The following is a 57,671-nucleotide window of genomic DNA, read 5'->3' on the forward strand; positions in this document are numbered from 1 at the left end:
AATAGAAATCGCCGCCGCTGAAATAGCCGGAGTCCTCGGACCAGGAGCTGCTGGTTTCCATCCGCTCCCGGACGCTTTTCGGATACGCCTGCAGAGGGGATGGGGCTTACCTTTTAATAGATAATCCCTTTCCCTCTACGGGACGTAATAGATTCGTTTTTTAATGAACATCTTCTCAGGCTTGCTGAGAATATTGATTGACTCGGCAAAAATAGGAATTTGGTGTAAAAAATAGACCCATCCCCTTCAATTTCTTTAATTCTTTACGAGACTCTTTTTTATTATTTTCCACTCGGATATTTCTTGTAAACAATATCATCAATCTCATCATCAGGAATTCCACTTTTCTTTAACTCTCTATAATAATCAGCTCTAGCAGATGCCAAGTCATCATAGGGGGAAACATCCAGTGTTTTTTTAATTTCCAACTCCTCCCTTCTTTTCCACTCTTGACTTATCTTCCCAAAAAGTTCTAGCTTCTTGGAAAAAATAAGCCTCCTTGGATCTTGACCTTCAATCCTGTTTTCCATCTCAAACTCATTTGCCATAGCTGAGATAATATCTCGAAAAATAAAATACAAAAGCTCGTTTTCGTCAGCAGCCTGCTTTCTAAAAATTTCATAGCCTCTTTCAGAGGATACATAGAAACCATGACCGCCTTTAATCTCTACGTGAGGGGTTCCGTCACCTTTTGGGTGAGTATGAACGACAAGTAATGAGCGAGGAGCGTCAATTAACGCTCCTTTATCGCGCACCTCCTGAGCTATCTTATCAATATCAAACATAATTCTAATCCAGTTCTTTAAGATAACCGTTGTCGATTAACCATTGAATGTTTACTCGCTCAGGTAAATTTGGCAATAGCTGAATTCCGCCGCCAGGCTTTCCGAAAGCAGGAGCAATTTTCCCCTCCAAAACAGGTAGAGGTTTCAAAACTTCATACCTGCGATACGTTCTGGATCCATCACCAGGGCCAAGTGCTCGTTGATCGAAAGGGACACCCTCGGGCGAAAGAAAGGCGCCATTATTGTCCCCATAGCGGTCAAGTATCGTTCCTTTCTCCAAGGTGTTCGGTTTGGGATCACCAGTAAACCCCAAGTTCTCCGGCCAAACATAGGAGCCATCCGGGGCAGTTTGATAAAAATCATCAGCCTCGCCCTGAGAGGCACTCGACTGACTTGAAGATTTCTTTTGGCCATTTTCTTTTCTACTTTCTGTTTTTTTAGGCTCTTCTTTGCCCTTAAAGAAGAGTGAACCTTTCGAGGTATCCTCAGTTTCCTTAGCGACTGGCGCCGCATCAACCGCAGCCTTGGCGCCGGCCCTACCAATGACCGTAATCAGTCCACCGCTGGCTATGTTCCCCGCCTTGCCAACGATACTCGCTTCCTCTTCGGAGACCCGAAGGTACGGCGCAACCACATCTCGCAACTCTTGCGCGTTAGCAAATTCCTGATCCAGTGCAGGGTTATCAGTGATATGGTACCTTAGTAAAGCGATGGCAGCTTCTGGCCCGCCGTCGGGACTGTTCACGTCCCAGGCCACCTGCTGAACGGCGCTCCAGTTAATTTTACCAAAGTCACCATCGCCTTCCGGCAGCTTTTCCAGCGCTTCCTGGATTTCATTGAGCGCCGTCATCGCCTCTTGCTGTTGCGGCGTTAGGCTTTCCCAGCTTCTTTCAGCTCGCTGCTTTCCATTGAAGCTTGGGACGGGGAGCGCGAAGCCCATGGCCTCGAGCTCCTCCATTGTATAGGACTCGTACTCTATCAGGCCGGCAGCCTTTGCTAGGTCTGCGCTGACTTCGAGGATCGTTTCGGCACCGTTCACCAGGACGGTAATTCCTTCTTTTACACCTTCCTTGGTTTTCTCGATGTCGTCGGCAATCTCCGCTCTACCACCTTCCGATAACAACCGGTGATCGACGGTAACGTCGATATTCCCCTCCTGCCGCTCCACCTCGAAGAGTTCTTTCTCGGTGTTTTCAATATCCCGGTTCAGCCCGGCCAGGTCTGCGGAGTTTTCCTCATCCTTGATCGCGATTGTGCCCTGCCCCACCGTGGCCAGGGTCTTGTCCTTGCTGTACTGGCTGTTGTTGCTGTACTGGGCGTTGGAGGTGTTCAGGCGCAGGTCGTTATCGCCGGTTGCGTCCCTGGCCTGTTGTAGGTTGGGGTCGTTTTCGTTGGCGCCGTTGAGGCCGACGCTGGTGCTGATACCGGCACTGCGCTGGCTGGCGTAGTTGGTGTCGCTCAGGTCGACGTAGTCGAAGGTCCCGGTGGTGAGTTCGAGTTTGCCGAGGTCCTTGCCCTCTTCGCCTACGGTGGCCACCAGGGCGCCGGTGACCTGGGTGTGGCCGCCGACATCGAAGCTGGCCTCGCCGCCTGAGGTGAGGCTGGTGAGGACGGTTTCTTTTGTCTGGTAGCGGCCGCTGGCGCTGTTGGCGCCACCGTTGACGCTGCTCAGTCCCCTGTCTCCCAGGCCGGCACCGCCGCTGATCCCGGCGCTGTTGTTGCTGCCGCTGGCGCGGTTCTGCTGGGATTCGACGGTGAGGTCGCCGCCGACGGCCACTTCCAACCGGCTGTCCGCGTGCACATTGGCGCCGGCGATGCTGGTGTCGCCACTGCTGTTGAGGGTGATCTGGTCGGCGGTCAGGGTGCTGTTGTTGTAGCTGGTCTGGCGGTCGCGGCTCTGGCTGCGGTCCAGACTGCCGCTGACAGACGGGCCGCCGGCGGCGCCGTAGACGGTCTGCTGCACGCTGAGGTGGCCGTGTTCCGTCTGGGTGCGTTGGCTTGCGGTATCCACGCTGGCCTGAATGCTCAGGTCGCCGGTGTCTATCGCGATGGTGTCGTCCGCCTGCAGCTGGCTGCCGCGGATCAGGGTGCTGCCGTCGCCGCTGTCGCCGCCGGTTCTGATGGCGATATTACTGCCGCTGAGGCTGCTGGCAACGGAGCTGGTCTGGTAGGTCTCGGTATCGGTTTTTGCGGCGTCGATATCCAGCTGCACGCCGGCGTTGAAGCCGTAGGTGCCGCTGCTCTGGGCGGCGGCCACGCTCTGTTGCATCAGTGCGGTGGTCTTTGAGGCCACGTCCGCGGCAGCGGCGGCAATGCCGGCCTGATACCACTCCTTGTCACCCTCGGCGTCGTCGATCAGCTGCTTGAGTTCGACGATATCCCCCTGGGTCACGCCCGGCTGGCCGCTTTGATAGTCGGCTTCCAGTTGCGCCAGGGTGTCCTTCAGGTTTTTGAGATCCTTCTGGTATTTGCGGTAGTCCTCCTTGGCCTGTTTCAGCTTGCCGGTGGAGGCCTCCAGGGCCCGGGCGGCCTTGGCGACTTCGACGGCCTGGTGCTGCACCACTACATTGAGCTCGGCGCTGCCGCTGGTCTCGCTGGTTTTGGTCTGCAGGCTGTCCTTGGCTTCCACTATGGCGACGTTTTCGCCGGCCAGGGCGATATCGCCCGCGCCGCTGCCGTCGGCATCGGCGGTGAGATGGGAGCCCTCGATGGTCAGGTCGCCGATGGCGTCGAGGCGGATATCGCCGCCGGCGGTCAGGCTGCTGCCCCGGTGGCTGACTTGGGTGCTCTCGCTGTCGGCGGCATGGTAGTCGGCATCCGCCAGCTTGATCTTGAGCTGGCCGTCTTCCGCCTTGACCAGTTCATCGGGCCGGGAGAGGCTCTCGGCCAGGTCGCCGAAGCCAACCCGCTGGGTCTCCTCGCTATAAGTGGTGTGAGCGGTCTCGCGGGCGGCGAGGATTTCGATATCGCCGATATCGGTTTCGGCGACTATATCCTCGCCGGCGGCCAGGTCGGAGCCCACCACCCTGGCGCGGCCGGCATCGATATGGAGGTTGCCGCCGGCGCTGATCAGGCTGCCCTGGGCCCGGGTTTTCTCAGTGCCCTGCGCCTGCTGCTCCGACGAATAGAAATCGCCGCCGCTGAAGTAGCCAGAGTCTTCGGACCAGCTGCTGCTGGTCTCGATCACCTCGCCGGCGGCGATCAGCAGGTCGTCCACGGCGGTGAGGTTGATATCGCCGCTCTCGGCCACCAGGTTGCTGGCGGCGATGGTGATATTCCTGGCGGCATCCAGTGCGATATTGCCGCCGGCAGAGCTCAGTTCCGCTGTTGCCAGTTGCAGCTGGTAGCTGGCCTCGCCGAGACTCTCGTTGCTGAAGCCGCCCTCTTCCGTCCGCGCGCTGAGGTGGGACTCCTCGTAGGCACTGGCCGCGACGGTGATATCCTCGCCGCTGATGGCGATATCTTTGTCGGCCTCGATGCCGCTGCCGAGTATGGCCACGTCTCCGTCCGCGGCCACGGATACCTGGCCGCCGCCGGAACGGATACTGGCGCCCAGCACCTGCTGGCTGGCGTGCCGCTCGGTGACGGTCGTGTCCTTGGCCAGGAAACCGGAGCCCTTCTGCTCGCTGTAGTAGTCGGAGGACTGGCTGTTTGTGACCGATTCCAGCGCAATATCGCCGCCGGCGCGCAGGGCGATATCGCCTGCGGCGCTGACCTTAGCGCCGGCGAGGCGGGTGTCGGCGCCGCTGACCATTGCCAGGCCGCCGCCCGCCTCCAGGCTGCTGGCCAGGTGCTCGCTGGATTCGAGGATATTGTGCGCCCGCGAGGACCAGGCGGCACTGCGGTTGTCGATGGCCCTGGTGTCCAGCACTAGGTCGCCGCCCGCTTCCAGCGCGGCGTCGCCGGCGGCGCTCAGGCGGCTGGCGATCAGGCGCATATCCTCGCCGGCCTGCATCACCAGTTTGCCGCCGGTGGCGTCGATGCTGGCGATATTGCCAACGGCGGTGTTGCTGGATTGCAGTTGGGTGCCGCGGGCATTGCTGCTGTACTGCAGCTCGCGGGTCAATGTCTCGCTGAGGATGCCGCCGCCGGCGCCGAGCATTACACTGTCGCCGCGGATGCGCCCGCTCAGGTTGCGGATATCGCCGCCGGCCTGTGCCAGCAGGTCGCCGCCGGCAACCAGGTCACCGTCCTCGTTGAGGATCGAGCCCTCGGAGAAGAGCGCCAGCCTGCCCTCGCTGCGGAGGCCGCCGCTGTTGCGGACATCCGCCCCCGTCAGCTGCAGGCTGCCGCCGCTGATCAGGGCGCCGTTCTCGCGCAGCTGGCGGTTGTCGATATCGGCCAGGTAAATCACCGGCACCAGTACCGTCTGCCCGGCCACCCGGGTTTCCACCAGCCAGACGATATCCTGCTGCAGCAGCGCTATCTGCTCGCTGTTGAGCGCCACGCCCACGGACAGGTCCAGGTCTCGCTGCGCGGCCAGGGCGTTGTCCATCAGCCATTTGAACTGGTCGTAGTCGCTGGCGAGGCCCGGGTGCAGGAAGCGCTGGCCGGTGGCCTGGAAGATGCTGTCCCGCAGTATCTGGTTCTCGTAGAAGGCGTCGCCCAGGCGCTTGGGCAGGGCCTCGGCATCCAGGCCCAGCTGGTCTAGGAAGTAGTCCGAGCCGATAAAGTTGCCGTAGTCGGTCAGGGCCGGATTGGTCTCGACCAGGTAGGGGCTGCCGGCTTCCAGGTTCTGCACGAAGAGGCCGCCGTCCGGCAGCTCGAAACCCTGCACCGCCAGCGGGTCCAGCGCCGCCGCGCCGGCTTCGGCGATCAGCCTGCCGTTGCTGTCGTCGCGCGCGCCTATGGCAAGGGTGCCGCCGCCTGCGCCCGGACCTTCGGTGCCCAGCTTGCCGGTTGTCGCCTTCTGCCCGCCGCTTTGCGCGTCGTGATCGGCGAGGCCCTTGCCGCGGGTGCTGGTGTCACCGGTCAGCCCGGTGCCGCTGTTGTAATTCTGGCTGCTGCGGATACTGCTGTTGTCGATCGTGTTTTTGACGCTGATAACGACACTGCCGCCGGCGTGGATATTGGCGGGGACGTGGCCGATGGTCTCGGTAACCAGATCCGTGCGGTGCTCGTCCTCGCCGGCCTGGTAGTCGCCGTTGTGGTAGCGGTAAACCGTCGTGCTGATTTTCCGGCTCAGCTGCAGATCGCGGCCGATATTCTCCAGCCGGTTGCCGCTGATGCGGATATTGTTGGCAGCGCTGATGGTGCCGTATTCGTTGCGGATATCGCCGCCGTTGATGGCGATATCGCGGCCCGCCATCATCCTCGCGTCGGGGCCGGCCGCGGCCAGCTGCTCGCGATAGGTGTCGTCCCCCGTATAGTTCTGGACGATACGGACTATCCGGTCCCGGTCGTTGGCCCAATCCCAAATGGGGTCGACTCGAAAATCGACTACGCTGAAGCCGGGTTTGACACCTGCGAGTTGTGCCTCAAGCGCGGCGCGGCTGGCTGCGACCTTGGCCGGCATCAGCTGTTCGAGCATCTCCATTTCCCGTTTGAGAATATTGGAGACAACCGCCAGGTCGAGGCTGGCCTGGACCAGCTGATCGTTCTCATCCCGGAACTCTGCCGCCACGTTCCCGAGCACGTTTTTGATATGGTTGGCAACGTGATCTGGAATATTGCCGCCGGGCAGCTGGTTCAGGCGCCTGATATGCAGATCTATCCAGTATTCTGTCCAGCGGCGCCGGCTGGCATCCCCCCAGCCGGGCACCCGCCAATCCAGCAGCGCCTGATCGAACAGGAAAACGTCGAACTCGTCCTGCACAAAATCCAGGGCGGAAAGCTTCTGGTCCCGCTCAATCTGTACCTGGCTGCGCCGGTTAACTATCTCCTCGCTGGCGATGATCAGGTCGCCGTTGCGACTTTCGATCAGCCCGGAGATATTCTCCAGGCTGGCGCTCTTGGCACCGCTGCTGTTTTTGGCAATGCGGATATTGCCGAGCGCATAAATATCGCCGCCGTTGTTCTTCAGCCTGTTCGCATAGAGATTCATATTGCCGGCGGCAAAGATCAGCGCGTCGTTGCCGATCAGGTCGCTCAGGAAGAGCGTGAGGTCGCCGCCGGAGGCGATGCTGGCCTTGCCCCCGTTGTCGAGGGCGCTGCCCGTCAGGACCGCATTGCCGGCCGCGCCGATACGGCCGCTGTTGACGAGCGCGGTGTCCGAGGTGAGATTCAGTTCGCCGCCGCTGATCTCGGCGCCGGAACGGTTTTCGACGCGCCTGGCATCGACGGTGAGGCTGGCCTTGCTGGAAATACTGCCGCGGTTGTCCAGATTACCGGTCGCCTTCAACACCAGGTTTGCATCGGTGGCGAAGCTTTTTCCCGCTGCCTGGGTGATGTGGCCCCGGCTGTCGATGGTGATCGACTGGCCGGCGCGGATATCCCCGAGCCTGTCCAGGGCGGCACTGTCGAGCTTCAACGCCACCGATTGCCGGCCCTGCACCAGGCCGCCGACACCTTCGACCGATGTCGCGGCAATATTGGCCTTGTCGGCAAAGATCCTGCCCTGATTGCCGTTTCGCAGTGCGCCGCCGAGCAACAGCTCGAGCAGACCGGAACCCTGTTCGATATAGCCGCCGCGGTTATCGAGGCCCGCGGCGTTCACGGAGAGACCGCCTGCCGCCAGCAGCGAGCCGCCGCCGTTGTCCACGGCATTGCCGGCGCTGCTGATGCCCAGGCTGCCGTTGCTGCCGACCAGGCCGCCGCTGTTGTCCAGCAGCAGCGCCGACAGGCTCAGCGCGCCGCCGCCCGCGTGGCTGATGCTGCCGCCCGCATTGTTCAGGTTGCCCGCCGCCTCTATGGCGGCACTGTCCGCCGCCGCGGCAATGCGGCCGCCGCCGCTGTTGTCGATATCCCCGCGGCTCGCCAGATCGAAACTGCCACCGGTGCCGACAATGGAACCGCCGCGGTTGTCGAGCGAAGCGCTTTCCAGGGCGAGGTCGCCGCCGGTTTCCAAACGGCCTGCGCCGTTGCGCAGCGCGCCCGCGGCCCCGAGGGAGAGGCCGTTGACCGCGGATATTTCCCCTCCGCTGTTTTCTACTCCACCGGCAAGGGCCTCCAGCACCAGAGCGCCGTTAGCGGCGATCTCGCCCGCGCTGTTGTCCACCGAGGCCGCCGACAGGGTAAGCGTGCCGGTGCCCGCGTGCAGCAGGGCGCCGCCCGCGCCGCTGTAGTCGCCGCCCGCCGCGACAGACATGCCGGTCGCGGCACTGGCGATAGTGCCTCCGCCGTTGTTCAGCGGCCCCGCCACCCGCAGGCTGAATGCCTGCGGTCCCAGGGAGCGGATATTGCCCCCGCGGTTGTCCAATTCGCCCGCGGAGAGGTTCGCGCCCGCGCCCGCCTCTATCGCGCCCCCCCGGTTTACCAGCTGTCCGGCGCTGATTTGCAGCTCGGCGGCGGCGATCAGCTGTCCCACCAGGGACAGGTCGCTGTTGATAAAATTTTCACTGTCGATGGCAATACTGCCGTTGGAGCGCAGCTTGCCAGCATTGATCAGCTGATCGAGGACCGTCAGCTCGAAACGGCCGCTGCCGGCGTGGCGCAGTTCGCCGCCGGTGTTGTCGAGGCGCTCCAACGCGAAAGACCAGTTGCGCGCCGCGGTTTCAACCACGCCGCCGGCACGGTTATCCATACTGGTGAGCCGCAGGGCGAGCGCCTCGTCCGCATCACTGACCGCGCGCAGGGTTCCGCCGCGGTTGTCCAACGCCTCGGCGGTGATCGTCAGGCGGTCGCTGTCGATGGTGCCGCGCCGGTTGTCCAGCGAAGCCTCCAGTTCGATGTCCACGGCGTCGGCGGATACCAGGCCGCCAGTATGGGAGAGTTCCCGCGCGCTGATTTCCGCCCTGCGGGCGGCGATGATTTCCCCCTCGTCGCTGTGCAGCGCACCGCCGCTCTGCAGGCCGAGCTTGTCGCCGCCGAGGTGTTTGATCAGGCCGCCGCTGTTCACCAGGTCGCCACCGGTGGTGATCAGCAACTGCGCCCCCTCTGACTGAATTGCGCCCCCGCTGTTGTCCAGCCTTGCGGAAATATCCAGCCTCGCAGTGCCTTCACCGGCGTGCAGCAGGCGGCCGCCACTGTTGTCGGCGTCCCCCTGTACTGACAGGGAAAGGCCGCCGCTGGCGGACTGGATAAGGCCGTCGCCATTGTGCAGCGCACCCAGCGCAAGAGCCGTCTCGGCGCCGCCCAGTGCGCTGATCAGGCCACTGCCGTTATCCAGGCTCTGCGCTTGCAGCTTAAGCGCGCCGGCGGACTGGATCAGCCCCCCGTTGTTCGCAATGCTGTCGAAATCGAGTGTCAGGTCTTCGCTGCCAAACTGCAGAAGCCTGCCGCCGCTGTTGTCCAGTGCGCTTCCCGGGGCAATCGACAGGTGGCGGCTGTGCGACTGGATAACGCCGTCGCTGTTGTCGAGCCGATCGAAACTGAATTGGGCCAGGTCGCCGCCGAGGGCATAGATAGCACCACCGCTGTTGTCTAGGCTGGCACCGCTCAACCACAGCGACCGGTTTGCCTGCATCTCTCCGCCGAGGTTCCTGATCGCCGCGCCGCTGTGTATTTGCAGCTGGTCGGCGCCGATCAGGCCCTGGTTGTCGAGATCGCCGGAGAGGTCGATGCCGATGCTGCCCCCACCGGTCAGATTGCCCTGTGCGTCCAGGCCCGCTACCAGGTCGCCGCCGTTTTGCAGCTGGCCACCACTCAGGGCGAGCGCGGATTCGGCGGCGATCAGGCCGCTGTTGGCGACACTGGCGGCCGCGAGGGAAACCTCGCTGCCGTAGAACTGCTTCTCGACGGACAGCTGCGCGCTGCTCTCGGCCACAGCGCTGCCGGCTGCGGCGACGGAGTTCAGCTCAATGCGTCCGTCGGCGGTGAGTGTGAAGTCGCCGGCACTGCGCATATCCGCGCGGGAGCGCACGCCCACGCCCTGCTCTGTCGCCAGCATAAAGATGCGGTTGGCCTGGATGGCGCCGAGGGCGCTGGCGTCTATCGCCAGCTCCGGTTTGTCGCCGGCGGCCGACAGCAGCGACACCTGCCGGTCGGCGTAGTCGATGCGGTTGATGCCGGCGATCAGGCTGAGTTCCGAAGCCAGCAGGGGCGCCGCGAGTTCAATCCGGCGGGCCCAGATATCCAGGTTGCCCAGGCCCCTGGCATCGAGCCCCGGCCCCGAGAGGGTCACGTCACCGGCGCGGACATCGAATCCCACCAGACTGCCGTCGCTCATGCGCGGCACGCCGCTGGTCAGGGTTGCGCGCGGCGTATTGATAAAGCCGCAGCCGGCACAGGTGATACCGTAGGGGTTGGCGATGACCAGCTCCGCGGCCTGCCCGGAGATTTCGATGGCGCCGCCCAGGCTGGAGCGGTTGGCCCGGGTGACCTCATTCAGGATCAGCGACGCACTGCCGCTACTCTGCAGGTTTTCATTGCCGGCGATATAGCCGCCTAGCTGCGACTGGTGGACCTCCGCACTGTTGTTGAGGATGAGTCCGCTGCTGTCGACATTGAACTTCTCGTACTTGTTGTGGGATACCCCGCGCTCGTTGGCGGCGGCAATATTGACCAGTTCCACTCCGTTGGCCGCGTGCTCCACCTGGGCCTGTTTGCCCTTTTCAGCACCTTTGTCCACCACGACTTCGGCCAGCAGGTGCGCGGGCAGCGCCAGTTGCAGGCAGAGCAAAAACGCTATAGCGCGCATGCCGGTGGAAAGCGGCTTGCCGGCATTTTCGCGATCAGCGGCTTGGCGATGCATTCTGATTTCCCTGTTATGCATTTCGTCTTCTGTTTCTTGTCGAGAAAGATGGCGGGCCGCCGGCTCAGAAGGTCCAGTTGAAGGCGCCGTACACCGCCTGGCCGGGGACATCCAGCGCCCTGGGAGCCGCCAGCGGCTCGGCGTAGGTCAGATTCAGGCGGAAGCGCCGGCCGCTCCATAAAAGGCTCCCGTACCAGCTCTTCAGCGACTGCTTGCCCCGCTCCGGCAGGGCTACCTCCCCCGCTTCCAGCCCCAGGGCGGCGCGGACTCCGGTGCCGGAGAGCCAACCCGAGGCTATCGGGAAATGGCCGCTCAGTTCCTGGGTGGTGACAACACCGCTGTCGCCGCTCAAACCCAGCCCCTTGTAGCCGCGCACCGCGCTTCCGGTACCGATAGTGAACTGCTCGCTGCTGTACAGAGGGTCGGGGCTGTACTGACCCCGCAGCCCGCTGCGCCAGTACCAGTTGCGTCCCAAACCGGTAAAGCCGGTGCGGTAATTGAAGTTCAGGGTGTACTTGTCGAACTGCGCCCGCGGCGCACCACTGCCCTGCCCGTCTTCCAGGGCTCCGAACGCTCTCAGGCCGCGGTGGTAACCGAGTTCCGCAAAGGTGGAGCTGCCGCCCTCGCCGTACCACTGCCAGCTGCCGCCGAGTGAAGCCACCGACAGAGTGCGGCTGGAGGTTTCCAGCAGGACACCCTCGATAAAGTTGCGGCTTTTCTTGCGCGCCAGGCCCAGCTGCAGGCCGAGCTTGTTCTGCTGATCCCGGTACACCAGCCGCTCGGCGGAGGTGCGCAGCGACTGGGAGACGCCGGAGGATTCGAAACTGGTCAGAAAACCGGCCACGGTGGACAGGTATTCCGAGCGGCTCAGATCCAGCGAATAGGTCCAGTAGCGGAAAGGAAGGCTGTAGTGCAGGCTGGCGCTCTCGCTGCCCAGGCCGTCGGCCGTGTCCTCGGTGTCGCCCTGGTAATACAGGTAGCTGTAGTCGTTCAGTCCCAGGGGGCTGTCCCATTCCAGCAGCAGATTGCGCTGGGTTTCACCGGTGGACTCTTCGCCGCTGTTGTCATAGCCGATCGCAGCCCGGTAGCGCCGGGTCGGCCGGTTGTCGATCAGTACGCGGCTGGCTCCCGGTTTTTCCCCGGGCGCCAGTTTTACGCTGGCGTTGTTGGAAGCGAGGCGATTGAGCTGGTCCAGCCCCTGCTCCAGCGCGCGGAGATTGAACAACGCACCCTCCGCCAGCGGCATGGCCGCGGAGAGGCTCAGGTGGCGGTTGCTTTGGGGCTCGGAAAATTGCAGGGACTCCACGGTGCCGGGCACCACTTCCAGGCGCAGGGTCCCGCCGCTCAGGTCCTGCTGCGGCAAATAGACACGCGTTGTGACATAGCCGCGATCGAAAAAATAGCGGGTGAAACTCTCCACCAGCTGTCTGATCTGGTCGACACCCACGCAATAGCCGAAGAAGTCGCGGCTCAGTTCCTGCTGTTTTTTCTCCGGCAGCAGGTCTCCGCCGCCGTGGACTTCGAGGGAGGAAATGGGGAAGCAGTGCCGCTCTCCGGACTCCGCGCGATAGCGCTCTTCCGGCGGCAACTGCAATCGGTCCTGTGCCCTTCTGTGCCTCTGTTGTTCCCGCTGCTCGCGGCGAAAAGCCTCCAGCCGCTCCTGCTGCAACCGCAACTGGCGCTCGGCCTCCGTCAGATCCTGCGCCCGGGCCGACTGAAACCCGCAGAGCACTATAGTGATCACAAACTGCCAGAAAAACCTGGCCAACTGGCGAGATGACAAACCGCTTTCCCTGTCGTCAGAAAATTCCAAGCCGTTTTTGTGGCAAACCTCAATTAGCCGAAAATTTTAATTTTTTGTTGAGACAAACTCACCTAGCCGTCGACATTTCCGAGAGGCGCGTCACAAAAACTGCCGGAAATTCACCAACAAAAAACCCGCATCGAAATGCGGGTTTTTTCCATCGGCAGGCCGCAGCGCGGCGCGCGATTTTTACGGCAGCAGGTGTGCCACTGCGTCGCGCTCTTCCGCCAGTTCCTGCTCGGTGGCAGTCATCTTCTCGCGGGAGAAATCGTTGATGTCGACACCCTGGACAATTTCCCAGTCGCCGTTTTTGCAGGTGCAGGGGAAGGAGTAGATCAGACCTTCCTGGATACCGTAGGAACCATCGCTGTAGACGGCCATGCTGGTCCAGTCACCCTCGGCGGTGCCCAGGGCCCAGTCGCGCATATGGTCGATGGCGGCGTTGGCGGCGGAGGCTGCTGACGAAGCGCCGCGGGCCTTGATGATGGCGGCACCGCGCTGCTGTACCGTCGGAATAAAGTCGTTCTCGTACCAGTCCTGGTCGACTTTCTCCATCGCGGATTCGCCGGCCACTTTGGCCTGGTGCAGATCCGGGTACTGGGTGGAGGAGTGGTTGCCCCAGATGGTCATATGGGTGATGTCGTTGACGCTGGCGCCGGTCTTATTGGCCAGCTGTGACAGGGCGCGGTTGTGGTCCAGGCGGGTCATGGCGGTGAAGTTGCGCGGGTCCAGATCCGGCGCGTTGCGCTGGGCGATCAGCGCGTTGGTGTTGGCCGGGTTGCCGACCACCAGCACTTTCACGTTACGCGAGGCGACATCGTTCAGCGCCTTGCCCTGGGCGGAGAAGATGGCGGCGTTGGCCTCCAGCAGGTCCTTGCGCTCCATGCCCGGTCCGCGCGGACGCGCACCTACCAGCAGTGCGTAATCGGCATCCTTGAAGGCCACGGTGGCGTCGTCGGTCTGGACAATGCCCGCCAGCAGCGGGAAGGCGCAGTCCTCGAGCTCCATGGCCACGCCCTTCAGCGCTTCCAGGGCCGGGGTGATTTCCAGCAGCTGCAGGATAACCGGTTGATCTTTACCCAGCATCTCGCCGGAGGCGATACGGAACAGCAGCGAATAGCTGATCTGACCGGCGGCGCCGGTAACAGCAACACGAACAGGTGCTTTCACGATAGTTCTCCCTCGTTTGTAAGCGGCCCGCATTATAGAGACTTGCGAGCAAATTTCATCTCGCCCGGCGATATTCCAGACCTGAGTCGTAGGATGAGGTCTGCGCAATTATTGAGCGATACACAGATGCCGATCAGGCAGTGGCGACTTCGCGATAGCGGCTGTCGAGCGCCTTGTAGAGCTGCTCGCTGTAATCTGGCGAAGCAGTGTCCAACTGCGTGCTGATCTCGGCCAGGTGCTCGTTGTCCTCGCGCCCGCCCCAGTTCTTGACGTAGCTGCCGTCCTTGTAGCCGTTGTCCTGGCGGAAGCGGTTGAGCACATTCTTGCCCACATAGCGCTGGTAGAGCTCGTCGAAAGACATTCCCACATCGGCCATCAGCTGGGCAAAGCCGAGCAGATCGAACTGCTTGCTGGCCAGGGTGTTCAGGGTGAAGGTCTCCAGGTCCGCGCGGAAATCGCCCGGAGTCCGCTGCCCTGCCCCCAGCTCCTCCAACATCTGTAGCGCCACCTGCTCGGGACCGCCCTGTTGCAGCTCCAGGCTGAGGCCGAAGTGCCAGATATCCACCAGTTCCAGTTTGACCTGGTCCATGTCCGGCTCCTGCTTTTTCCACCACTTCCAGCCGTAGTGGTCCAGCAGCTCGGCGCTCTCGACCCAGATGGCCCGGTACCAGGCAAAATTCTGTGCGCGCCAGCTGTCGTTGACCAGCGTATTGATCTCGTCCTGCAGCGCCAGCATGGTCTGCAATTGCTGTTTCATCATCGGGTTTGAATCCAGTTGCCGGGCTCAGGCGGCCCGGGGGAATAATCGGTAGAAATTCTCGGTGGTGATCTCGGCCAGCTGCTCGAACGGCATGCCGCGCAGTTCGGCGATAAACTCCGCGACCTCGCGCACATAGGCCGGAATATTCGGCTTGCCGCGGTAGGGCACCGGTGCCAGGTAGGGAGAATCCGTCTCCACCAGCAATCGGTCCAGCGGCAGCTTGCGCGCGACATCGCGCAGTTCCTCGGCATTTTTGAAGGTCACAATACCGGACAGGGAAATGTAGTAATTGAGATCCAGCGCCGCCCTGGCCATGTCCCAGCTCTCGGTAAAGCAGTGCAGTACGCCGGCGTGTTCCAGGCTGCCGTGCTCGCGGATCAGCTCGATGGTGTCCTCGCGGGCGTCGCGGGTGTGGACTATGACCGGCAGCCCGGCGCGGCCGGCGGCCTGCAGGTGGGCGGCGAAGCTCTGCTGCTGGACTTCCTTCGTCTCGGTGCTGTAGTAGTAGTCGAGGCCGGTTTCGCCGAGGGCCACTACCTTGGGCCTCTGCGCCAGCTCCAGCAGCTTGTCGACATCGGCGAGACCGGAATCCACATCCAGCGGGTGCACGCCCACGGAGCAGACCACGTCGTCGTAGCGGCCCGCCAGCGCCACTACCCGGTCGACGTTTTCCAGGCTGATACCGACGCACAGGAACTTACCCACGCCGCGGCTGCGGGCCAGTTCCAGCACCCCGTCCAGGTCACCATCGAATTGATCCAGTTTGAGTCTGTCGAGATGACAGTGGCTGTCTACGAGCATGAACAATTACAGCGTGTGGGTGGGCCGGCTGGATTCGAGTGAACCCGCCAGGTAGGTTTCGATCTTGTTCTGGGCGATATTGTCCTTGTCACTGAACTGCACGCCGATACCCGGCGTGCGGTTGCCCTGGGCACCGCTCGGGGTGATCCACACCACCTTGCCGGCCACCGGCACCTTTTCCGGTTCGTCCATCAGGCTCAACAGCAGGAACACTTCGTCCCCCAGGTTGTAGGACTTGTCGGTGCTGATAAACAGGCCGCCGTTCTTTACGAACGGCATATAGGCCGCGTAGAGCACGGACTTGTCCTGGATCTTCAGTGAAAGGATGCCGTTGCGGGCACCGCCCCCCATGGCTTTCATGCCGGACCTCGTTGTTCTTGATTTGACGGTAACTTATCTGAGCGTACCGGTTGTGTCCAGAATTCCGGGGCTCGGCAAAGAGTACCGGGGCCCGAAGCGAAGGCCCTGCTGCCGGTAGTTCCTAGCAGACAAGCCTACAGGGATGTATTCACGGCGCCATCGGCCCATGGCCGGTCGCAAAACTGTACAGCAGGCGGTGCCACACAGGCGATTGATCGCGAGCAGCCGTCCCTGGAGCCCCGCCCGGCCCGGCCATCCATGGCCGGTCGCAAAACTGTACAGCGGGCGGTGCCACACAGGCGATTGATCGCGAGCAGCCGTCCCTGGAGCCCCGCCCGGCCCGGCCATCCATGGCCGGTCGCAAAACTGTACAGCGAGCAGTACCACACAGGCGATTGATCGCGAGCAGCCGTCCCTGGAGCCCCGCCCGGCCCGGCCATCCATGGCCGGTCGCAAAACTGTACAGCGAGCAGTGCTCGCTAAACGTACAGTTTTGCCCACCGGATCATCAGTTCTTCCAGTAGCAGGCGCTTGTTCGGGTTGGCGCCACAGGTCAGCGCCTGGCGCGCCTGCAGCAGCTGGTCGTAGAAACCGAACAGCGGGCGCAGGCTCTCCGCCCCCGTGCCTGGCAGCCGCTGCAGCAGGGCCATCACCTCCCCTTCAGCGGTCAGGTCGCAGCTGCGCGCGCGCAGCATCTGCGCCAGCCACTGCTGCCAGAACTGCAGCAGCTGGCTCAATTCCACACCTTCCGGCGGATTCTCCCAGCGCCCGGCCAGGGCAACGGCACTGGCGCTGCCCTGGGCCAGCGCGCTCAGATCGGCGAGGAACTGTTCGCGGGCCTCCAGAAATTCCGGCTCCGCCAGCGCCAGTGCCAACAGCGGCGCACCGCCGGACAGCGCCAATGCGCGTCGCGCCGCCTGGCCGTCGAGCCCGCCCTCCTGCAGCCAGCGCAGCGCCGCCTCCTCACCCGGCGTCGGGAAAGGCACCGCCTGGCAACGGCTGCGAATCGTGGGCAAAAGGCCCGAGGGGGAATCGGTAATCAGCAGGAAAAAGACCGACGCCGCCGGCTCCTCCAGATTCTTCAGCAGTGCGTTGGCCGCGTTGACGTTCATCGCCTCCGCCGGCGCCAGCCACACCACCCGCGCCCCCTCGCGCCCACTGGTACGACCGACGAAACCACCCAGCTGGCGAATCTGCTCCACCTTGAGCGGCCCACCGGGCTTTTCCGGCTCCACCCGCAGGAAGTCCGGGTGCGAGCCCGCCTGCCACAACTGGCAGCCGCGACAGCCGCCACAGGCGAGTCCATCCCGGGGCTGTTCGCACAGCACCAGCGCGGCAAAAGCCTCGGCAAAACGCCGCTTGCCCAATCCCGCCTGGCCGGCGAGCAGCAGCGCGTGCGGGCAGCGGCCGGCTCGCCACTGGGCACCGAGGCGCTGCCACTGTTGCGCCTGCCAGGGCAGCGGTGACGGGATGGTTGGTGTTTCGGCTGTTTCGGACACAAGCTTCGATCTTTCTATGTGTTTGTAGGAGCGGCCGTTGGCCGCGATCGACGTAGGGTAGCGCTTCGTAGTCCGATCGCGGCCAACGGCCGCTCCTACGGGATGAGTTTTTCCAGCTCCGCTTGCAGCTGCCGCTGCACCTGCTGCAGCGGTCGGCCGGCGTCGATCACCGCATAGCGTTCGGGGGCCGCCTCCGCGCGTTCGCGGTAGGCGGCGCGCACGCGCTCAAAGAACGCCAGCTGCTCGCTCTCGAAGCGGTCCGCGGCGCCGGTGTTGGCGGCGCGCTCGAGGCCGGTCTGCGGGTCCAGATCCAGCAGCAGCACCCTGTCCGGGCGCAGGTCCCCTTGCACCGTCTGCTCCAACTGCGCGATCAGTGCCCTATCCAACTGGCGGCCGCCGCCCTGGTAGGCGTAGGTGGCGTCGGTGAAACGGTCGCAGACGACCCAGTCGCCGCGCTCGAGTGCCGGCACTATCACTTGGGCCAGGTGCTGGGCCCGGGCAGCGAAGACCATCAGCAGTTCCGCGGTCGGGTCCACCGCCTCCTCGCGCTTGCGCAGCAGCATTTCGCGCAGCTCCTCGGCCAGCGGCGTGCCGCCGGGCTCGCGGGTCTGTATGAAGGGGATCTCCCGCGCGCGCAGCCAGTCGGTCACGAACTGCAGGTTGGTGGACTTTCCGACCCCCTCGCCGCCCTCCAGGACGATAAATCTGCCGCGCTGCACGTCAGTCTCCTTTTGCCGGGCTGGAGCGGTAGTCGGCGCGCCGTTTCAGCTGGTATTCGCGCACCGCCCGGTTGTGCTCCGCCAGGGTGGCGGAGAAGTGGTGGGAGCCGTCCCCCTTGCCGACAAAATAGAGGCTGTTGCCCGGCTTGGGGTTCAGCGCCGCGCGGATCGCCTCCCGCCCCGGTAGCGCAATGGGCGTGGGCGGCAGGCCGTTGATCACATAGGTGTTGTAGGGCGTGGGTTGGCGCAGGTGCGCGCGGGTCAGGTTGCCGTCGAAGGCGTCACCGAGGCCGTAGATGACGGTCGGATCCGTCTGCAGCCGCATTCCTTTGTTCAGGCGCCGCACGAACACACCCGCTATCTCGCTGCGCTCCGACGGCTCGCCGGTTTCCTTTTCGATCAGCGAGGCCATAATCAGGGCCTCGTAGGGGGAGTCGTAGGGCAGCGCCTCGTCGCGGGACTGCCACTCTTCGTTCAACACCTGTTGCATGCGCTGGTGCGCCTGGCGCAGCAGTTCGATATCCGTGGTGCCGGAGCGGTAGATGTAGGTGTCGGGGAAGATCCAACCCTCGGCGTTGCCGCCTTCGATACCCAGTGCGCGGGCGGCACTCTCGACGCTGCTGCCGGCTTCCGACTTGACGATATTGCGCCCCGCGCGCACCTGTTCCAGCGCCTGGCGGAAGGTCCAGCCCTCCACCAGGGTGAGGCGGTAGCGGGTCACGTCGCCGCGATGCAGGCGCGCGACCAGATCCATCGCGTTGCTGCCCCGGGGCAACAGGTATTCGCCCGCGTGGATACTGGTCTTGCCCTGCCAGTAGGCATAGGCCAGCACCAGCCGGCGCCACTTCAGGACGCCGCGTTGCTCCAGGTCCCGCAGTGCCCGCGACAGATTGCTGCCGCTGGCGACCTCGAAGCGCAGGCCGTCCTCGTCGACCGCCAGCGGCTGCACCAGGGCGGACTGAAACGCCCACAGGCTCGCTGCCGCGGCCAGTGCCAACAGCAGGAAACCGCCGAGGACATAGCGCCAGATACCTTTTCGGGGGGTTGCCCGCTTTTGTTTCACCACAATTCTTCCGCTATTAACTGCTGCAGTCTGCGCACCTCGGGCCTCGCGGGCCAGCGCCTGTAGCCGATCAGTTCCCGCACCGGCACCAGGCCGCGCACACTATTGCACAGCGCCACTTCTTCCGCCTCGCACAGCCTCGCCAGATCCATATCCACCTGTTCGAGCGCAAGGTGACTGGCGAGCCACTCCCGCATCACACCGCGCACGCCGCAGCGGCGCAGATCCGGCGTGACCCAGGTCGCGCCGAAGCGGGCGAGCAGGTTGCAGCGCAGGGATTCGATCACCCGCCCCGCGCCGTCCAGCATCAGGCCCTCACAGACCTCGCCGGCCGGCAACTCGGCACTGGCGCGATTATATCCTGTGCGCCGCAGCGATTTGCAGCCCGGGTTGGCAGAATCGGAAATCCGCAGCCGCGTGCGACACGGAAACAGGCGCGCGCCCGCCGCCAGTTCAGGCGCCGCATCCAGCGCTGTTACACTGAGATCCCAGTACTGGCGACCGTCAATCCAGCCCCAGCGCAGGCGCAGCTTGGACGGCTCCTGCGGGCAAATCGCGGCGACTCTGTGCAGGGTTTCGTCCATCTCGCGCAACAGTGCCGGGGCCACATCGCCACAGCGCAGCAGCCGCGCCCGGTGCAGGGGCCAGAGGGAGACGCGGCCGCGCTGACAGCGCATCGTCTCGAGCAGACCGTCGGTAAAATCCTGGTCGGAGGGAAGCCCGGTCGCGGCCGCGCCGCGCCGGAAGAATTGCGGGAGCTGAGACATGATTCCCCGGAATGAAAGGCGCCCGCGCCGCTGAGGGCGCGGGCGCAGCGGATCAAACGCGCCGGAAGATCAGCGAGCCGTTGGTGCCGCCGAAACCGAAGGAGTTGGACAGCGCGGCATCGATGGCCAGCTCCTGGGCCTCCAGCGGAACCAGATTGATACCGCCGCAGGCCTCGTCGGGGTTGTCGAGGTTGATGGTCGGCGGCGCCACCTGGTCGCGCAGCGACAGCACCGAGAAAATGGCCTCGACGGCGCCGGCGGCGCCGAGCAGGTGGCCGGTCATGGATTTGGTCGAGCTGACGGCCAGCTTGTCGCAGGCGGCGCCAAACACAGAGCGCACCGCCTTGATCTCCGCCTTGTCTCCGAGCGGCGTGGAGGTGCCGTGCGCATTGATGTACTGGACACCGTCCGCCGCCAGGCCGGCGTCGTTCAGCGCATTCCGCATCGACAGGGCCGCGCCGGCGCCGTCGTCCGGCGGTGAAGTCATGTGGTGGGCGTCGCCGCTCATGCCGAAGCCGGCGAGCTCCGCATAGATCCTGGCGCCGCGCGCCACGGCCCGCTCGTACTCCTCGAGCACCAGTATACCGGCGCCCTCCCCGAGCACGAAGCCGTCGCGGTCCACATCCCAGGGGCGGCTGGCCGCCTGCGGGTCGTCGTTGCGGGTGGACAGGGCGCGCGCCGCGCAGAAGCCACCCAGGCCGACCGGCGTGGTGACCATCTCGGCGCCGCCGCAGACCATCACGTCCGCGTCGCCGTACTGGATAGCGCGCATGCCGAGACCGATGGCGTGGGTGCCGGTGGTACAGGCGGTGGTGGTGGAGAGGTTCGGCCCTTTCATGCCGTATTTGATCGACAGGTTACCGGCCACCATATTGATGATGGCACCCGGCACGAAGAAGGGGGATACGCGCCGCGGCCCCTTTTCCGCAATCAGCATCGCGTTGTTTTCAATCGCCTGAATACCGCCCATGCCGGAGCCGATACAGGCGCCGATACGCGGCGCGTCCGCCTCGCTGACCTCTAGGCCGCTGTCCTCCATGGCCTGGATTGCCGCCGCCAGGCCGTACTGCAGAAACACGTCCATCTTGCGCGCTTCTTTTTCCGGAATATAGGGCGTCGGATCGAAATTTTTCACTGTGGCCGCAAAGCGGGTGGAAAATGCCGAAACATCGAAAGTTTCGATCGGCGCGGCACCACTGGTGCCCGCGAGGATGGCAGTCCAGGTCTCGTCCAGGGTATTGCCCAGCGGACTCACCATGCCCATTCCGGTTACGACAACTCTTCTACGCGACACGTTCGTTCCCCCGAAATTCACAAAGGAACTGCCGGCAGTGCCCTTTTGGGGCTCTCGAACGGACTCGAATGCGGCAGTCACTATTTCTCGGTGCTAATAAAAGGAGAGCCGTACTATGCAACATAGAACGGCTCTCACAATACACTCGGTTCCCGACGGCTGACGGCTATCGGGCCCCTAAACTACCCAGCGGGAATTAACCAAGGTTTTCCTTGATGTAATCGATGGCCAGCTGAACAGTAGTAATTTTTTCGGCTTCCTCATCGGGGATTTCGGTCTCGAATTCCTCTTCCAGAGCCATTACCAACTCAACTGTGTCGAGGGAGTCAGCGCCCAGATCTTCAACAAAAGAGGCTTCAGGCTTTACGTCTTCTTCCTTTACGCCCAGTTGTTCAGCAACGATCTTTTTAACGCGCTCTTCAATGCTGCTCATGATTCAATTTAACTCCTAGTGGATAAAAATCTGTTGTAGTCGTTATTGTTATTGCGCCGCATCAAGTTGCGGAGATAACGACCGGCTCACACAGCTTCTGGTTAATGCGAGGCGGCATTGTACCCCAACTTTTTCGGGATGTAATGCGCAGCCTTTCAGCACCGCAAGCTTGAATATAAATGCCTTTTAAATCAATCAGTTAGAGGACATTTTTGCAAAAAAATGTCACGCCATATACATGCCGCCGTTGACGTGAATGGTCTCTCCCGTCACGTAACCACCGGCGTCGCTGGCCAAAAATGCGACAACGGAAGCGATCTCTTCCGGCGCGCCGAGACGGCCGAGCGGGATCTTGCTCATCAGCGATTCGCGCTGCGCTTCCGGCAACACCTTGGTCATATCGGTATCGATAAAGCCGGGCGCGACGGTATTGACGGTGATGCCGCGCGAACCCACCTCCGCCGCCAGCGAGCGTGCAAAGCCGGCGACCCCCGCCTTGCTGGCGGCGTAATTGCTCTGACCGGCATTGCCCATGCTGCCGACCACGGAACTGATATTGACAATGCGCCCCCAGCGCGCCTTGGTCATATCGCGCAGACAGGCCTTGGTCACGCGGTAGACGGCGGACAGGTTGGTGTCGATGACCGAATCCCACTCCTCGTCCTTCATGCGCATCAGCAGGTTGTCCTTGGTGATACCGGCGTTGTTGACGAGGATCGTCGGCGCGCCGAATTCGCTCTTGGCGCTGTCGAGCAGCTGCGCCAGGCTCTCGGGGCTGGTCACATCCAGCACCTTGCCGGCACCGCTGATGCCCTTCTCCGCAAAGCGCGCGCTGATCTGCTCCGCACCGGAGGCGCTGGTCGCGGTACCGATCACCGTGGCGCCCAGGCCGCCCAGAGTGTCGGCGATGGCGGCGCCGATACCGCGGCTGGCACCGGTGACCAGTGCCACCTTGTCATTCAGGGAAATTGTTAGTGTCATTGTTGCTCCGTAAATTCGACCGAAGGCGAGTTTAACAAAACGCGCTTAACCGGCTGTGGCCAGAAGGGCTTCTTTGAACTGGACCGGGGTGTCGATGGTGTGGCTCGCCAGGCTGCGATCGATACGCTTTGCCAGGCCGGCCAGCACCTTGCCCGGCCCGCACTCCACGAGCTGCCCGGTGCCGCCGGAGGCCATTGCCTGCACGCAGGCAGTCCAGCGCACCGGGCTGTAGATCTGCTCCACCATCAGCGCCTTGATCGCCTGCGGATCCGACTCCGGCTTGGCGTGCACATTGTGAATAACGGGAATTTCCGGTGCGTGGAAAGTGGTGGCCTCGATTTGCGGTGCCAGCTTTTCCGCCGCCGGGCGCATCAGCTCGGTGTGGAAAGGGGCGCTGACCGGCAGCGCCATGGCGCGCTTGGCGCCGGCGGCCTTGCAGGCCTCGATCGCGCGATCGACGGCGGCGCTGCCACCGGCGATAACGACCTGCCCCGGCGAGTTGTAGTTGACCGCGGCCACCACCTCGCCCTGGGCCGCCTCGGCGCAGGCCTTTTCCACCACCTCGTCGTCGAGGCCGATCACTGCGGCCATCGCGCCCTCGCCCGCCGGCACCGCCTCCTGCATCAGGCGGCCGCGCTCTCTGACCAGGCGCACACCGTCGGCAAACGCCAGGGTGCCGGCACAGACCAGCGCCGACCACTCGCCGAGACTGTGGCCGGCCATGCGCGCCGGGCGCGCACCGCCGTTGGCGCACCAGGCGCGATAGAGCGCGACGCTGGCAGTCAGCAGCAGCGGCTGGGTGCGCTCGGTCAGATTGATATCGGCCTGCTCGCCGGTCTGGCAAAGATCCCAGAGGTCGTAGCCGAGCACGTCGGACGCCTCGGAGAACGTTGCGTGAATCTCGGGGAATTCAGCCGCGGCTTCCGCCAGCATACCTATCTGCTGGGAGCCCTGGCCGGGAAAGACGAATGCGAGGCTTGCATTGGTCATGGCACATCCTTAAACCTGGTTGGCAAAAGTTGGGGGCGGCCTGCGGCGCAGAAGACAGGGCTCCCCCCGCTTCACGCCTCGGCGGCAAACTGGGCCATGGCGCGACCGACTCTCGCGGCCAGATCGGCTTCGGCGCACTCTTTGGCGGTGATCATCGCCCGGTAAAACGCCTCACTGCTGGCGCCGCCGTGACTCTTGATCACATTGCCTTTCACCCCTAAAAAGCTGGCGCCATTATAGCGGGCGGGCTCTACCTGTGTACGCCATTTTCGCAACAACTTTATGGCTAACTGGCCAAAAAAGCGCTTAAAGGCGCCCTTCTTCTCGATGGTGAACGCTTTTTGACCCATCAGTCGAATCACACCTTCGGCGGACTTCATCGCCACATTGCCCATCAGACCGTCGCAGACAACCACATCCACCACGCCGGTGAAGATGTCGTGCCCCTCGACAAAGCCCGCGTAGCGGATCTTCGGGTCCACCTCGAACAGCTCCGCCGCGCGGCGTATCTCTTCGGTGCCCTTGTGCGCCTCGGCGCCGATATTGAGCAGCGCCACCTCGAGCTCACTCTTGCCGGTATGCACCCGCTGGGCCTCGATACCCATGCGCGCAAACTGCAGCAGATCCTCGGCGCTACAGTCGATGTTAGCACCGAGATCCAGCAGGAAGCAGGTCCCCCGCTCCGTCGGCAGAGATTTGCCCAGCGCCGGCTTTCGCACGCCGTCGATATTGCCGAGGATACTGCGGGAAAGCGCCAGTAGCGCACCGGTATTGCCGGAGGTGACCACTGCCTGCGCCTCCCCGCGGGCCACCGCCTGTAGGGCCAGGGCCATGGACGAGTCACGCTTGTGGCGCAGCGCCTGGAGGGGATTGCAGCTCTGGGTTATGACCTGTTCGCAGGATTCGATTTCCAGCCGGGCAGCCAGACGGGGCTGGCGTTCGGCATCGATCAGGGCTTGGAGCTGAGCGCGGGGGCCGAAGATCTTCAGCTGCGCTTCGGGGAATCGGTTCAGAAACCTGACACAGGCCGGAACGACAGAGCGGGGACCTAAGTCCCCGCCCATCGCATCCACGGCCAATCGCAATTGGCTGGACAAAGGTTACTCTTCTTCAGAGCCGCCGACGTCGATCACCTTGCGACCGCGGTAGAAACCGTCTTTGGTCACGTGGTGACGGCGATGCTTCTCACCGGTAGTCGGGTCGACGGACAGGGTCGCACCGGCGCCCAGGGCGTCGTGAGAGCGACGCATACCGCGACGGGAACGGGTCTTTTTGTTTTGCTGAACAGCCATGGCTTGCTCCTAAAATCAACAAATTACACTGGAACCGGGGCGCCTACCGGCGAGCCCAAACTCATCGGCAAAGCCTTACGGCTTACCCGATGAACCCTTCAACTGTTCCAGCACTTTAAAGGGGTTTTCCCGTTGCTCACCGGCCTCACCATCGCCCTCCCCATAGTGGAAGCGGTCGCGGGCGACACACTCCTCTGCGTGGTAGGCGACCATGGGCAGATTGAGCAAAATCTCATCTTCCAGCATTTGGTACAGGTTGAGCTCGTCGCCGCTCTGCACCACCGGATCCAAATCCCTGGGCAGCGCTTTGCCCTGCTCTTCGGACCATACGATCCCCCAGCGGAAGTCCGCCTCGACCTGCTCGGGCACCGGCTGCAGGCAGCGCTGGCACTGCAGCTGCACACGGATATGCAGCTTGCCTTCCACCGTGAGGTGGCCCTGCAGGTCCCGCCCGAACGACAGCTCGGCGCGAACCTCTCCTTCGACCGTTTCCACGGCGGCGCCCAGGCGCTCGAGCATCTCTCGCGGCAGCGTGCCGGTCAGTTGCTGCTCGCGCTGCACCAGTTTGCGTGCATCGACGCTTCTGGGAAGCGGCGAATTAGAGGGGGGTATCGACATAAGCGCGCAATTCTATGGACAAGCCCTACCCTTGTCAAAACAATTCAACCGCCGCAGTATCGGGCCCTGCAGACAGTTTCAAACCGCACCGATGGACCGCTTTTGATATGGCCCGCTCCCTGATTCTAGCCTCCAGCTCCCCCTATCGAAGAGCGCTGCTCAAACAGCTGCGACTGCCCTTCGAGAGCGCATCGCCCCATATAGATGAAACAGCAAAACCCGGCGAGGAGCCCGCGGCCCTGGCCCGGCGCCTGGCGGCGGAAAAGGCGCAAGCGCTGGCACCCGAGTATCCGCACACTCTGATCCTGGGCTCGGACCAGGTCGCCGAGTGCGATGGGCGCACACTCGGCAAACCCGGCACCCGCGAGCGCGCCATAGCGCAGCTGCAGGCCTGTAGCGGCCGCCGGGTGCGCTTCTACACCGGCATCAGCCTGCTCGACAGCGCCAGCGGCAGACAGCGCACCGAAGTGGAAGCGTTCAGCGTGTACTTCCGCGCACTCAGCGAGCGGCAGATCCGGCACTATGTTGAGCTGGAGAAACCGCTCGACTGCGCCGGCGCCTTCAAAGTGGAGGGTTTGGGAATCGCTTTATTCGAAAAAATGGAAGGCTCAGATATAAATTCCCTGATCGGTCTTCCATTAATTCGACTGGTTGATATGCTGCGGGAGTTCGGTATCGACCCGCTGGAGACCGCCGAATAAGGCCACCGCTCGCCGGTCACGGCACCAGGGGCGGCCAATCCAGCAGCTCGGAGAAGTGACCGATAATTGCGCGTGGAGAAAAGGCCGACAGGCGCTCCGGCGGGTGCACGCCGTAGCTGACGCCGATGGACGCCATTCCGGCCGCCGCCGCCATCTCCAGGTCGTACACCGTATCGCCGACCATCACCGCATCTTCGACCGCGCGGCCGGTTTCGACCAGCAGCTCGCGCAGCATCAGCGGGTCCGGTTTCGAAGCCGTCTCGTCGGCGCAGCGACTGGCGACAAAGAGACCACCCAACCCGTGCTCTTCGAACTCCCGGTTCAGGCCGCGGCGACTCTTGCCGGTAGCCACCGCCAGTTGGTGCCCCGCCCCCAGAAGCTGATCCAGGGTCTCCAGAACCCCGTCGAACAGAGGCAACGGCTCGGCCCGCGCAGCCATCCACTCCTCGGCGTAGTATTCGCGCAGCCGCTGGCGCTGCTCGGCGGAGGCCTCGGGGAAAAGCGACGCCACCGCCTCCGGCAGACCCAGGCCGATAATGTCTCCGATCGCCTCCGGCGCCAGCACAGGCAGGCCTACCCTGTCGGCGGCGCGCTGCATGCAGGACACGATTCGCGCCGCGGAATTACACAGGGTCCCGTCCCAGTCGAGGATTACCAACATAGACTTCGCCTCACCTACTGCGCCCGCAGCGCCTGCAGCACCGCCTCCAGCTCCGCCGAAAGTGGCGCCTCGATTTCAACCGCCTGCCCGTCCGGCACGGTGCAACACACCCGCGCCGAGTGCAGGAACAGCCGCTTCAGACCCAGCTCGCGAAACTCCCGGTTGATCTCATCCGCGGTGTACTTGACGTCACCGGCCAGCGGACAGCCGACGAACTGGGCGTGCACGCGAATCTGATGCGTACGCCCGGTCACCGGTTCCGCTGCGACCAGTGTCGCCCCCTTGAAGCGCTCCAGCACCTGGAAGCGGGTTTCGGAGGGCTTGCCGTCCGGATCGACGGAGACCATGCGCTCGCCGCTCTTCAGGGTGTTTTTGCGCAGCGGCGCCTCGACCACCCTGCGCCCGCGCGGCCACTTCCCCGCCGCCAGGGCCAGGTAGGACTTGCCCACGCGGCCGGCGCGCAGATCCGCCTGTACATGCTGCAGTACGGCGCGCTTGCGCGCGACCATGATGGCGCCGCTGGTATCCCGGTCGAGGCGGTGTACCAGCTCGATAAAGCGGCTCTGCGGATACATCTGCCGCAACACCTCGATCAACCCCAGACGCACACCGCTGCCGCCGTGCACCGCGAGCCCCGCGGGCTTGTTGATCACCATCAGGCCGTTCGCATCATAGAGTATGGATTCTTCGACCAGTCGCCGCAGCTGATCTCCGGCCACCGGCGCGGGGGCCTGCTCGGCGGCGCGAATCGGCGGCACCCGCACTACATCGCCCGCGCGCAGCTTGTACTCTGCCTTCACACGCCCCTTGTTCACCCGCACCTCCCCCTTGCGCAGCAGGCGATAGAGACGCGAGCGCGGCACCCCCTTCAAGCGCGCCTGCAGAAAATTGTCTATACGCTGGCCGGCCAGCTCGCCGGGCACCGTCAGCAGCTGCACGCCGCCAGAGGGGTTCCAGGTATCGGTTGGGGCGGCCGAAGCGGCCGGATCGGAGGGGGGAGAGCTTCGCATGGGGGCGAATGATAGCCCCAGCGCCGTCCCAATTGAAGCACCTGGCGGGCCGTGCTATATTCGGCCAGCCTGAATTGGGCTGGTTTTCGGCCGTGGGCGGCTTCCCGACGGGGAGTGACAGCCATGGTTTCAGAGAAAATACCGCCAATCGGCCGGTGCGCGCCCCCTGAATATCGAGATGGGCCGCGTCATTGAAAAAACTTCGCCGCCTAGGTGGTCCCCAACGTACTTGTTTCCGGGGCGCCTCGCCGGCTACAACGCCCCGCCGATGCGCGGGTAACTATCGCGAAGGTAAGACGGGCCGAAGCCCGCAGCGCTTGAAAGGAAGACTCATACACTAGCGTCCCGCTCTGTAGAAACCGCCAGCGACCGAACTGGCAACCGGGCAGCACTGATTGCCGCCGGCCCGGTGATACAACACACAGAACAGCGGGGAATTGGCCACAAGCCGCCCCCACAGAGCCACAAGAAGGACGCTAACCTCGCCGCCCCTATCAACCGAAACTTGAGGGCGGCGCCCAGCCTGAGCGCGGCGTTCCGCGAGACCGGGACTGGGTAGTACTCAATATAAGGTGCTACAGGTAAAAGGTGCAGAAGTACCAGCGAATGCCGCGCCAGCGGCGCGCATTCGGAGTTGCAGCAGTGTGACAACCGGGTAGAAACCCGCTTAGCCCCGCCCGCACAGGTATTGCCTGGCGGCTGGTGCCAGCGCTTCCCCAGTCCCTGCCCGCCGCGCGGCCCTGTCCGCGCTGCAGCCAATCAGCAAGCCTGCAAATTTCGGTGTCCTGCCTTTGCGCAACGCAAGGATACAAGACACGCATGAAGAGAATGCTTATCAACGCAACTCAACCCGAAGAGTTGCGCGTTGCCCTGGTGGATGGCCAGTGGCTCTACGATCTCGATATCGAAAACCGAACCCGCCAGCAGAAAAAAGCCAACATCTACAAGGGCAAGATCACCCGCGTAGAGCCCTCCCTCGAGGCGGCCTTCGTTGACTACGGCGAAGAGCGCCACGGTTTCCTGCCGCTGAAAGAGATTTCCCGCGAGTACTTCATCAAGCAGCCCAAGGACATCGAAGGCCGCATCAAGATCAAGGATGTGATCAAAGAGGGCATGGAAGTCATCGTTCAGGTGGACAAGGAGGAGCGCGGCAACAAGGGCGCGGCACTCACCACCTTTATCAGCCTGGCCGGCCGCTACCTGGTCCTGATGCCCAACAACCCGCGCGCCGGCGGCATCTCCCGCCGCATCGAGGGCGACGAGCGCTCCGAGCTGCGGGATGCCCTCTCCAGCGTGGAAGTCCCCTCCGGCATGGGCATCATCGTCCGCACCGCCGGCGTCGGCCGCAGCGGCGAGGAGCTGCAGTGGGACCTGAGCTACCTGCTGCAACTGTGGGATGCGATCAAAAAAGAAGCAGATGCCTCCAAGGCGCCGCACTTCCTGTTCCAGGAAAGCAACGTCATCATCCGCGCGATTCGCGACTATATGCGCGATGATATCGGCGAAGTCATCGTCGATGACAAAGGCGCCTACCAACTGGCGGCCGAATTCGCGCGCCAGGTGATGCCGCACTACGCGAACAAGGTCAAGTACTACGAAGACGCCATCCCGCTCTTCAACCGCTACCAGATCGAGAGCCAGATAGAGACCGCCTTCGAGCGCGAAGTGAAGCTGCCCTCCGGTGGTTCCATCGTGATCGACGTGACCGAGGCCCTGGTTTCCATCGACATCAACTCCTCCCGCGCCACCAAGGGCGGTGATATCGAGGAGACGGCGCGCAATATCAACCTCGAGGCGGCTGACGAGATCGCCCGCCAGCTGCGCCTGCGCGATATGGGTGGCCTGGTGGTCATCGACTTTATCGACATGCAGAGCAAGGCCAACCAGCGCGAAGTGGAAAAGCGCATGGAGAAGGCCCTCAGCATGGACCGCGCGCGCGTGCAGGTCGGCCGCATCTCCCGCTTCGGCCTGCTGGAGATGTCCCGCCAGCGCCTGCGCCCGTCCCTCGGCGAGACCACCTTCCGCGTCTGCCCGCGCTGCAGCGGCCAGGGCACCATTCGCGGCACCAAATCCCTCGCGCTGTCGATCCTGCGCCTGGTAGAGGAAGAGGCGAAGAAGGAGCGCAGCGCAGAGATCCGCGCGATCACGCCCGTCAATGTCGCCACCTACCTGCTGAACGAAAAGCGCAAGACCATTTCCAGCATCGAGGCGCGCAACAACACCCGCGTTGTGGTCGTACCCAACGCGGAGATGGAGACACCGCACTTCGAGGTGCAGCGCTTGCGCGACGACGAGACGGGCACCCTGGAAACCTCCTACAAGATTTCCGGCACCGTTGAAGATACCAGTGCCAAGAAAGAGGAGGAGCCGACACGCCCGCCGGCTCAGCCCGCGGTACAGCAGATAGCACACACCGCCCCGGCGCCGACCCCGGAGAAAAAACCCGAGCCCGGCCTGCTCAGCCGTCTGATCAGCGCCATCGGCGCCCTCTTCTCCGGCGAAGGTGAGAAAACCAAGAAGCACAAGAAAACCAAGGGCCGCGGCAGGGACTACCAGAAGCAGCGCAGCCGCAGCCAGCGCAGCGGCCGCGGTGGTCGCGGCGGCCGCCCGTCCCGCCGCCGGGACGAAGACCGCCAGGAGGCCAAACGGGAGGAGCAGCGCGAGGAGAAACGCTCCGCCAAGCGCGACGCCAAACCCGAAGAGACCCGCGAGACCACAACCGAGCGCCCCGCCGGTGAAGGCCAGCGCCGCAGGCGCCGCCGCCGTGGCGGCGAAGGCAGACGCCGTCGCGAGGAGACCCAGGCTGCGGCGGTGGAAGCCGAAGTGAGCGCGACCAGCACCGAACAGGCTGAACAGACCGAGCAGACCGCCGAACCGGCGGAACAGCGCCCCGCCCGCCGCCCGAGCAATGTGCGCGGACGCCCGCAGGCCCGCCGTCGCGGTCGCCGCGGCGACAATGCCGCCGCAGCCGCCCTGGCCCAGAGCCAGGAAGAGCTCGAGCGCGAGGTGAACGAAGCCATCGACGAGGCCGAGGGTGAGGCCAAGAAAGCCGAGAGCGACAAATCCGAAAGCGAGGCGACAGAGGCGACAACTGAAGTCCGCGCTGTGGAGGCGGAAGCTGCCGCAGAGGAAAAAGCGGAAGCTGCTGTCGAGCACAAGGAACCGGTAGCGGAAGCCGAAACCCGCCGCGAAGCCGTCGAGGAGCCGTCTGCCCGCGCGGAAGAAGCCCCCCGCGAAGAGGTCGCAGCCGCGCCGCAGGAAGCGGTCGAAGCCGAGCCCGAGGCGCCGGTCGCAGAAGCCCCGGCACAGCAGGCTCCGAGTGAAGCGGCCCCTGCCGCCGCGGAAGCCGAACCGGAATCCGCGGAGGAAGTCGCCCTGGCAGAGGCCGCGGAGGCCATCGCCGAAGAGGCCGCCGAGACTGCGGCCCACGAGGAGGCGGCAACCGAGCTGGCGGAAGCTTCCGTGGAGGCGGAGACTGTTGTGACGCCGCCCGCGGGCCGCGCCGGCAACGATCCGCGGGTGAACCCGCAACCGCTGCTCGAGCTCAGCATAGTCACCGAACGCCGCGAAATCGGCCCGCTGCAGCCGCTGGACACCACCCAGCCGGCCGCGATCGAGCACAAGCCGCGCCCGCTGACCCGGCCGGCCAACGACCCCCGCGTCGCCCGCCAGGCGGTACAGGCCAACGACAGCGTCGACGGCGAATCCGCCGAAGCCAGCTGACGCAGCGCGCCGGGTGCGGGCACACCGCCCGCCCCGGCCAAAGCGCAGCGCACCGGCGCCACCGCGGCCCCGGCGCGCTGATCAATAAATCGGCTAACCTATTGAACTACTTAAAAAAATCGTCCGCACTCTTGTACCGAAAAACACGACCGGTATAATGCGCCGGACAATTTGGTGGGGTGGCTGAGTGGTCGAAAGCGGCGGTCTTGAAAACCGTTGACTGTAACAGGTCCCAGGGTTCGAATCCCTGCCCCACCGCCATATAAAAAAACCCGGCTCAGGCCGGGTTTTTTTATATGGCGGTGGGGCAGATTTGGATGAGAACCCCGTTCGAGCCGGAGCGGGCGCAGCCCGCGGAGACCAGCGAGCGAAGCGAAGCTAATCCCTGCCCGACGTCTCCACGAACCCCGGCTCAGACCGGTTTTTTTATGGCGGTGGGGCAGATTTGGATGAGAACCCCGTTCGAGCCGGAGCGGGCGCAGCCCGCGGAGACCAGCGAGCGAAGCGAAGCTAATCCCTGCCCGACGCCTCCACGAAACCCGGCTCAGGCCGGGTTTTTTATATGGCGGTGGGGCAGATTTGGATCAGCCCCCCCGTTCGAGCCGGAGCGGGCGCAGCCCGCGGAGACCAGCGAGCGAAGCGAAGCTAATCCCTGCCCGACGCCTCCCCGGATTCCATTCACAAATGCTTCTGCAACTCTTGCAAGGTGAGCGCGGGGGTTATCCGAATCTCCGCATTACAGGCGGCAAACAAAGCCTCGTTGTAGACCATCAACTGCTCCTGCTTCGCCTCGTCAAAGACAAAGGTTGCAGCCCGCCTGCCCTCCCACAAGTGAAAATAGGCTGCCTCCGGTTTGGCCGAAGCCACGAACGAATTCATCGCTTCTGACAGCGATTTATCCGCAACACTGGCATTCCCTTTGTCCGCCGGTATCAGCACCTGCATCAATAACCGCATCTGCACTCCCGGGGAAATTCCCTGAACCAGCTCAAACCATAGATCCTCGGCAGTCACCCGTGCGGAATATACTGACAATTACCGGCCGGAACCCGACTCGGCCGAGCTCGCTTTTCCGTCTCCTTGCGGTACCTCCCAGCGAATCCACTTCAGGTCCAGCACCATGGTGGCGTAGAGCACCGGTACCAGCACCAGTGTGCCGCAGGTGGCGAGCACCAGTCCGCCGATCTGCGCGAAGCACAGGGGCTGCCACAGCGGCCCGCCGTGAAACGCGAGCGGCACCAGCGCCAGGGTGGTGGCGGCGATGGTGATCAGGATCGGGCGCAGGCGCATCACACCGGCGTCCAGCAGCGCCTCGCGGAAAGGGTCTCCGGCAGCGTGGCGCGTCTCGATAAAATCGAACAGCACAATAATATGGCTGACGATAACGCCGATCAGGCTGACGATGCCGAGAAAGGCCATAAAACCGAATGTCTGGCCGGTGACAAAGAGTCCGATTAGCGCACCGATCATACCGAAGGGCACCGTCGCAAACACCACCAGCGGTTTGATCAGGTTGCTGAACTGGAACACCAGCGCGAGAAAAATGGCGCTGGCGGAGATTCCCATGATCACGATCAACTGCTTGAAGCCGTGGCGGGTGTTGGCGGCATCCCCGGAGATCTCCATTTCATAGCCGGCCGGCAAGCGCTCGGCAAAGTTCTGCAGATCTGCGCGCACATCGGCCATGATGTCCGAGGAGATATACCCGGCGCGGGGGTAGGAGAACACGGTGATTGTGCGGAACTGCTCCAGCCTGCGGATACGCTCGGTGGCGAATTCGATGTCGGTCGAGGCAACCTGCAGCAGCGGCACGCGGATATTGTCGTCGCCGGCGTAGACGTAGAGGTTGTTGATATCCGCCAGCTGGGCGCGCTGGTCGAGCCGCATCCGCGCGACGATCGGAATCTGTTTGTCCCCCTGGCGCAGCGTGGCCACCTGGGTGCCGTTGATGCCGGTGGCCGACGACAGCGCTATATCCGCATTGGTGACGCCGGCCAGGTTGGCGCGGTCCTCGCTGATGTTCATATCGAGCACCAGGCTCTCGCCGCCCCAGTCCTGGCGCACGGTGCGCGCCGCCGGCGAACGCTCGACGATACGCACAACCTCGTCGGCGAACCGGCGCAACAGCGCGATATCCTGCGCCTCGGCGTCCGCGCCGGTTGTCACCCGCCCCGACAGACGGATCGCAAACGGGTAGGTGACCGGTGTCGTCTGCAGCTGGCGCACATCGAGGTGGGCGCCGGGGATCCGTTCGCGCAGGGCCCGCTGGATCATCGGCACCAGTTTCGGCGTCAGCGCCTTGTCGCTGACGCGCAGAATAATCTGGCCGTAGTTCGCCTGGTGCTGTTCAGGGCTGACGGTAAACCAGAAGCGCGGCGCACCGCCGCCCAGCGTCGTACTGAGAGACTGCAGAATGGGCCCCCTGCCCTTCTTTCCCTCGCGCTGCTCGTACTCCGACAGCGTCTCGCGGATGATCTCTTCCGCCGCCCGCGCCACCTCGTCGGTGGCGGCAATGTTGGCGTCGTTTTTCAGCCAGATATCCACGTAGGAGAGATACTGCACATCGTCGGGGAAAAAGGCGTTTTTCAGCTGCGTCTTCAGCGCACCGCCGGCCAACAGCAACACCAGTGCACACAGCAGCACCCGTTTGCGGTGGTCGATGGCCCAGCCGGCCAGGCGGCAGTAGAAGCCGGTGAAGCCGCTGCGGCGGCGCTCTTCGAGCGACTTCTCCCCGTGGCGGTGCGGGCGCAGCATCAGCTGGCCGAGAAAGGGCACGAATGTCATCGAGACGATGCGCGATGCGATCAGCGCGCAGGCCATTACGATCGGCAGGCTGTGCAGAAAGTCCCCCTGGTTGCCGGTCAGCAGCAGGAACGGCAGATAGGCCACCACATTGGTCAGGGTGGCGAAGAAAATGGCCTTCGCCAGCAGCGTCGGCCCCAGCCAGGCGGCCATACCGGCGGGCTCACCGGCGGCCATCTGCCGCTTGATCGCATCGCCGGCCACCACCGGATCGTCCACCAGCAGGCCCAGGGCGATGATCAGCGCGGCGATGGACACCTGCTGTATTTCCACGCCCATGACACTGACAAAACCGAAGGTCATGGCCAGGGTGATCGGTATCGAGATCATCAGCAGCAGCGCCGAGCGCCAATCGGAGAAGCCGATAAAGGCAACCACGACCACGAGCAGAATCGCCTCGATCAGCGCCTCCATAAACAGGCCGATGCTCTCCTTGACCTGCCGCGGCTGATCGGAAATCCGCTCGATGATCAGGTCGTCCGGCAGATCCACCCGGACCCGCTGCAGGGTCTTGTCCAGCGCCGCGCCCAGCTGTCCTATCTGCTCGCCCGCGTGCATCTGCACCGACAGGTTGATACTGCGGCTGCGCTGCCAGCGACCGTCCGCGTCCCGCTGGCCGTAGTAGTTCAACAGCCTCGGCGGCAACTGGTAGCCGTTCTGAACCTCCACCATACTGCGCAGGTACACGGGTGTGTCGTCGGCGCCGCGGGTCACCATCACATCGCCGATCTGGCGGTAGTCGGTGAAATCCCCGCTCGGCATCACCGCCACATTCATGTCTTCCACCGACAGGGCGCCGCCCGGAATGGTGGTGTTGCGCGCGTTCAGTATCCTGGCCAGCATGTCCGGGCGCACGCCGTAGGACGCCAGCTGTTCCTGGGAGTAAATGAGATTGACCTGCTGTGGCAGCACACCGGAGCGCAGTACCCGCTTCACTTGGCCGATGGTCGCGATGTTCGCGGCAATCAGGTCGGAGAAGTCATCCAGTTGCCGGTAGCTGTACTTGTCGCCGGCCACGGCGGCGAGTTTGTCCCGCGTATCCGCCGGGTTCCGCACCGCGAAGGGTTGCCAGGCATCGGGGAAAAAGCGCTGCGCGCTGAGGCGCTCGCGCAAGAACTGCGCCGTGGCCTGCAACAGTTCGGCATCCGTGTGCTCGGAGGCGAAATCCGCACCCACATAGCCGGGCCCCTGCAACAACGCGAAATCCCGCCCCAGCCCGCGAGTCTGCAGCCAGTCGCTGAACATGCGGAAGACGCTCTCCAGCGCGCCGGTCTCCATCGCCAGCGGCAGCGCGACAATCAACGTGACCCGCTGTGCGCTGTCTTTCCCCGCCCGCACCGCGGCGATGGCCCTGCGGATATCGTCGGCGCGCACACTGATTTCCGCCGGGCCCGCCTTGGGGCTCGCTACCGCCAGCAGCACGGCGGCGGTATCGCCAAACTCGGTATCCAGGTTGATAGGGCCGGCGCCGTCCGGCAGGCTGTCATTGAGGCTGTCGAGCTTCAGGTTGATATCGTTGAATGCCTTGTCGCGGTCGGTACCCGGAGCCAGCTGTATCTGCACCATCGATACGCCGTTCAGGGTCAGCGACTTGATGCCGAAGGTGCGCGAATCCGGCGCATGCACGAATTCGCTCTCGGCAACCTTCTGCTCAATCGGCCGCGTCACCAGTTCCTCCACCCGCTGCGCGCTCTGGCCCGGCCAGGGGGTAACGGCGACCGCAATGCGCACCGGGATATTCGGGTCCTTGCTCTTCGGCATCTGCTGGTAGGCGTACCAGCCCCACAGCAATACCGCGACCAGCAGCGCCCAGGAAATATGCGGGTTTTCCACACAGAAGCGCGCGAGGTTGAATCCTCGCGCCGCGGGTTCGGCGGGTGTCTGTGCCGGATTTGGCCGCTTGCTGTCACTCATGGGTGTGGCTCATTCAGGGCACTATCGAAACGGCCTGGCCGTCTTTCAACTGCGCAGCCCCTGTGTCGACGACGCGCTCGCCCGCCGCCAGCCCCTGCCGGATCGCGACGCTGTTGCCGAGCACCTGCCCCGGCGCGACCGGACGCAGCCGCGCGCGCAGCTGCTCCGCTTCCTCCTCGACGACAAACACCGCGAAGCCGCCCTTTTTTGTCGGGTCCGCGATCAGGCAGGAGAGCGGAACCACGACCCGCGCACCCGGCAAGCGGAGCTTCTCCAGGTCCAGGGACATGACCATGCCGGTTTTCAGCAAGCCGTCACCGTTGGGCACCGTCACCGTGATCGCGAACACCCGCGTGCGCTGGTCCGCGAGTGGCGCTATCTCACTCACCTGGCCGCGGAACTCGCGCTTCGGCAGCGATTCGGTACGCAGGCTGAGTACGCTGCCCAGTTCGATATCGCCGAGCACCACATCGGGCACGCTGAACAGCACCTTGACCCGCGAGGTGTCCGCTACCACAAAGGCGACGGAATCCGCGTGCACCAGCGAACCCAGCTCGATGTTGCGCTGCAGTAGGATGCCGCCGAGGGGCGAGCGCAGGCGCGTGTCCTCAAGCTTCAGGCGCGCCTGATCCAGCCGCGCTTTGGCACCCGTCACTGCAGCCTGTGCCGTTTCGTACTCCTCGCGCGCGGCGTCGTACTCCGGCGCGGTGATACTCTCGGTCGCGATCAATGCCGAGGCGCGCTTGAAATCCAGGTTGGCCTTGCGCAGCGCCGCCTGCGCCTTGCTCAGATTGGCGCCGGCCTCGATCACCCTGTCCCGGTAGGGTTGGTCGCGCACCCTGGCGAGCACTTCGCCCTTGCGCACCCTGTCCCCCGGCTGCAGGATGCGCATCTCGCCCAGCGCGGAGCGCTCGCCGATCTCGGCGATATAGCCGTCGGTACGAAAGGCGGCATCCACCTGGGTGAAAGGCGTCACCTCGGCGGAATAGCGCAGCCCCTCGGTGCCGTGCAGCGCCTTTGCCAGCACCGTGCGCACCGGCACCGGTTGTGTCGACGGCGCCTGCTTGTGGCAGCCGGCCGCGATACACAGCAGCAGGAGGGACAACAGAATCCGCGGCATCGCTAGGTTTCCCCCACGGCTTTTTCGTAGTCCGCCAGCGCGCCCCACACAGAGAGTACCGCGCGGTTGTATTCGCTGTTGGCGCGGTCGAGCTCGGACTCCGCCTCGAGTAGATCCTGCAGCAGCGCGGCCCGCTGGCGGTAGCGGTTCTGCAACACGCGCACCTTGTCCCGGTAGGCCATCTGCAGCTGGCGCGCGACCTCGACGGACTGCTGGGCGGTCTGCAGTTTGCGCAGACTGTCGCGCACTTCTATCTCCACGCGGTTGCGCACCTCCTCGGAGCGCTTCTGCGCGCCGCGAATGGCACTGGCCTCTGCGGCCAGTTGGTCGCGCTTGCGCCCCCAGTCGAAAATCTCCCAGCGCGCGTGCAGCGCGATATAGGCCTCCTCGTCGGGAATCAAGTCGACGTTGTAGAGTTGCGCATAGCGAATGCGCAGATCCACGTTGGGAATGTATTCGGATTTCTTGATGTCGTAGCCGAGTTCCGCTTTTTCGATATTCAGCATCGACTCGGCCACATCCGCGCGCTGTTGCATCGCGAGATCGATAGAGCTGCCGGCGTCGAAAGCCAAGTGGCGCGGATCGGGCAGGTCCGCCACGCGAAAGCGGGTCTGCAGGTCGCGCCCCAGCAGCGCGTTGAGGCGCTCGCGGGCGCTGGCCAGTTCGTCGAGCCGGCGCTGGCGGTCGAGTTTTCGCCGCGCCAGGCGCGCGCGCACGTCCAACAGTTCGTATTCCAGTGCCACCTGCTGAGCCACATAGTTGCCGACCAGCTCGACGAGCGACTGGTAAAACAAAATGGACTCGTCGATGGCGCGCAAATCGCCGCGGATACGACCGATGGCAAAGTACTGCTGCTTTACCAGGTAGGCGACCTCCTGCCGGGTGAGGCGCACCTTCTCCCGCGCCATGTCCGTCACCACCGAGCCCTCCTCGACCAGCAGCGACAGGCCGTACAGCTCCGACAGCGGCTGCACCACGCCCAGCGAGAGGTGGCTGGTCGTGCCCTGCTGGCTGGTGATGGTCACCGTCTCCGGCGGTATCGGGCCTATTGGGGAATCCGGGTCCCAGGTGCCCTGATCGAAGCGGTAGCTCTGCTCCGTGAGTTGGTGTCTGGCACCGCCAACCATCTCCAGGCGCGGGTAGCGCCGGGTCTTGATTGCCTCGACTCGGTCCTGAGCCTCATCTACCTGCAGCGCGGCCCCCTGCACGCGAAGATTGGCGGACAGCGCGATATCCACCGCCTCCTGTAGTGGAAGCAGGGGTTCTTCGGCATGACTCAGGGCGCCCGCGGCGCAAATTGCCATTGCGAGAGTGCTTCTAAACAACCGCCATCTCTGCGTCGTCATCCTTGCCCGATTCCGGAGTCCGCTCACCGCGCCAATTGCCTTCAGTATATCTGTTGCAGATTTTCTCTCTGATGACCGCAGGGCCATGGCGCCGCCTTCATGCCGCACCCAACCGCCGCCAGCCGCAGGCTGACGCGAGCCCGCTAAATACCAGCAGATTCACACATCTGCGCCAGTATTTCGCGGGCGACGGTTAAATAACTACTACGCGGGTGCCTGGCGGCGCCCGGCGATGCCCGGCATCCCCATGTACTACTGGTACACTGCGATGCCTCCGCTCCGGCAACCACCACCAGTCACCCGCTCGCTACGTCACGAAACAGCTTCTAGTCTATAAATTGGCAAGTAAAAGAACTGCGCATCCACGGCGATAGCGGGCGGCGACATGACGGCAAAGTACTCACCAGTATGGATCATCCTGGCCTGCACCCTGGTGGTGGCTGTCGCCGTTGGCCTGCTGCTCTACTTCGATCTCGACGACCGCATCATCGAACTGCTGCAGTGGCTCGAGGCGCGCGGCTGGCAGGCCAGCCTGCTGTTTATTCTGATTGTCGCGGCGGCCATCGTCGTGCTCGCGCCCGGGGTGATTTTCACCATGGGGGCGGGATTCGTGTTCGGCGTGATCAAGGGCACATTGCTGGTGATTGCGGGGACCGTGCTGGGCGCTACCCTCGCCTTCCTGATCGCCCGCTACCTGTTCGGCGAGCGCCCGTCGCGCTGGTTGATGTCGCATATCAAGCCGCCGACGATCGGCGAGGTGATTCGCGAGGAGGGCTGGCGCATGGTGATGCTGACGCGCCTGGTGCCGTTTTTTCCTTTTAAGCTGTCCAATTATTTCTTCGGCTTGACACCGGTGCGCCTGGGCGACTTCGTGCTGGGTAACGCCCTCGGCATTATTCCGATCACGCTGCACAATGTTTATCTGGGCTCCATTGCCGCCGACCTCACTACACTCGGAAAGATTGAGGAGCGCACCCCCGTCCAGTGGGCCTTTTACGGCGTGGGCTTCGTACTGGCGGTGATCGCGGTGATCGGCCTCACGCGCATGGCGAAGCGCGCGCTGGCGCAAAAAATAGAGAGGGAGGATCTGTAATGCCCTGGATGAAATGGCTTCCCTGGCGTTATTTCGTGCGCCGCTTTGCCACCGCGCACGGCTTCCTGGACCCGCTCACACTGATGGCGCGGCTGCAGCGTTTCGCCGAGCCCTCGGAAGTGAGCGAGCCGATCGAACTGCTGCGCGCCGGCGCCCTGTTTCATGCGCGTGCGCTGATCAACAGCAAGGTCATACAGCACAACCTCGATTGGGTCTGGCCCTATTGGGTGGAGCGCCAGTTCGATCCCCGCGACGAGTCTTTTATTCCGCGCGCCTTCTCCATCACCCACTGCAACCTCAGCCACCGCAACTGGACCGCCGTGGGCATTCCCGACTGCGAGGAGATGCCGATCGTCGATCCGCGCGGGCTGCTCACCCCCCACTACGACGGCTGGTCCATAGACGCCTGGGTCATCGACCAGGGCGGCGAGCAGCTGATCCCGTCTAAATTGAAGAAGTGCCAACAGCGCCTGGAACTGGGCGAGAATATCTCCGTCGTGACCGAGTCCAGCCAGGGCAGGCTGCAGCTGCACAACTGCGCGCGGGTGGAGATGGACAGCAGCGGCGCCCACTGCCTGCTGGACCTGCGGGCGGAGAGCGACGACGGCGGCTGGCTGGTGGTGTCCCTGCGCCCGTGCAACCCGGAGGGGATCAGTTTCCTGCACAAGGTGCGTCTGGACGACAACCGCCGCCACTGGCTGATCGAGGACAAGGTCGCGGTGGACTTCGAGCAGCCGGTAGAAAAGCACCTGGCCTCCGACTACCGCCACGGCGACATCTACCTGCACCTGCAGGACTCCGGCGGCCGGGTCCACGGCGAATGCGAGGTCGGTATGGCCACCGCGGCGGCGCTGTTTCGCATCGAGCCCGGCAGCGCGCGGCACGTCGGTGTCCGCATTCCGCTGCAGCGCGACAAACGCAATGGCCACCGCGCGGTGGGCTGGCCGGACAGCCTGCAGCACCACTGCAGCATGTCGGTGCCGGACAGGGAATTCCAGTTCCTCTACGACGCCGCCATCCGCACGCTGGTGCTGCACTCCCCCAAAGACGTCTACCCCGGCCCCTACACCTACAAGCGCTTCTGGTTCCGCGACGCCGCCTTTATGATCCAGTCGCTGCTGCACGCGGGTCTGGTGGAGCGGGCCGAGCGCGCCCTGGACCAGTTTCCGCAGCGGCAGAAACGCGACGGTTTCTTCCACTCCCAGGACGGCGAGTGGGACTCCAACGGCGAAGCGCTGTGGATCTTCGACCTCTTCTGCCAGTTGACCAACCGCGCGCTGAAATCCGAGTGGCGCGACCCGGTGCTGCGCGGCGCCAGTTGGATCACCGGCAAGCGCCTGCCCAAGGACGGCAGCCGCTGCGGCGGCCTGCTGCCGGCGGGCTTCAGCGCCGAACACCTGGGCCCCAACGACTGCTACTACTGGGATGATTTCTGGGGCGTGGCCGGGCTGCACGCGGCCTCAAACATCTGCGAGCGCGAGGGGCTGGAAAGCGACGCCCACGCCTTCAACGCCCAGGCCAACGACTTCCAGCAGACCATCGACGAGAGTCTGGCCGCGGCGGTGGAGCGCCTGGGCAGGCCCGCCATGCCTGCCTCCCCGAACCGGCGCCTGGACGCGGGCGCCATCGGCTCCATCGCCGCCGGCTACCCGCTGCAGCTGTTCCCGGCGGACGACGCGCGCCTGACCGACCTGGCCAACTACCTGATCGACAACTGCTTCGTCAGCGGCGGCTTCTTCCAGGACATGATCCACTCGGGTATCAACGCCTACCTGACCCTGCATATCGCCCAGGTACTGCTGCGCGCCGGCGATCCCCGCTGCCTGGAACTGATGCGCAACGTGGCCCGTCTCGCCTCCCCCACCGGCCAGTGGCCGGAGGCCATACACCCGCACTCCCTCGGCGGCTGTATGGGCGACGGACAGCACGCCTGGGCCGCCGCCGAGTGGGTCGCGATGCAGCGCAATTGCTTCGTGCGCGAAGAGGGCGATACCCTGGTGCTGGCGTCCGGACTGCCGCCCGAATGGCTGGCGGACGAATCCGGCAGCGAACCGATTCGCTTCGGCCCGGCGCTGACCCGCTTCGGCCGTATCTCGATTGAAATAACACCCGGGAGCAGTCCCAGGGTGGCCTGGCGCGCGGAGTGGTACCGCGGCGCGCCGCCGATCGAGGTGCGCGCCCTGGGCTTCAAGCCCGCTACCGCGGTACCGGAAGTCGACCATGTGGAGCTGCGCGCCTAGTGAATATTTTGATGCTGACCAACACCTACCTGCCCCATGTGGGCGGTGTCGCGCGCTCGGTGGCGGCCTTCGCCGACGCATACCGCAGGCGCGGGCACCGGGTATTGATCGTGGCGCCGGAATTCCCACAGAAGATCAGCGGCGAAAAAGACGTACTGCGTATCCACGCGATACAGAATTTCAACGGCAGCGACTTCTCCGTCGCCTTGCCCTTCTCCGGCCACCTGAGTGAGCGGCTGGACGAATTCCGCCCGGACATAGTCCACGCGCACCACCCCTTCCTGCTCGGCATGACCGCCCTGCGTGTGGCCCGCGCGCGGGAGCTGCCGCTGGTATTTACCCACCACACCCTCTACGAGCGCTACACCCACTATGTGCCGGCGGACTCACAGGCGCTGAAGCGCTTCGTGATTGAACTGGCGACCCGCTACGCCAACCTGGCCAGCCAGGTGTTCGCCCCCAGCCGCAGCATCGCGGAGTTGCTGCGCGAGCGCGGCGTCACATCGCCGATCGCCGAAGTGCCGACCGGCGTGCAGCTGGAGCAGTTCAGCGACGGCAACGGCGCCCGCGCGCGCGACCGGCTGGGTATTCCGCGAGACGCCTTCCTGCTCGGCCACCTGGGCCGGCTGGCGCCGGAGAAAAACCTGGAATTTCTCGCCGGCGCGGCGGCGGAATTCATGCAGCGGCACGAGGATACGCACTTTCTGTTGGTGGGCAGCGGTCCGCTGGACGAGCCGCTGCAGAAGCTGTTCGACAGCCGCGGGCTGGGCGCGCGCCTGCACAGGCCCGGCACGCTGCAGGGCGAAGCCCAGCGCGACGCCTACACTGCCATGGATGCGTTTCTGTTCGCCTCCACCAGCGAGACCCAGGGCATGGTGCTCACCGAGGCCATGGCCGCGGGGACGCCGGTGATAGCGCTGGACGCCAACGGCACGCGCGAGGTGGTGCGCGACACCGTCAACGGTCGCCTGCTGATGAGGGAGGTCAGCGGCGATTTTGTCGCCGCCATGCAGTGGCAGCGCGACCTGCCCCCCGAGCGGCGCCGCGCGCTCAGCGAGGCGGCGCTGCAGACGGCACGGGAATTTTCCATGGAGAACTGCGCCGACCGCGCCCTGGCCCTCTACGAGCCACTGCTCAAACAGCCCTGGCCGCTGGACGACTCCCTCTACGCCCAGTGGATGCGGCTGCGCAACCTGATCGGTGCCCAGTGGGAAATCCTCGAGGGCGTGACCGGTGCCGCGGGCGCGGCCCTGACACCCCCGTCGCAGCGCTAGCGGCCCGCCGCGATGCTGAGCCGTATAGGAGCCACCCTGCGCCGCTGGCGCCGCCGTTTCAGCCGCAGCGAGTGGATGGCACACCTGCTCGGCCTGTCCACCAGCCAGTGCGCGCCCAGCGATCCCGGGCTGATCCTGATCCAGGTCGACGGCCTCGCCTATCCGCAACTGCAGAAAGCCCTGGCCAAGGGGCGTATGCCGTTTCTGAAACGGCTGCTCAAGAAAGAGCACTACCACCTGGAACACCTCTACCCGGGCGTGCCCTCGACGACCCCGGCGGTGCAGGCGGAGCTCTTTTACGGCGTGCGCCAGGCGGTGCCCGCCTTCGGCTTTATGCTGCACGAAACCCAGCGGCTGGTGCGCATGTACGACCCGGAAGTGGCGGCCATAGTCGACAAGCGGGTCTCGGCCCAGTGCCGCGATCCGCTGCTGAAAGGCGGCAGTTGCTACCTGAGCCTGTTCCGCGCCGGCGCCGAGCACGGCGAGGCCCACTTCTGCCCCGCCGATCAGGGCTGGGGCCCGGCGCTGCGCAACGCCAGTCCGTTCGCGGTCTTCCTGCTGCTGCTGACCAACGCCTGGAGCCTGGTGCGCACCGCGGCGCTGGTGGTGGTCGAATTCGTGCTGGCGATCGTCGACTGCGTGCGCGGCGTCATCCAGGGCCAGGACCTGATGCGCGAACTGATGTTCGTGCCGACCCGGGTCGCGGTCACCATCCTGATGCGCGAACTGTGCACCATCGGCGTCAAGATCGATATCGCCCGCGGCCTGCCGGTGATCTACGTGAACCTGCTCGGCTACGACGAGCAGTCCCACCGCCGCGGCCCCAGCTCCGCCTTCGCCCACTGGGTGCTCAAGGGCATCGACGACGCCATCGCGCGTATCTGGCGCGCCGCGCACCTGTCGGATCGCCGCCACTACGACGTTTGGATCTTCTCGGACCACGGGCAGGAGCACACCCAGCCCTATGAGGAGCGCTTCGGGCGCAGCCTCGGCGACGCCCTCGCGGAAGCCCTGTCGCAGCTGCCGTCCAGGCCGAATGGCTGCCGCAGCAGCGGTCGCCGGGGGGTGCAGCTGGAGCGCGCGCGCCTGTTCGGCAGCGAGTGGATACAGAAGATGATCCCGGACGACGGCCCGAGCGACGCCCACGCGGACTCGCCGCTGGCGCTGGCGGCGCTGGGCCCGGTGGCCATGCTCTACAACGTGGAGCCGAACGGCACCGGCCGCGACCAGATAGCGCGGCTGATCGTCGAGAAGGCCCAGGTCCCGCTGGTACTGTACCGCGCCGATCCGTCCGATCCCGCCTCGCCGGTGCTCGGCTGGTGGGCGCGGGGCCCGGTGCGCCTGCCGGAGGACGGCGCCGAGCTGCTCGGCGACGAGCACCCCTTCCCGGACGAGGCCATCGCCGACATGATGCAGCTGTGCAGCCACCCGGACGCCGGCGACTTCATGATGTACGGCTGGTGCGTGGGGCTGGAACGGCCGCTGACCTTCGCGATGGAAAACGGCAGCCACGGCGGCGCCGGCCCCAACGAGACCCACGCCTTCGCGCTGATGCCCGAGGATATAGCGCCCCCGGACCCGAAGCGCGGCCACTGGCGCCCGGAAGAGCTGCGCTCGACGGCGCGCGCCTATCTGCGCGGCGCCAAGCCGATGGCCTGGCGGCGCCGCACGACGCCGGTGGATACGCTGCGCGTGATGACCTACAACGTACACAGCTGCCGCGGGCTGGATGGCAAGCTCTCGCCGCAGCGCATCGCGCGGGTCATCGCCCGCTACCGCCCGGACGTGGTCGCGCTGCAGGAACTGGATGTGATGCGAGAGCGCAGCGGTCGCCTGGACCAGGCCCACCGACTGGCGCGCCTGCTGGCAATGGACGTGCACTTCCATCCCGCCCTGCACCTGGAAGAGGAGCGCTACGGCGACGCGGTACTGACGCACCTGCCCGTGCGCCTGGTCAAGAAAGGCATACTGCCGGGCCCGCCGCCGGGAGAGAGCAAGCTGTTCAATCCGGCCGCGGACGAGCCCCGCGGCGCCGTCTGGGTGGAAGTGGAATACAACGGCCACAAGTTCCAGATCATCAACACCCACCTCGGCCTGTCCAGGGCCGAGCGCCTGCGCCAGGTGGACGCCCTGATAGGGCCCGAGTGGCTGGGTAACCCCGCCTGTCGCGGCACGAAGATACTCACTGGCGATTTCAACGCCCTGCCCGGCTCCGCCGAGTGCAAGCGGCTGCTGGGGCAGCTGCGCGACGCCCAGTTGCTTGCGCCGGATCACACGCCGCAGGGCACCTTTTTCAGCCGTATGCCGAAGGCCCGCATCGATCACGTCTACGTCAGCCCCGACGTGCGCGTCAAAGCGGTGCTGGTTCCACAGACGGAACTGACCCGGCAGGCATCGGATCACCTGCCGCTGATCGTCGATATCGAGGTGCCGCCGGCATGACGCCGCTTTTCGCGAAATTGAAGATTGCGCCCAATGCCCCCATATTGCCACCAGCGGTGGTGAAAGAGTCGCCGCCAACGGCGGCCACTGTGAACCACCGGCTCGACTTGATGGTCCAACCCACTGGCTATATGATTCTCGAAACTTTTAATAGCAGGAGTCGCTAAATGCAGCCGCAAGTTTATTCTCAGTCCGGAGCGCTGGATCGCCTGGAGACGGCGAAGGTGCTGCGCAATACCTACGCCCTACTGGCCATGACGGTGCTCTTCAGTGCCGTAACCGCCGGCATCGCGCTGGCGCTGGATATGGGCCGCGGCATGGGCCTGATCTGCTCCATCGCCGCAATTGTGCTGGTCTGGTTCGTGCTGCCGCGCACCGCCAATTCCGCCGCCGGTATCGGCGTGGTATTCGCGTTTACCGGCCTGCTGGGCGCCTCCCTCGGCCCGCTGCTGAAGCACTACCTGGGCCTCGCCGGCGGCGGCCAGATCGTCATGCAGGCGCTGGGCACCACCGCGCTGATCTTCTTCGCCCTGTCCGCCTATGTGCTGACCACCCGCAAGGATTTCAGCTTTATGGGCGGCTTCCTGTTCGTGGGCCTGATCGCGGTACTGGTGTGCGCCCTGGGCCTGGTGATCGCCGGCTTCTTCGGCGTCTATATGCCGCTGGCCAGCGTGGTGCTGAGCGGTGTGATCGCGCTGCTGTTCTCCGGCTTTATCCTCTATGACACCAGCCGGATCATCCACGGCGGCGAGACCAACTACCTGATGGCCACCACCGCCCTGTACCTGGATATCCTGAACCTGTTCACCAGCCTGCTGCACATCTTCGGCTTCGCGTCCGACGACTGATTGCCGGCAGCCGCTGCGTAACCAACAATGCCCCGCACAGCGGGGCATTTTACTATCTGGACACCGATGAAATTTTCCCTCGCCGTCTACTCAGCGCCCCACTCATCCCAGGCCGCGGCCAGCGCATTGCGCTTCGCCCGCGCCCTGCTCGAACAGGGGCATGAACTCTACCGCGTCTTTTTCTACTGCGACGGCGTGCACAACGGCAGCGCCATAGCCGCGCCGCCCCAGGACGAGGCGGACCTGGTCGGCGAGTGGCAGGTGCTGCAGAAGGCGCACGGCCTGGATCTGGTGGTCTGCATCGCCGCGGCCCAGCGGCGCGGCGTGCTGAGCGAGCGCGAGGCGCAGCGACTGGAAAAGCCGGCGGCCAACCTGGCGCAGGGCTTCGAACTGGCCGGCCTCGGCCAACTGGCGGACGCGGTGGCCAACTCGGACCGGCTGGTAACCTTCGGGAATTAAAATGAACAAGAGCACACTCGCACTCTGCCGCCAGGCGCCCTACGGCAGCGCGCTGGCCCGCGAGGGGCTGGAGGCGGTGCTGGCTGCCGCGGCCATGGACCAGTCCCCGGACCTGCTGTTCCTGCGCGACGGCGTCTTCCAACTGCTGGGCGAACAGTCGCCCGAGGCGATCCTGCAGAAGAGCCTGCAGCGCAACCTGCTGGCGCTGCCGATATTCGGTGTCGAGCGCATCCACGTCTGCGAACGCAGCCTGATGGAGCGAGGCATAGAGGCCGGGCAGATAGCAATCCCCGGGGTGGAAATAGCCCTGGTGCCCGACACCGGCAGCTTTATCGCCGCCTATGACACAGTACTGAGTTTCTGAGCATGACCCTGCATATCGTCAGCAAATCCCCCTACAGCTCCAATGCGCTCGCCGACTGTATCGGCACCTTCGCCGAGGGTGACGCGCTGCTGCTGATCGAGGACGGCGTCTACGCGCTCTGCGGCCGCATGCCGGAAAATATCGCCGTCGGCCCGGTTTACTGTCTCAAACCCGACGCCGAAGCGCGCGGCCTGCCGGTACCGGATGGGGTCGAGGCGATAGACGACGCCGGCTGGGTCGAGCTGTGCACCCGACACAACCCCATTGTCAGCTGGTTTAAGTGATGAACAGTATTCAGGTCGAAGGCCGCGAGATAGAACTGGACAAGGAAGGCTATTTGCGCAACCTGGACGACTGGAGTCCGGCGGTGGCCGAACAGCTGGCGGTTGCCGAGGGCATAGAACTAAGCGAAGCGCACTGGGAGGTGATCCGGCTGCTGCAGGACTTCTACCGGGAATTCGAGCTGTCCCCGGCGATGCGGCCGCTGGTCAAATATATCGGCCAGCAGCTGGGGCCCGACAAGGGCAGGAGTATCTACCTGATGCAGCTGTTTCCGCCGAGCCCGGCCAAGGTGGCGAGCAAGATCGCCGGCCTGCCCAAGCCGACCCACTGCCTCTAGCCTAGGGGCAGGCAACGCAGTGTAGGTAGGATGGGCAAAGCGCAGCGTGCCCATCATTCGGCCTGTGATGGGCACGCTGCGCTTTGCCCATCCTACACGTGGAGTATCACCCGCCGCCTGCCGCGGTGGTGCCGGTGCTCCCACAGGTAGATCCCCTGCCAGGTCCCCAGCATCAGGCGCCCATCCTTTACCGGAATCGACAGGCTGGTCGCCGTCAACGCCGCCTTGATATGCGCCGGCATATCGTCCGGCCCCTCCAGGGTGTGGGTGTAGAGGCTGTCGCCCTCGGGCACCAGCCGGTTCAGCCAGTTTTCCAGGTCCACCCGCGCACTGGGGTCCGCGTTCTCCTGGATCAGCAGGCTGGCGGAGGTGTGCTGGATAAACAGGGTGCAGAGCCCCTCGTCCACGCGCTGCCCCGCCAGCCAGTCGGCCACCTGGCCGGTAAACTCGTGCAGGCCCTGCCCCCGCACTACTATTCCAATCTCACCAATCGCCATAGGGATTCCACTCTTTCCCGAAAAATGGGCTTTCCTTTACAATGCGCGCCCGCTCTCAATACCACAGCATTTTAATATGGCCATACACCGCGTTAACACCGAAGACTACGAGAGCCAGCTCCGGCAGAAAGCCGAGCGACTGCGCGAGGCCTACAGCGACTACACGAGCCTTGCGCCGGAAGTCTTCCCGTCCCCGCCCATCCACTACCGCCTGCGCGCCGAGTTCAAGGTGTGGCAGGAAGGCGGCCGCGCCCACTACGCGATGTACCGCCAGGGCGAATACAAGAAGCCGTTTATTATCGAGGAATTCACCGTCGGCTCCGAGCTGATCAACGCGCTGATGCCGAAGGTACTGGAAGCGGTGAATCAAAGCGAAACACTGAGAAAGCGCCTCTTCTCGGCGGAGTTCCTGACCACCCTGAGCAACGACGCGCTGATCACACTGATCTACCACAAGAAGCTGGACGATGACTGGGAGGCGGAGGCCCGCGCGCTGCAGGAGAAGCTCGGCTTCCCGATCCTCGGCCGCTCGCGCAAGCAGAAAGTCGTGCTGGAAAGGGACTATGTCACCGAGCGACTGCAGATAGGCGACAGGACCTATCAGTACAAACAGGTGGAGGGCAGCTTCACCCAGCCCAACGGCGAGATCTGCCGCGCGATGATCGGCTGGGCCAAGGACGTGTGTAAAGACAGCCGGGGCGACCTGCTGGAACTCTATTGCGGCAACGGCAACTTCACTATTCCGCTATGCGAGCATTTCGACAAGGTGCTGGCGACGGAGATTTCCAAAGTGTCGGTCAACGCGGCCCAGGAAAATATCCGCGCGAACGGCGTGACCAACCTGGATATAGTGCGCCTGTCCAGCGAGGAGTTCACCCAGGCCATCGACAAGGTACGCCCCTTCCGGCGGCTGAAGGATATCGACCTGGACAGCTACGATTTCTCCACCGTGCTGGTGGACCCGCCGCGGGCCGGTCTGGATGCGGACACCTGCAAAATGGTCGCGCGCTTTCCGCGCATTCTGTATATCTCCTGCAATCCGGACACGCAGCTGGAGAACCTGAAAGAGTTGAGCAAGACGCACAAAGTGGAGCGATTTGCGCTGTTTGATCAGTTTCCCTATACGGATCACACGGAATCCGGACTCTTGCTGGTGAAGAAATAATCCGGTCGCGGCCAACGGCCGCTCCTACAAATGATGAAAAAAATCAGTATAGGAGTGGCCGTTGGCCGCGATCGATCCATCAGACTGCTCAGAACTCGCGGCCGAGAATCCGCCGCGCCGCATCCAGCGCAAAATCCCGGTACTCCTCCTCGATCCTCGCCATCTCCATCTCGAATTGAAACTGCTTCTTGCGCGGCAATTTCTTCCAGTCCTGCAGAATCGGGATATGGCTGGTCTTCTCGGCAACCGTATAGAAGGCCACAAACTCGTCGCGCACCGCCTTGCCGACCTGCAGCGCATCCAGCAGTACGCGGATGCGGATCGAGGCCTCGGTCAGGCCCACGCCGTCGTCCAGCAGTGTGCGCGCGATAATCTGGATGCTGTCGTTGACCCGCTGGCGCTGATCCGCCGCGGCCTGTTCCAGCTCCGCCAGCTGCTCCGCCTGGCGCTGCTGCGCCACCTTCAGCTTGCGCAGGTAGTAGCCGGCCACCACGGCCAGCGCGAACACAATCAGCGCGGCCACCACCAGCAGCCAGGTCGGGAATACACTCATGCAAAAAACACCTCTAACAGCGCCAGCCCGAGGCTGGCGGTAGCAATCGAAAGCAGCGTGCTCAGCGCGACTATATTGGCCGCAAGCCCGCTGTTGCCGCCCATGGCGCGCGCCATGATAAAGGAAACCGTCGCGCTCGGCGCGGCCGCCAGCAACAGCAGTACCCCCATGGATTGCGGAGCCAGCCGGAACAGCCAGCCGCAGGCCAGCAATACCGCCGGCACCGCCAGCAGCTTGAAGGCCACGGCGCCGAAAGCGGCCGGGGAGCTGTGTCGCAACAGGCTGAAGTCCAGGCTGGCGCCGATACACAGCAGCGCCAGCGGCAGCGTGATCGAAGCCAGGTAGTCGCCGGTCTGCAACAGGATATCCGGAATTTGCACACCGGCCTGGCGGCAGATCAGCGCCAGCAGTATCGCGATGATCAGCGGGTTCTGGGCGATATCCTTGGCCAGCCTGCCCCAGCTGAACGCCATCTGTTGGCTGTAGACGGTGAACAGCGTCACCGCAGCCAGGTTGTACAGAATGGTCACCACCGCCATCAGCAGCGCCGCCTGCGCCAGACCGCTGCCACCGTAGGCGTTGGCCACCCAGGCCAGGCCGATAATGCCGAGATTGCCGCGAAAGGCCCCCTGGATAAAGGCGCTGCGGTCACCGCGCGCCAGCGGCCGCGCCGCCAGCCAGGCCAGCGGAATGGTGACGGCCGTGCCGAGCAGCCCCGCGGCCAGCAGCGGCAGCTGCTGCCCGAGCTCCGCATCCGCGGTAAAGATGTTGATAAACAACAGCACCGGCAGGGTGATCAGGAACACCAGCCGCGAGGCGTCGTCGACGAACTGATCCCGCAGCAGGCCGAGTTTCGACAGCCAGTAGCCGATAATCAGGGTCAGGAAGATGGGCCCGGTGACCGACAGCGCGAAGGCGAGTGTCTCCATGAGAGGTTATTCGGCCTCTGTTTCGGCTTCCGTTTCGCTTTCCGGCTCCGGCAGGGATTGCGTCTCCGCGGCCTGGGCCTTTTCGCGCAGCTCCGCGGCTATCTGCTTGCGGGTCTTGGCCCCCAGCTTGCGCAGGCTGTCGATGCGCTTGACCGCGTTACCGCGGCCGGTGGCGAGGCGCTTGTAGGTCTGCTGGTAGGCCTCCTCCGCCTGGCGCAGGCGCCCGCCGAGTTCGTCCAGGGATTCCAGCACCATCGCAAACTGGTCGTGCAGCTTGCCCGCCTCCTCGGCGATCTTCTCCGCGTTCTTGTTCTGTTTCTCGTAGCGCCAGATATTCTCCACCGTGCGCAGCGTCGCCATCAGGCTGGTGGGACTGACCAGCACTATGTGCCGCTCATAGGCAAAACGGAACAGCTCCGGGTCCGCCTGCATCGCCAGCATATAGGCGGCCTCGATGGGCACGAAGATAAATACAAAGTCGAGGGTGCGCACGCCCTCGAGCTGCTCGTAGGCCTTCTTGTTCAGGCCGGTGATATGGGCGCGCAGGGAATTCACATGCTGCTTCAGCGCCTGGCCCCGCTCCTCGTCTGTCTCGGCGGCGCAGTAGCGCTCGTAGTCCACCAGGGACACCTTGGCGTCGATGATCAGATCCTTGTTCTCCGGCAGTCGCACTATCACGTCCGGCTGGCGGCGACGGCCGTCCTGGGTAATGGTCACCTGGGTCTCGTACTCGCGGCCCTTTTGCAGGCCCGATTCCTCCAGCAGCCGCTCCAGTACCACCTCGCCCCAGTTGCCCTGGACCTTGCGGTCGCCCTTCAGGGCCGAGGTCAGGTTTAACGCCTCGTCGCTGATACGCTGGGTCTGCTCCCGCAGCGCCTTGATCTGGCCCAGCAGGCTGTTGCGCTCGGCGTTCTCGCGGTCGTAGACATGCTCGACCCGCTTGCGGAAATCCCCCAACTGGCGCTCCAGCGGGTCCAGGCTCTTGCGCAGGCTGTCCTCGCTGCGGCGCACGAAGGCCTGCTGCTTCTCCTCGAAGATCCGGTTGGCCAGGTTCTCGAACTGCTCCGCCATCGCCTTGCGGGTCTGCTCCAGCAGCTGGCGCTGTTCCGCCAGGGCCGCCTCGCTCTTCTCCACCAGCACTTGGTTGCGGGTCAGGCGCTGCAGCTTGTCCGCCAGCTCCGCGCGCAGCTTCTCCACCTCAGCGGAGAGCTGCACTTCCCGTTCGCGGCTGGCGTCCAGGCGCGTCTCCACTATCTTCAGCTCTGCGGCGGCCGTCTGCAGCTCCGCCGCCGCCCGTGCCAGCCTGCGCCGGATACCCGAGCGGGCCAGCCAGGCGGTCAGGGCCAGCAGTATCACCAGGGCGATAGCGGCCAGAATGGCGTGATCGAGACTCAGCTGCAGCGGGAACAATTGCATGGGATTTGGGGTATTCTTCTCTGACTGGATTTGTAGTGGGATCTATTTGCGAAACCAATGACGGAAGCCGCCCATTCTAACAGCTCGGCCCCCAGCGCGCTGATCTTCGACTCAGGCGTGGGCGCCATCAGCATAGCGCGGGAGATACGCGCCCTGCTGCCGGGCCTGACCCTGCACTTCGGTATCGACAACGGCTTCTACCCCTACGGCACCAAGAGCGAGGGGGCGCTGCGCCCGCGCATCGTCGAGCAGGCGCGCGCAATGATGGCCCGCGCCCGGGCCGATATCCTCGTGGTCGGCTGCAACACGGCAAGCACCCTGGCCCTGCCGCAACTGCGCGAAGTGCTGAGCCAGCCGGTGGTGGGCGTGGTGCCCGCGGTCAAACCCGCGGCCGCGGCCACGCGGACCCGTACCATCGCGCTGATCGCCACCGAGGGCACGGTCAACCGCAACTACACCCGCGACCTGATCGAGCAGTTCGCCAACGGCAACCGCGTGATCAATGTGCCGGCACCGGAGCTGGTGCACCTGGCCGAGGCCAAGTTGCGCGGAGAGCGGGTCACAGCTGCAGATCTGGAGCCGGTACTGCACCGGATATTCCACACCGCCGGCGGAGACAAGGTGGATATCGCGGTGCTGGCCTGTACCCACTTTCCGCTGCTGCGCGACGAGTTGAACCGCTATGCGCCGCGCGCTATTCAGTGGCTGGATTCCGGCGCGGCCATCGCCCGGCGGGTGCGCTGGTGGCTGGGAGAACTGAAGCTGGAACTGCCGCAACAGCCCGGCCAGAGTATCCTGTTGACCAGCGATACGGATGCGGGGCAAAGAATCCTCCGGGCCTTTGCCGAGTTCGACCCGCGCCCCTGGGCCTGTTGACACCTCAGGCGCAAACCGCGACCGTTACACTTTAAACTCGAACGGCTCTCCCCATGCTGCAACCGGCCTTCCCCGCCCTGGAAATCCTCGCACAGCTCCCCCCCGGCGGCCTGCTGCTGACGCCGAACAACCGCCTGCGCAACCGCTGCCAGCAGGTCTACGCCGCGCAACAGAAGGCCGGCAGCTGCTGGGCGCCACCGCCGGTGGAATCCCTGTCCGGCTGGCTCGACAAACTCTGGTTCGAACTGCAGCAGCGCGGCTGGAAGCCGGCCATGAAACAGGTACTGGACCGCGAACAGCGCCAGCTGTTATGGCAGCGCGCCCTGGACGAAGCCCTGGAACGCCAGCTGCTGAACACCCAACAGCTTTGCCGCGACGCCGACGGCGCCCTGGCACAGCTGCTGCAATGGCGGCTGCTGAGCGATATCGACGATATAGACACGGCGCTGCGACCGCTGCTGGAAAGGTTCGCACTGACCCTGGGCGGGGAGCAAATGCCGCTGATCGCGATGATCAAGGCCTTCGCGCGGCAGCTGCATACACACAGCGCGATCACCCCGGACCAGCGCGACCAGCTGATCCTGCGCGCCTTCAGCGAGGGCGTCCTGCCGAAGCTGCCGCAGATAGACACCGCCGGCTTCGCGCAGAAATCGCCGCTGGCCGACGCAATCCTCCAGGCCGCCGCGCACAGGCTGGTCGAGCGGCCGGCGGCGAAGCGCGCGGCGGCAATCCGCAGCGCCCCGTGCCAGAACCTCGAAGAGGAGCTGTACCAGGCCGCCCGCTGGGCCGCGCAGAAACTCGAACGGAATCCACGCGCGAGTATCGGTATCGTCGTCAACAACCTCGGCCAGTGCCGCGCCCAGGTGGAGGCCGTTTTCACCCGCGTGCTGGAACCGCAATACCTGGACCCGGCGCGGCGCGGCTACACGCTGCCGTTCAACTTCTCCGCCGGCACGCCGCTGGCGCAGACACCAATCGGCAGCGCCGCGCTGCTATTGCTGGAGCTGCTGCGCGACGAATGGGACTACTCGCAGCTGCGCAACCTGCTGTTCTGCCCCTACTGGGGCGGCGGGGAGGAAATCCACCTCCGCTCCGCCCTCTTCCGCCGCCTGCAGAAACTGGAACTGCACCGCATCGACGGCGCCACCCTGCGCTACTGGGCCGAGCGCGTGGCGGAGAGCCTGAACCTCGAAGCGCCGCAACTGCCGCGCCAGCTGGAAACACTCGGCGACTGGCTGCGCCGCTGGCAGCGGGCCCCGGCGGAAGGCTGGGCCACGCGCTTCTCCGAAACCCTGACCGCCCTCGGCTGGCCCGGCCCGCGCAACCCGGACAGCCAGGAATACCAGCAGCTGATGCACTGGGAGGGCGCGCTCGAGGATCTGGCCGCGCTGTCCGCATTCGCCGGCAGCCTGACGCTGCCCCAGGCGCTGCAACAGCTGCGCCAGATCGCCAGCCGCACCCCCTTCCAGGCCCAGACCCACGACGGCCCGCTGCAGATTCTCGGTGTACTCGAGGCCGGCGGCCTCGCCTTCGACCACCTGCGCCTGGTGGGCTTCGGCCAGCAGCAGTGGCCGCCGGCGCCGGCGCCCAACCCGCTGCTGCCGGTGCAATGGCAGAAACACTGGAAAATGCCCCGCGCCAGCGCCGAACGCGAGCTGGAACTGGCGCGGGAGCTGACCGCTGATCTGCTCAACGCCAGCGCCGATATCGTCGTCAGCTACGCCTGCGAGGAAGACGGCGTGCAGCAGGGCCTGAGCAGTCTGTTCGGCAGCCCCGAGCCGCTCGCGCCGATCGAATCCGATGCGCTGCGCGACCACTGCGCGCTACTGGCCACCGCCGCCGAATTCGAAAAGGTCAGTGACGACCGCCTGCCGCCGCTGACAGCGGCGGACTGCGCGCGGGTGCGCGGCGGCGCCTCGGTGCTGAAGGCCCAGGCCCTGTGCCCGCTGAATGCGCAGCTGCGCTTCCGCCTCGGCGCGAGCGGATTTATGCCGCCGGCGATTGGCCTCAGCCCCGCCGAGCGCGGCAATATCGTCCACCAGGTGCTGGCGGAATTCTGGCAGCAGTGCGGCGACGCCGAACACCTCAGGGCCATGGATGACGAAGAGCGCCGGCGGAATATCGAAAACGCGGTGGAAAATTCACTGCGCGGCCTGCGCAAAAAACACGGCCACCTGCCCGCGGGCTTCTGGACCATGGAGCAGCGGCGGCTGCTGCGCCTGCTGGCGCAGTGGCTGCAACTGGAAGCGCAGCGCCCCGCCTTCGCAGTGGAGAAGATCGAGTGGGAACAGCAGGTGCAAATCGGCGGACTTCAATTCAGCCTGCGCCTCGACCGCCTCGACCAGCTCGCCGCCGGCGAGCAGCTGGTGATCGACTACAAAACCGGGCAGACGAGTATCAGCGACTGGCTCGGCGAGCGCATCCGCGAGCCGCAGCTGCCGCTCTACGCCCTCTCCCAGTCCAGGGCGCGCGCCATCGCCTTCGGCCAGGTGCGCCACGGCGACTGCAAGTGGAGCGGCTGCGGTGAGATCGAGCAGCCGATCGAGGGCATCAAGGCGGTAGCGGATACGCAAAAGGATTCCCCCTTCGGGAGCTGGCAGGCCCTTGTCGAGCACTGGCAGAGCGGCCTGCAGCTACTCGCCGACGAATACCGCAACGGTGTCGCGACACTGACCTTCGACCGCCCGGCGGACAACGACAGCCAGCTCTGGCCCCTGAACCGCTGGCCGGAGCGGGAGCAGGCGGATACATAACCCCCCGGCTCGGCAAAACAACAAAACCACAAAACTTCCCCCATGAATGAAGTGCTAGAAAAAACACCCCAGCCAGTAGATGCCGATGCCCGCGCCCGCGCGCTGGATATCACCCGCAGCTTCGCCGTCTCCGCCCCCGCCGGCTCCGGCAAGACTGGCCTGCTGACCCAGCGGGTGCTGAAACTGCTGGCCGCCTGCCAGCAGCCGGAGGAGGTGCTGGCGATCACCTTCACCCGCAAGGCCGCCGGGGAAATGCGCGAGCGCCTGATCGAGGCGCTGTACAGGGCGCGCGATTGCGAGCGCCCGGAAAATCCGCACGATGCCGTCACCTGGGACCTCGCCAGAAAACTGCTGGCGCGCGATGCAGAACTCAACTGGCAGCTGCTGCAGATGCCGCAGCGGCTGCGCATCCAGACCATCGACGGCCTCTGCCGCAGCCTCGCCAGCCAGCTGCCGATCGAAAGCGGCTTGGGCGCGCCGGGGGAGCCGCTGGAACAGACGCAGATCGCGTTTGAAATGGCGGTGGTCAACCTGCTCAAACACCTGGATGACGACACACCGGACAGCGACCTGCAGGCACTGCTTCTGCACCTGGACAACGACCTGGGCCAGTTGAACAAGCTGCTGCAGATACTGCTGGAAAAACGCGAGCAGTGGCTGGGCCCACTGCTCAGCGTCGGCCGCGAAGGCGCCCGGGACTATTTCCACTTCGCCATCGACGAACTGGTGGCGGAAAACCTGGCCGACCTCGCCGAGGCGCTGCGCGGCTACGCCGGCGAACTGATCGAACTCGCCAACTACGCCGGCAAAAACCTGTGCCGGGACAATCCCTCCCACCCGCTGTGCGCCTGCGCCGATCTGGATGCATTGCCGCAGGCGGACAACAGCGCCCTGCCCCAGTGGCTGGCGCTGACCGAACTGCTGGTAACCGGCAAGGGCGAGATCCGCAAGGCCGGCGGCATCAACAAAAAACTCGGCTTCGCCCTGCCGGACAAAAAGGACCCGCAGCGGGGGGAGGCCGAGGAATACAAGCGGCGCATGCAGGCCCTGCTCGGCGAACTGGCCGGCAATAAACCCCTGCTGGCCGCGATCAACGAGGTGCGCAGGCTGCCGTCCGGCCTGCAACAGAGCCAGTGGCAACTGCTGCAATCCCTGGCGCAGGTGCTGCCGAAACTGGTCGCGGAACTGAAGCTGGTGTTCCAGCAGCTGGGCGCCACCGACTACACCGAAGTCGCCCAGGCTGCCCTGGTGGCACTGGGCAGCAGCGACGAACCCACGGACCTGGCGCTGAAGCTGGATCTGCAGACAAAACACATCCTCGTCGACGAATTCCAGGACACCTCGCAGATGCAGCTGCAGCTGCTGGAAAAACTCACCGCCGGCTGGGAGCCCGGCGACGGCCGCACCCTGTTTATCGTCGGCGACGGCATGCAGTCCTGCTACGGCTTCCGCAACGCCAATGTGGGCATCTTCCTCGACGCCCGCGCCCGCGGCATCGGCCAGGGCGAACAGAGAGTGCCGCTGGAACCGCTGGACCTGCGGGTGAACTTCCGCTCCGAGAGCGCGGTGGTGGAATGGGTCAACAGCGTTTTCGAAAAGGCCTTCCCGGCGGAGGACAATATCAGCCGCGGCGCGGTGCGCTACCTGCACTCCCACGCCTTCAAGGGTGTCAAATGGCCGGGCCCTGCGGTGAATTTCTACGGCTGTATCGGCGACGACACCCGCAGCCGCGAGGCCCAG

Annotated in this window: 44 protein-coding genes and 1 tRNA gene (2 of these 45 running past the window's edge); 16 read left to right on the forward strand and 29 right to left on the reverse strand. The window is 64.5% G+C overall.

Annotation, left to right across the window (positions count from 1 at the left end):
- From ACXAF3_RS02750 to ACXAF3_RS02840, 19 genes are all read right to left on the reverse strand, one after another.
- On the reverse strand, positions 1 to 61 hold the 5' end (the start) of the coding sequence (locus ACXAF3_RS02750) for a hemagglutinin repeat-containing protein (RefSeq protein ID WP_475110741.1). 326 nt of this gene lie to the left of the window's left edge; only the first 61 of its 387 coding nucleotides appear in the window; the start codon lies at positions 59 to 61; its stop codon lies off the left edge, out of view.
- 220 nt (positions 62 to 281) lie between these two features.
- Positions 282 to 785 (reverse strand): Imm63 family immunity protein, encoded by a 504-nt coding sequence (locus tag ACXAF3_RS02755; RefSeq protein WP_475110742.1) that lies wholly within the window; start codon positions 783 to 785, stop codon positions 282 to 284.
- Between the two features lie 4 nt (positions 786 to 789).
- Complete coding sequence (locus ACXAF3_RS02760; RefSeq protein WP_475110743.1) at positions 790 to 10,575, reverse strand: two-partner secretion domain-containing protein; 9,786 nt, start codon at positions 10,573 to 10,575, stop codon at positions 790 to 792.
- Between the two features lie 64 nt (positions 10,576 to 10,639).
- Complete coding sequence (locus tag ACXAF3_RS02765; protein WP_475110744.1) at positions 10,640 to 12,358, reverse strand: ShlB/FhaC/HecB family hemolysin secretion/activation protein; 1,719 nt, start codon at positions 12,356 to 12,358, stop codon at positions 10,640 to 10,642.
- Positions 12,359 to 12,568: 210 nt separating this feature from the next.
- Positions 12,569 to 13,549 carry a malate dehydrogenase gene (locus tag ACXAF3_RS02770; protein WP_475110745.1) on the reverse strand — a complete coding sequence of 327 codons (981 nt, stop codon included), beginning with the start codon at positions 13,547 to 13,549 and terminating at the stop codon, positions 12,569 to 12,571.
- A gap of 133 nt (positions 13,550 to 13,682) precedes the next feature.
- On the reverse strand, positions 13,683 to 14,306 hold the full coding sequence (locus ACXAF3_RS02775; RefSeq protein WP_475110794.1) for a dUTP diphosphatase: 624 nt from the start codon (positions 14,304 to 14,306) through the stop codon (positions 13,683 to 13,685).
- A gap of 27 nt (positions 14,307 to 14,333) precedes the next feature.
- Positions 14,334 to 15,110, reverse strand: a complete 777-nt coding sequence (locus ACXAF3_RS02780) for a TatD family hydrolase (protein ID WP_475110746.1) — start codon at positions 15,108 to 15,110, stop codon at positions 14,334 to 14,336.
- Between the two features lie 6 nt (positions 15,111 to 15,116).
- Positions 15,117 to 15,470, reverse strand: a complete 354-nt coding sequence (locus tag ACXAF3_RS02785; RefSeq protein ID WP_475110747.1) for a PilZ domain-containing protein — start codon at positions 15,468 to 15,470, stop codon at positions 15,117 to 15,119.
- Positions 15,471 to 15,949: 479 nt separating this feature from the next.
- The gene (locus ACXAF3_RS02790) at positions 15,950 to 16,969 is read right to left on the reverse strand and encodes a DNA polymerase III subunit delta' (protein ID WP_475110748.1); all 1,020 of its coding nucleotides are present in this window, start codon (positions 16,967 to 16,969) and stop codon (positions 15,950 to 15,952) included.
- A gap of 95 nt (positions 16,970 to 17,064) precedes the next feature.
- On the reverse strand, positions 17,065 to 17,688 hold the full coding sequence (tmk, locus tag ACXAF3_RS02795) for a dTMP kinase (protein ID WP_475110749.1): 624 nt from the start codon (positions 17,686 to 17,688) through the stop codon (positions 17,065 to 17,067).
- Position 17,689: 1 nt separating this feature from the next.
- A complete protein-coding gene (mltG, locus tag ACXAF3_RS02800; protein ID WP_475110750.1) occupies positions 17,690 to 18,751 on the reverse strand; it encodes an endolytic transglycosylase MltG in 1,062 nt (353 codons plus the stop codon).
- The gene (locus ACXAF3_RS02805) at positions 18,748 to 19,518 is read right to left on the reverse strand and encodes an aminotransferase class IV (RefSeq protein ID WP_475110751.1); all 771 of its coding nucleotides are present in this window, start codon (positions 19,516 to 19,518) and stop codon (positions 18,748 to 18,750) included. The genes mltG and ACXAF3_RS02805 overlap by 4 nt, the downstream gene beginning before the upstream one ends.
- A gap of 52 nt (positions 19,519 to 19,570) precedes the next feature.
- Positions 19,571 to 20,812 (reverse strand): beta-ketoacyl-ACP synthase II, encoded by a 1,242-nt coding sequence (fabF, locus tag ACXAF3_RS02810; RefSeq protein ID WP_475110752.1) that lies wholly within the window; start codon positions 20,810 to 20,812, stop codon positions 19,571 to 19,573.
- 196 nt (positions 20,813 to 21,008) lie between these two features.
- Positions 21,009 to 21,245 carry an acyl carrier protein gene (gene acpP, locus ACXAF3_RS02815; protein WP_067080870.1) on the reverse strand — a complete coding sequence of 79 codons (237 nt, stop codon included), beginning with the start codon at positions 21,243 to 21,245 and terminating at the stop codon, positions 21,009 to 21,011.
- 225 nt (positions 21,246 to 21,470) lie between these two features.
- Positions 21,471 to 22,226 (reverse strand): 3-oxoacyl-ACP reductase FabG, encoded by a 756-nt coding sequence (gene fabG / locus ACXAF3_RS02820; protein ID WP_475110753.1) that lies wholly within the window; start codon positions 22,224 to 22,226, stop codon positions 21,471 to 21,473.
- A 45-nt stretch (positions 22,227 to 22,271) separates the two neighbouring features.
- The gene (fabD, locus tag ACXAF3_RS02825) at positions 22,272 to 23,216 is read right to left on the reverse strand and encodes an ACP S-malonyltransferase (protein WP_475110754.1); all 945 of its coding nucleotides are present in this window, start codon (positions 23,214 to 23,216) and stop codon (positions 22,272 to 22,274) included.
- Positions 23,217 to 23,287: 71 nt separating this feature from the next.
- Positions 23,288 to 24,313 (reverse strand): phosphate acyltransferase PlsX, encoded by a 1,026-nt coding sequence (gene plsX / locus ACXAF3_RS02830; RefSeq protein ID WP_475110756.1) that lies wholly within the window; start codon positions 24,311 to 24,313, stop codon positions 23,288 to 23,290.
- Positions 24,314 to 24,316: 3 nt separating this feature from the next.
- On the reverse strand, positions 24,317 to 24,508 hold the full coding sequence (gene rpmF, locus ACXAF3_RS02835) for a 50S ribosomal protein L32 (RefSeq protein WP_067080852.1): 192 nt from the start codon (positions 24,506 to 24,508) through the stop codon (positions 24,317 to 24,319).
- 75 nt (positions 24,509 to 24,583) lie between these two features.
- Entirely contained in the window at positions 24,584 to 25,126 is a 543-nt protein-coding gene (locus tag ACXAF3_RS02840) for a YceD family protein (RefSeq protein WP_475110757.1), read from the reverse strand.
- Between the two features lie 107 nt (positions 25,127 to 25,233).
- Here ACXAF3_RS02840 and ACXAF3_RS02845 point away from each other — a divergent pair, with 107 nt between their 5' ends.
- Entirely contained in the window at positions 25,234 to 25,827 is a 594-nt protein-coding gene (locus tag ACXAF3_RS02845; protein WP_475110758.1) for a Maf family protein, read from the forward strand.
- A gap of 16 nt (positions 25,828 to 25,843) precedes the next feature.
- Here ACXAF3_RS02845 and ACXAF3_RS02850 read toward each other — a convergent pair whose 3' ends face one another.
- Positions 25,844 to 26,488 carry an HAD-IA family hydrolase gene (locus ACXAF3_RS02850; protein WP_475110759.1) on the reverse strand — a complete coding sequence of 215 codons (645 nt, stop codon included), beginning with the start codon at positions 26,486 to 26,488 and terminating at the stop codon, positions 25,844 to 25,846.
- A 14-nt stretch (positions 26,489 to 26,502) separates the two neighbouring features.
- Positions 26,503 to 27,417: a 23S rRNA pseudouridine(955/2504/2580) synthase RluC gene (gene rluC, locus ACXAF3_RS02855; RefSeq protein WP_475110795.1), complete on the reverse strand. Its 915-nt coding sequence runs from the start codon at positions 27,415 to 27,417 to the stop codon at positions 26,503 to 26,505.
- A gap of 900 nt (positions 27,418 to 28,317) precedes the next feature.
- On the opposite strand from rluC, the gene rne reads away from it, so the two are divergent.
- Together rne and ACXAF3_RS02865 are read left to right on the forward strand one after the other, a co-directional pair.
- Positions 28,318 to 31,221 carry a ribonuclease E gene (rne, locus tag ACXAF3_RS02860; protein ID WP_475110760.1) on the forward strand — a complete coding sequence of 968 codons (2,904 nt, stop codon included), beginning with the start codon at positions 28,318 to 28,320 and terminating at the stop codon, positions 31,219 to 31,221.
- 173 nt (positions 31,222 to 31,394) lie between these two features.
- Positions 31,395 to 31,482: transfer RNA gene (locus tag ACXAF3_RS02865), tRNA-Ser, on the forward strand.
- Between the two features lie 417 nt (positions 31,483 to 31,899).
- Here the strand turns inward: ACXAF3_RS02865 and ACXAF3_RS02870 are convergent.
- The 4 genes from ACXAF3_RS02870 to ACXAF3_RS02885 all read right to left on the reverse strand — a co-directional run bounded on the left by ACXAF3_RS02870 (position 31,900) and on the right by ACXAF3_RS02885 (position 38,361).
- A complete protein-coding gene (locus ACXAF3_RS02870; protein WP_475110761.1) occupies positions 31,900 to 32,178 on the reverse strand; it encodes a hypothetical protein in 279 nt (92 codons plus the stop codon).
- 78 nt (positions 32,179 to 32,256) lie between these two features.
- Positions 32,257 to 35,937: an efflux RND transporter permease subunit gene (locus tag ACXAF3_RS02875; protein ID WP_475110762.1), complete on the reverse strand. Its 3,681-nt coding sequence runs from the start codon at positions 35,935 to 35,937 to the stop codon at positions 32,257 to 32,259.
- A 13-nt stretch (positions 35,938 to 35,950) separates the two neighbouring features.
- Positions 35,951 to 37,057, reverse strand: a complete 1,107-nt coding sequence (locus ACXAF3_RS02880; RefSeq protein ID WP_475110764.1) for an efflux RND transporter periplasmic adaptor subunit — start codon at positions 37,055 to 37,057, stop codon at positions 35,951 to 35,953.
- A gap of 2 nt (positions 37,058 to 37,059) precedes the next feature.
- Complete coding sequence (locus tag ACXAF3_RS02885; protein ID WP_475110765.1) at positions 37,060 to 38,361, reverse strand: TolC family protein; 1,302 nt, start codon at positions 38,359 to 38,361, stop codon at positions 37,060 to 37,062.
- A 427-nt stretch (positions 38,362 to 38,788) separates the two neighbouring features.
- On the opposite strand from ACXAF3_RS02885, the gene ACXAF3_RS02890 reads away from it, so the two are divergent.
- From ACXAF3_RS02890 to ACXAF3_RS02930, 9 genes are all read left to right on the forward strand, one after another.
- On the forward strand, positions 38,789 to 39,496 hold the full coding sequence (locus ACXAF3_RS02890; protein ID WP_475110766.1) for a TVP38/TMEM64 family protein: 708 nt from the start codon (positions 38,789 to 38,791) through the stop codon (positions 39,494 to 39,496).
- Positions 39,496 to 41,736: a glucosidase family protein gene (locus tag ACXAF3_RS02895; protein ID WP_475110767.1), complete on the forward strand. Its 2,241-nt coding sequence runs from the start codon at positions 39,496 to 39,498 to the stop codon at positions 41,734 to 41,736. The genes ACXAF3_RS02890 and ACXAF3_RS02895 overlap by 1 nt, the downstream gene beginning before the upstream one ends.
- Complete coding sequence (locus ACXAF3_RS02900) at positions 41,736 to 43,010, forward strand: glycosyltransferase (RefSeq protein ID WP_475110768.1); 1,275 nt, start codon at positions 41,736 to 41,738, stop codon at positions 43,008 to 43,010. The genes ACXAF3_RS02895 and ACXAF3_RS02900 overlap by 1 nt, the downstream gene beginning before the upstream one ends.
- Before the next feature lie 12 nt (positions 43,011 to 43,022).
- Positions 43,023 to 45,452, forward strand: coding sequence for an endonuclease/exonuclease/phosphatase family protein (locus tag ACXAF3_RS02905; protein WP_475110769.1), 2,430 nt, complete (start codon positions 43,023 to 43,025; stop codon positions 45,450 to 45,452).
- A gap of 167 nt (positions 45,453 to 45,619) precedes the next feature.
- On the forward strand, positions 45,620 to 46,300 hold the full coding sequence (locus ACXAF3_RS02910; RefSeq protein ID WP_475110770.1) for a Bax inhibitor-1/YccA family protein: 681 nt from the start codon (positions 45,620 to 45,622) through the stop codon (positions 46,298 to 46,300).
- 66 nt (positions 46,301 to 46,366) lie between these two features.
- Complete coding sequence (gene tusD / locus ACXAF3_RS02915) at positions 46,367 to 46,759, forward strand: sulfurtransferase complex subunit TusD (protein ID WP_475110771.1); 393 nt, start codon at positions 46,367 to 46,369, stop codon at positions 46,757 to 46,759.
- Between the two features lies 1 nt (position 46,760).
- Positions 46,761 to 47,123 (forward strand): sulfurtransferase complex subunit TusC, encoded by a 363-nt coding sequence (gene tusC / locus ACXAF3_RS02920; RefSeq protein ID WP_475110772.1) that lies wholly within the window; start codon positions 46,761 to 46,763, stop codon positions 47,121 to 47,123.
- Between the two features lie 2 nt (positions 47,124 to 47,125).
- A complete protein-coding gene (gene tusB, locus ACXAF3_RS02925) occupies positions 47,126 to 47,407 on the forward strand; it encodes a sulfurtransferase complex subunit TusB (RefSeq protein WP_475110773.1) in 282 nt (93 codons plus the stop codon).
- Entirely contained in the window at positions 47,407 to 47,742 is a 336-nt protein-coding gene (locus tag ACXAF3_RS02930; protein ID WP_475110774.1) for a TusE/DsrC/DsvC family sulfur relay protein, read from the forward strand. The genes tusB and ACXAF3_RS02930 overlap by 1 nt, the downstream gene beginning before the upstream one ends.
- Before the next feature lie 92 nt (positions 47,743 to 47,834).
- Here ACXAF3_RS02930 and ACXAF3_RS02935 read toward each other — a convergent pair whose 3' ends face one another.
- Entirely contained in the window at positions 47,835 to 48,239 is a 405-nt protein-coding gene (locus ACXAF3_RS02935) for a secondary thiamine-phosphate synthase enzyme YjbQ (protein WP_475110775.1), read from the reverse strand.
- Between the two features lie 76 nt (positions 48,240 to 48,315).
- On the opposite strand from ACXAF3_RS02935, the gene trmA reads away from it, so the two are divergent.
- Positions 48,316 to 49,404, forward strand: a complete 1,089-nt coding sequence (gene trmA, locus ACXAF3_RS02940) for a tRNA (uridine(54)-C5)-methyltransferase TrmA (RefSeq protein WP_475110776.1) — start codon at positions 48,316 to 48,318, stop codon at positions 49,402 to 49,404.
- 88 nt (positions 49,405 to 49,492) lie between these two features.
- On the opposite strand, the gene ACXAF3_RS02945 is transcribed toward trmA, so the two are convergent.
- From ACXAF3_RS02945 to ACXAF3_RS02955, 3 genes are read right to left on the reverse strand one after another with little or no spacing between them, the layout of a single operon-like run.
- Positions 49,493 to 49,957: a DUF2489 domain-containing protein gene (locus ACXAF3_RS02945; RefSeq protein ID WP_475110777.1), complete on the reverse strand. Its 465-nt coding sequence runs from the start codon at positions 49,955 to 49,957 to the stop codon at positions 49,493 to 49,495.
- Entirely contained in the window at positions 49,954 to 50,886 is a 933-nt protein-coding gene (locus tag ACXAF3_RS02950; RefSeq protein ID WP_475110778.1) for an AEC family transporter, read from the reverse strand. Before ACXAF3_RS02950 ends, ACXAF3_RS02945 begins: the two co-directional genes overlap by 4 nt.
- A gap of 6 nt (positions 50,887 to 50,892) precedes the next feature.
- Positions 50,893 to 52,302: a DNA recombination protein RmuC gene (locus ACXAF3_RS02955; RefSeq protein WP_475110779.1), complete on the reverse strand. Its 1,410-nt coding sequence runs from the start codon at positions 52,300 to 52,302 to the stop codon at positions 50,893 to 50,895.
- A 57-nt stretch (positions 52,303 to 52,359) separates the two neighbouring features.
- Here ACXAF3_RS02955 and murI point away from each other — a divergent pair, with 57 nt between their 5' ends.
- The 3 genes in view from murI to ACXAF3_RS02970 are tightly spaced (at most 53 nt apart) and all read left to right on the forward strand, a layout consistent with a single transcriptional unit that may run on beyond the window.
- Positions 52,360 to 53,178: a glutamate racemase gene (gene murI, locus ACXAF3_RS02960; protein ID WP_475110780.1), complete on the forward strand. Its 819-nt coding sequence runs from the start codon at positions 52,360 to 52,362 to the stop codon at positions 53,176 to 53,178.
- Positions 53,179 to 53,231: 53 nt separating this feature from the next.
- Positions 53,232 to 55,931, forward strand: a complete 2,700-nt coding sequence (locus tag ACXAF3_RS02965) for a PD-(D/E)XK nuclease family protein (protein ID WP_475110781.1) — start codon at positions 53,232 to 53,234, stop codon at positions 55,929 to 55,931.
- 42 nt (positions 55,932 to 55,973) lie between these two features.
- On the forward strand, positions 55,974 to 57,671 hold the beginning of the coding sequence (locus ACXAF3_RS02970) for a UvrD-helicase domain-containing protein (RefSeq protein WP_475110782.1). The gene runs 1,764 nt beyond the window's last position; only the first 1,698 of its 3,462 coding nucleotides appear in the window; it begins with the start codon at positions 55,974 to 55,976; its stop codon lies beyond the right edge, outside the window.

The sequence above is a fragment of the Microbulbifer sp. ABF4_143 genome, from assembly GCF_056160225.1.

Bases quoted from the DNA above. Each gene is read 5' to 3' on its own strand.
- ACXAF3_RS02880 (WP_475110764.1), bottom strand. From the start codon at position 37,057: ATGCCGCGGATTCTGTTGTCCCTCCTGCTGCTGTGTATCGCGGCCGGC.
- ACXAF3_RS02945 (WP_475110777.1), bottom strand. From the start codon at position 49,957: ATGAGTGTATTCCCGACCTGGCTGCTGGTGGTGGCCGCGCTGATTGTG.
- ACXAF3_RS02965 (WP_475110781.1), top strand. From the start codon at position 53,232: ATGCTGCAACCGGCCTTCCCCGCCCTGGAAATCCTCGCACAGCTCCCC.
- tusC (WP_475110772.1), top strand. From the start codon at position 46,761: ATGAACAAGAGCACACTCGCACTCTGCCGCCAGGCGCCCTACGGCAGC.
- ACXAF3_RS02785 (WP_475110747.1), bottom strand. From the start codon at position 15,470: ATGAAAGCCATGGGGGGCGGTGCCCGCAACGGCATCCTTTCACTGAAG.
- murI (WP_475110780.1), top strand. From the start codon at position 52,360: ATGACGGAAGCCGCCCATTCTAACAGCTCGGCCCCCAGCGCGCTGATC.
- ACXAF3_RS02760 (WP_475110743.1), bottom strand. From the start codon at position 10,575: ATGCATCGCCAAGCCGCTGATCGCGAAAATGCCGGCAAGCCGCTTTCC.
- ACXAF3_RS02885 (WP_475110765.1), bottom strand. From the start codon at position 38,361: ATGGCAATTTGCGCCGCGGGCGCCCTGAGTCATGCCGAAGAACCCCTG.
- ACXAF3_RS02895 (WP_475110767.1), top strand. From the start codon at position 39,496: ATGCCCTGGATGAAATGGCTTCCCTGGCGTTATTTCGTGCGCCGCTTT.
- ACXAF3_RS02780 (WP_475110746.1), bottom strand. From the start codon at position 15,110: ATGCTCGTAGACAGCCACTGTCATCTCGACAGACTCAAACTGGATCAA.
- ACXAF3_RS02955 (WP_475110779.1), bottom strand. From the start codon at position 52,302: ATGCAATTGTTCCCGCTGCAGCTGAGTCTCGATCACGCCATTCTGGCC.
- ACXAF3_RS02910 (WP_475110770.1), top strand. From the start codon at position 45,620: ATGCAGCCGCAAGTTTATTCTCAGTCCGGAGCGCTGGATCGCCTGGAG.
- ACXAF3_RS02930 (WP_475110774.1), top strand. From the start codon at position 47,407: ATGAACAGTATTCAGGTCGAAGGCCGCGAGATAGAACTGGACAAGGAA.
- ACXAF3_RS02845 (WP_475110758.1), top strand. From the start codon at position 25,234: ATGGCCCGCTCCCTGATTCTAGCCTCCAGCTCCCCCTATCGAAGAGCG.
- trmA (WP_475110776.1), top strand. From the start codon at position 48,316: ATGGCCATACACCGCGTTAACACCGAAGACTACGAGAGCCAGCTCCGG.
- ACXAF3_RS02850 (WP_475110759.1), bottom strand. From the start codon at position 26,488: ATGTTGGTAATCCTCGACTGGGACGGGACCCTGTGTAATTCCGCGGCG.
- rne (WP_475110760.1), top strand. From the start codon at position 28,318: ATGAAGAGAATGCTTATCAACGCAACTCAACCCGAAGAGTTGCGCGTT.
- ACXAF3_RS02905 (WP_475110769.1), top strand. From the start codon at position 43,023: ATGCTGAGCCGTATAGGAGCCACCCTGCGCCGCTGGCGCCGCCGTTTC.
- ACXAF3_RS02890 (WP_475110766.1), top strand. From the start codon at position 38,789: ATGACGGCAAAGTACTCACCAGTATGGATCATCCTGGCCTGCACCCTG.
- ACXAF3_RS02870 (WP_475110761.1), bottom strand. From the start codon at position 32,178: ATGCGGTTATTGATGCAGGTGCTGATACCGGCGGACAAAGGGAATGCC.
- ACXAF3_RS02840 (WP_475110757.1), bottom strand. From the start codon at position 25,126: ATGTCGATACCCCCCTCTAATTCGCCGCTTCCCAGAAGCGTCGATGCA.
- acpP (WP_067080870.1), bottom strand. From the start codon at position 21,245: ATGAGCAGCATTGAAGAGCGCGTTAAAAAGATCGTTGCTGAACAACTG.
- ACXAF3_RS02875 (WP_475110762.1), bottom strand. From the start codon at position 35,937: ATGAGTGACAGCAAGCGGCCAAATCCGGCACAGACACCCGCCGAACCC.
- ACXAF3_RS02935 (WP_475110775.1), bottom strand. From the start codon at position 48,239: ATGGCGATTGGTGAGATTGGAATAGTAGTGCGGGGGCAGGGCCTGCAC.
- fabG (WP_475110753.1), bottom strand. From the start codon at position 22,226: ATGACACTAACAATTTCCCTGAATGACAAGGTGGCACTGGTCACCGGT.
- ACXAF3_RS02805 (WP_475110751.1), bottom strand. From the start codon at position 19,518: ATGTCTCAGCTCCCGCAATTCTTCCGGCGCGGCGCGGCCGCGACCGGG.
- ACXAF3_RS02755 (WP_475110742.1), bottom strand. From the start codon at position 785: ATGTTTGATATTGATAAGATAGCTCAGGAGGTGCGCGATAAAGGAGCG.
- tusD (WP_475110771.1), top strand. From the start codon at position 46,367: ATGAAATTTTCCCTCGCCGTCTACTCAGCGCCCCACTCATCCCAGGCC.
- ACXAF3_RS02950 (WP_475110778.1), bottom strand. From the start codon at position 50,886: ATGGAGACACTCGCCTTCGCGCTGTCGGTCACCGGGCCCATCTTCCTG.
- rpmF (WP_067080852.1), bottom strand. From the start codon at position 24,508: ATGGCTGTTCAGCAAAACAAAAAGACCCGTTCCCGTCGCGGTATGCGT.
- tusB (WP_475110773.1), top strand. From the start codon at position 47,126: ATGACCCTGCATATCGTCAGCAAATCCCCCTACAGCTCCAATGCGCTC.
- fabD (WP_475110754.1), bottom strand. From the start codon at position 23,216: ATGACCAATGCAAGCCTCGCATTCGTCTTTCCCGGCCAGGGCTCCCAG.
- ACXAF3_RS02775 (WP_475110794.1), bottom strand. From the start codon at position 14,306: ATGAAACAGCAATTGCAGACCATGCTGGCGCTGCAGGACGAGATCAAT.